At 68.0% G+C, this 42,482-nt stretch carries 35 protein-coding genes and 2 pseudogenes; 19 read left to right on the forward strand and 18 right to left on the reverse strand.

Going from position 1 to position 42,482, the window contains the following annotated elements:
* Window positions 1–408, reverse strand: a pseudogene (locus KHO22_RS30620) (muconate cycloisomerase); the annotation flags it as partial.
* A gap of 109 nt (window positions 409–517) precedes the next feature.
* On the opposite strand from KHO22_RS30620, the gene KHO22_RS30625 reads away from it, so the two are divergent.
* Entirely contained in the window at window positions 518–1,399 is an 882-nt protein-coding gene (locus KHO22_RS30625; RefSeq protein WP_211950941.1) for a LysR family transcriptional regulator, read from the forward strand.
* Between the two features lie 39 nt (window positions 1,400–1,438).
* Here the strand turns inward: KHO22_RS30625 and leuA are convergent, their stop codons facing one another.
* The 10 genes from leuA to KHO22_RS30675 form a co-directional block, all read right to left on the reverse strand.
* The gene (gene leuA, locus KHO22_RS30630) at window positions 1,439–3,106 is read right to left on the reverse strand and encodes a 2-isopropylmalate synthase (RefSeq protein WP_211950972.1); all 1,668 of its coding nucleotides are present in this window, start codon (window positions 3,104–3,106) and stop codon (window positions 1,439–1,441) included.
* Window positions 3,107–3,463: 357 nt separating this feature from the next.
* Window positions 3,464–3,922: a GNAT family N-acetyltransferase gene (locus tag KHO22_RS30635; protein WP_211950942.1), complete on the reverse strand. Its 459-nt coding sequence runs from the start codon at window positions 3,920–3,922 to the stop codon at window positions 3,464–3,466.
* Window positions 3,923–3,987: 65 nt separating this feature from the next.
* Complete coding sequence (locus KHO22_RS30640) at window positions 3,988–5,094, reverse strand: CapA family protein (protein WP_211950943.1); 1,107 nt, start codon at window positions 5,092–5,094, stop codon at window positions 3,988–3,990.
* 147 nt (window positions 5,095–5,241) lie between these two features.
* Window positions 5,242–6,126: a class A beta-lactamase gene (gene bla, locus KHO22_RS30645; RefSeq protein ID WP_211950944.1), complete on the reverse strand. Its 885-nt coding sequence runs from the start codon at window positions 6,124–6,126 to the stop codon at window positions 5,242–5,244.
* Between the two features lie 31 nt (window positions 6,127–6,157).
* Window positions 6,158–6,583, reverse strand: a complete 426-nt coding sequence (locus KHO22_RS30650) for a Na+/H+ antiporter subunit G (RefSeq protein ID WP_211950945.1) — start codon at window positions 6,581–6,583, stop codon at window positions 6,158–6,160.
* Window positions 6,584–6,585: 2 nt separating this feature from the next.
* The gene (locus tag KHO22_RS30655; protein ID WP_211950946.1) at window positions 6,586–6,858 is read right to left on the reverse strand and encodes a K+/H+ antiporter subunit F; all 273 of its coding nucleotides are present in this window, start codon (window positions 6,856–6,858) and stop codon (window positions 6,586–6,588) included.
* The gene (locus KHO22_RS30660; RefSeq protein WP_211950947.1) at window positions 6,843–7,346 is read right to left on the reverse strand and encodes a Na+/H+ antiporter subunit E; all 504 of its coding nucleotides are present in this window, start codon (window positions 7,344–7,346) and stop codon (window positions 6,843–6,845) included. The genes KHO22_RS30655 and KHO22_RS30660 overlap by 16 nt, the downstream gene beginning before the upstream one ends.
* A gap of 4 nt (window positions 7,347–7,350) precedes the next feature.
* Window positions 7,351–8,895: a monovalent cation/H+ antiporter subunit D gene (locus KHO22_RS30665; protein WP_211950948.1), complete on the reverse strand. Its 1,545-nt coding sequence runs from the start codon at window positions 8,893–8,895 to the stop codon at window positions 7,351–7,353.
* Window positions 8,892–9,287 (reverse strand): Na+/H+ antiporter subunit C, encoded by a 396-nt coding sequence (locus tag KHO22_RS30670; protein WP_211950949.1) that lies wholly within the window; start codon window positions 9,285–9,287, stop codon window positions 8,892–8,894. The genes KHO22_RS30665 and KHO22_RS30670 overlap by 4 nt, the downstream gene beginning before the upstream one ends.
* Window positions 9,287–12,106, reverse strand: a complete 2,820-nt coding sequence (locus KHO22_RS30675) for a monovalent cation/H+ antiporter subunit A (protein WP_211950950.1) — start codon at window positions 12,104–12,106, stop codon at window positions 9,287–9,289. The genes KHO22_RS30670 and KHO22_RS30675 overlap by 1 nt, the downstream gene beginning before the upstream one ends.
* Before the next feature lie 319 nt (window positions 12,107–12,425).
* Here KHO22_RS30675 and KHO22_RS30680 point away from each other — a divergent pair, with 319 nt between their 5' ends.
* The 3 genes from KHO22_RS30680 (at window position 12,426) to KHO22_RS30690 (ending at window position 16,706) form a co-directional block, all read left to right on the forward strand.
* Window positions 12,426–13,997 carry an EAL domain-containing protein gene (locus KHO22_RS30680; protein ID WP_211950951.1) on the forward strand — a complete coding sequence of 524 codons (1,572 nt, stop codon included), beginning with the start codon at window positions 12,426–12,428 and terminating at the stop codon, window positions 13,995–13,997.
* A gap of 220 nt (window positions 13,998–14,217) precedes the next feature.
* Entirely contained in the window at window positions 14,218–15,645 is a 1,428-nt protein-coding gene (locus KHO22_RS30685; RefSeq protein WP_211950952.1) for an amidase, read from the forward strand.
* A 113-nt stretch (window positions 15,646–15,758) separates the two neighbouring features.
* A complete protein-coding gene (locus KHO22_RS30690; RefSeq protein WP_230427096.1) occupies window positions 15,759–16,706 on the forward strand; it encodes a Bug family tripartite tricarboxylate transporter substrate binding protein in 948 nt (315 codons plus the stop codon).
* Between the two features lie 71 nt (window positions 16,707–16,777).
* On the opposite strand, the gene KHO22_RS30695 is transcribed toward KHO22_RS30690, so the two are convergent.
* Together KHO22_RS30695 and KHO22_RS30700 are read right to left on the reverse strand one after the other, a co-directional pair.
* A complete protein-coding gene (locus tag KHO22_RS30695) occupies window positions 16,778–17,722 on the reverse strand; it encodes a Bug family tripartite tricarboxylate transporter substrate binding protein (RefSeq protein WP_211950973.1) in 945 nt (314 codons plus the stop codon).
* 86 nt (window positions 17,723–17,808) lie between these two features.
* On the reverse strand, window positions 17,809–19,029 hold the full coding sequence (locus KHO22_RS30700) for a CaiB/BaiF CoA transferase family protein (RefSeq protein WP_211950954.1): 1,221 nt from the start codon (window positions 19,027–19,029) through the stop codon (window positions 17,809–17,811).
* A gap of 236 nt (window positions 19,030–19,265) precedes the next feature.
* Here KHO22_RS30700 and KHO22_RS30705 point away from each other — a divergent pair, with 236 nt between their 5' ends.
* Together KHO22_RS30705 and KHO22_RS30710 are read left to right on the forward strand one after the other, a co-directional pair.
* Window positions 19,266–20,237, forward strand: coding sequence for a Bug family tripartite tricarboxylate transporter substrate binding protein (locus KHO22_RS30705; RefSeq protein WP_211950974.1), 972 nt, complete (start codon window positions 19,266–19,268; stop codon window positions 20,235–20,237).
* Between the two features lie 50 nt (window positions 20,238–20,287).
* Window positions 20,288–21,085 (forward strand): crotonase/enoyl-CoA hydratase family protein, encoded by a 798-nt coding sequence (locus KHO22_RS30710; protein WP_211950955.1) that lies wholly within the window; start codon window positions 20,288–20,290, stop codon window positions 21,083–21,085.
* An 833-nt stretch (window positions 21,086–21,918) separates the two neighbouring features.
* Here KHO22_RS30710 and KHO22_RS30715 read toward each other — a convergent pair.
* Window positions 21,919–22,743, reverse strand: coding sequence for an IclR family transcriptional regulator (locus KHO22_RS30715; RefSeq protein WP_230427097.1), 825 nt, complete (start codon window positions 22,741–22,743; stop codon window positions 21,919–21,921).
* A gap of 239 nt (window positions 22,744–22,982) precedes the next feature.
* Here KHO22_RS30715 and KHO22_RS30720 point away from each other — a divergent pair, with 239 nt between their 5' ends.
* The 6 genes from KHO22_RS30720 to KHO22_RS30745 all read left to right on the forward strand — a co-directional run bounded on the left by KHO22_RS30720 (window position 22,983) and on the right by KHO22_RS30745 (window position 29,946).
* Window positions 22,983–24,161 (forward strand): thiolase family protein, encoded by a 1,179-nt coding sequence (locus KHO22_RS30720; protein WP_211950956.1) that lies wholly within the window; start codon window positions 22,983–22,985, stop codon window positions 24,159–24,161.
* A 92-nt stretch (window positions 24,162–24,253) separates the two neighbouring features.
* The gene (locus KHO22_RS30725) at window positions 24,254–25,021 is read left to right on the forward strand and encodes an SDR family NAD(P)-dependent oxidoreductase (protein WP_211950957.1); all 768 of its coding nucleotides are present in this window, start codon (window positions 24,254–24,256) and stop codon (window positions 25,019–25,021) included.
* A 56-nt stretch (window positions 25,022–25,077) separates the two neighbouring features.
* The gene (locus KHO22_RS30730; protein ID WP_211950958.1) at window positions 25,078–25,842 is read left to right on the forward strand and encodes a crotonase/enoyl-CoA hydratase family protein; all 765 of its coding nucleotides are present in this window, start codon (window positions 25,078–25,080) and stop codon (window positions 25,840–25,842) included.
* A gap of 157 nt (window positions 25,843–25,999) precedes the next feature.
* The gene (locus tag KHO22_RS30735) at window positions 26,000–27,001 is read left to right on the forward strand and encodes a Bug family tripartite tricarboxylate transporter substrate binding protein (RefSeq protein WP_211950959.1); all 1,002 of its coding nucleotides are present in this window, start codon (window positions 26,000–26,002) and stop codon (window positions 26,999–27,001) included.
* Between the two features lie 277 nt (window positions 27,002–27,278).
* A complete protein-coding gene (locus KHO22_RS30740) occupies window positions 27,279–28,448 on the forward strand; it encodes an MFS transporter (RefSeq protein ID WP_211950960.1) in 1,170 nt (389 codons plus the stop codon).
* 43 nt (window positions 28,449–28,491) lie between these two features.
* Window positions 28,492–29,946 carry a PQQ-dependent sugar dehydrogenase gene (locus tag KHO22_RS30745; protein WP_211950961.1) on the forward strand — a complete coding sequence of 485 codons (1,455 nt, stop codon included), beginning with the start codon at window positions 28,492–28,494 and terminating at the stop codon, window positions 29,944–29,946.
* A gap of 18 nt (window positions 29,947–29,964) precedes the next feature.
* On the opposite strand, the gene KHO22_RS30750 is transcribed toward KHO22_RS30745, so the two are convergent.
* Window positions 29,965–31,146 carry a BamA/TamA family outer membrane protein gene (locus KHO22_RS30750; RefSeq protein ID WP_211950962.1) on the reverse strand — a complete coding sequence of 394 codons (1,182 nt, stop codon included), beginning with the start codon at window positions 31,144–31,146 and terminating at the stop codon, window positions 29,965–29,967.
* A gap of 231 nt (window positions 31,147–31,377) precedes the next feature.
* Between KHO22_RS30750 and purT the strand changes: the two genes are divergently transcribed.
* On the forward strand, window positions 31,378–32,583 hold the full coding sequence (purT, locus tag KHO22_RS30755) for a formate-dependent phosphoribosylglycinamide formyltransferase (RefSeq protein ID WP_211950963.1): 1,206 nt from the start codon (window positions 31,378–31,380) through the stop codon (window positions 32,581–32,583).
* 3 nt (window positions 32,584–32,586) lie between these two features.
* Here the strand turns inward: purT and KHO22_RS30760 are convergent, their stop codons facing one another.
* A complete protein-coding gene (locus KHO22_RS30760; protein ID WP_211950964.1) occupies window positions 32,587–33,900 on the reverse strand; it encodes a mechanosensitive ion channel family protein in 1,314 nt (437 codons plus the stop codon).
* Between the two features lie 133 nt (window positions 33,901–34,033).
* Window positions 34,034–35,287, reverse strand: coding sequence for a cyclic di-GMP phosphodiesterase (locus KHO22_RS30765; protein WP_211950965.1), 1,254 nt, complete (start codon window positions 35,285–35,287; stop codon window positions 34,034–34,036).
* Window positions 35,288–35,508: 221 nt separating this feature from the next.
* Between KHO22_RS30765 and KHO22_RS30770 the strand changes: the two genes are divergently transcribed.
* The 4 genes from KHO22_RS30770 to KHO22_RS30785 all read left to right on the forward strand — a co-directional run bounded on the left by KHO22_RS30770 (window position 35,509) and on the right by KHO22_RS30785 (window position 39,086).
* Entirely contained in the window at window positions 35,509–35,802 is a 294-nt protein-coding gene (locus KHO22_RS30770; RefSeq protein WP_211950966.1) for a putative quinol monooxygenase, read from the forward strand.
* A 136-nt stretch (window positions 35,803–35,938) separates the two neighbouring features.
* Complete coding sequence (locus tag KHO22_RS30775) at window positions 35,939–36,943, forward strand: cysteine synthase A (RefSeq protein WP_211950967.1); 1,005 nt, start codon at window positions 35,939–35,941, stop codon at window positions 36,941–36,943.
* 98 nt (window positions 36,944–37,041) lie between these two features.
* Window positions 37,042–38,484, forward strand: a complete 1,443-nt coding sequence (gene pdxR / locus KHO22_RS30780; protein ID WP_211950968.1) for a MocR-like pyridoxine biosynthesis transcription factor PdxR — start codon at window positions 37,042–37,044, stop codon at window positions 38,482–38,484.
* 164 nt (window positions 38,485–38,648) lie between these two features.
* A complete protein-coding gene (locus KHO22_RS30785) occupies window positions 38,649–39,086 on the forward strand; it encodes a carboxymuconolactone decarboxylase family protein (RefSeq protein ID WP_211950969.1) in 438 nt (145 codons plus the stop codon).
* A gap of 41 nt (window positions 39,087–39,127) precedes the next feature.
* On the opposite strand, the gene prpR is transcribed toward KHO22_RS30785, so the two are convergent.
* Window positions 39,128–41,146 carry a propionate catabolism operon regulatory protein PrpR gene (gene prpR, locus KHO22_RS30790; protein ID WP_211950970.1) on the reverse strand — a complete coding sequence of 673 codons (2,019 nt, stop codon included), beginning with the start codon at window positions 41,144–41,146 and terminating at the stop codon, window positions 39,128–39,130.
* Window positions 41,147–41,401: 255 nt separating this feature from the next.
* Here prpR and prpB point away from each other — a divergent pair, with 255 nt between their 5' ends.
* Both prpB and KHO22_RS30800 read left to right on the forward strand, forming a co-directional pair.
* Complete coding sequence (prpB, locus tag KHO22_RS30795) at window positions 41,402–42,310, forward strand: methylisocitrate lyase (protein WP_211950971.1); 909 nt, start codon at window positions 41,402–41,404, stop codon at window positions 42,308–42,310.
* A 34-nt stretch (window positions 42,311–42,344) separates the two neighbouring features.
* Window positions 42,345–42,482 (forward strand): annotated as a pseudogene (locus KHO22_RS30800) (2-methylcitrate synthase); the annotation flags it as partial.

Genomic DNA, 42,482 nt, shown 5'->3' on the forward strand with positions numbered 1-42,482 from the left:
CGGCAGCGTGGTGCGCACCGCGCCACCGAGCAGCGTGGCGAGCGGCACGCCCAGGCGCTTGCCCTGCGCGTCGAGCAGCGCGGTTTCCAGCGCCGACTTGGCGAAGCGGTTGCCGCGCGCGACCTTGTTCAGGCGCGCCATCGCGGCGTGGACGTTGGTGGCATCCTCACCGGCCAGCGCGGGCGCCAGGTAGGTGTCGATGGTCAGCTTGATGCCTTCGGGGCTCTCGTCGCCATACGACAGGCCGCCGATGGTGGTGGCCTCGCCGATGCCCTCGATGCCGTCGCTGCAGCGCAGCCGCACGATCACCAGCGTCTGCTGCTGCATGGTGGCCATGGCCAGTTGGTGGGCCCGGATGGTGGGCAGGTCGACCAGGATGGCTTCGACCGAGGTAATCGTGGCTGTCATACCTATATACCTATGAACTGCTGGGGAGAATCGTCGATGAAGTATGAAGCTTGACGCCGGCTCCGTCCAAGACCGAAGATGTCTCAATCAATACCCTACAGGTATGCCAATGGAACTACGACACCTGCGCTACTTCCAGGTTGTGGCCCAGGAACTCAACGTCACGCGCGCCGCCGAGCGCCTGCATATGGCGCAGCCGCCGCTTTCGCGCCAGATCCGGCAGCTTGAGGACGAGGTCGGCGTGGCGCTGTTCGACCGCGTGGGACGCGGGCTGCGCCTGACCGAAGCGGGCCGCTTCCTGCTGGAACAGACCACGCAAATGACCCAGCGGCTGGAAGAAACCATCGAGAGCACGCGCCGCATCGGGCGGCAGGACAAGCGCTGGTTCGGCATCGGCTTCGTGCCATCGGTCCTGTATGGGGTGCTGCCGGAGCTGATCCGCGAACTGCGCGGAGCAGAGCAGCAGGTGGAAGTCGGGCTGGCCGAGATGATCACCGTCGAGCAGGTGGAGGCATTGAAGTCCGGCCGCATCGACCTGGGCTTTGGCCGCATCGCCATCAACGACCCGGCGATCCGCCAGGAGGTGGTGATGGCCGAGCCGCTGGTGGCGGCGGTGCCAGCCAGCGAGCCGGCGCCGGCCCAGGCCACGCTGACCCCGCAGGGACTGGCCACGCGCCCGTTCATCCTCTACCCGGCGCGGCCGCGGCCGAGCTATGCCGACCACCTGCTGTCGCTGTTCCGCGCGCAGGGGCTGCAGTTGCGCGTGGCGCAGGAAGCCAACGAACTGCAGACCGCGCTGGGGCTGGTGGCCGCCGGTGTCGGCATTACGCTGGTGCCGGCATCGATCCAGCGCCTGCATCGCGACGATGTCCGCTATTGCCCGATCGATGCGCCGGGGTTCGTGTCCCCGGTCATCATGAGCTATCGCGTTGGCGACAGCTCGCCGTTCCTGGCCCAGGCGGTAGCCTGGGTCATGCGGCAAGGGCAATAGAGACCCGCGCGCGCCGCGGCACCAGCGCCGGACAACGCCTCAGCCCTGCGCGCGGCGCTGCCGCACCAGCCGGTTGGCCACGCTGATCACGGCCTGCACCGAAGCCTCGACGATGTTGTGGCTCATGCCGACGCCAAAGCCGGCACCGGGCACGCCTTCCAGCGCGGCCTCGACGATGGCCATGGCCTGCGCGTCGGCGCCGGCGCCGGTGGCGCGCTCTTCGTAGGCATCGATGCGCATGCGCAGATCCAGCGCATGCACCGCGGCCGCGATCGGGCCATTGCCCTTGCCGTGCAGCGTCTTGCGCACGCCGTCGACCGTCACGTCCAGCGCAATGCCCTCGCCGCTCTCGTCGAGCCTGTAGGCGTGATAGACGATGCCGGGGGCCGATGCGTCGGACGACAGGTAGGTCTGCCGGAACAGCCGCCAGAGTTCGGCGCCACTGATCTCGGTCTCGCTCGCATCGGTGGCCCGCTGCACCACGGCGCTGAACTCCACCTGCATGCGGCGCGGCATGACCACGCCGTGCTCGCGTTCCAGCATGAAGGCAATGCCGCCCTTGCCTGACTGGCTGTTGACGCGGATCACGCTGTCATAGGTGCGGCCAAGGTCGGCCGGATCGATCGGCAGGTAAGGCACTTCCCACACGCCGTCCGGGTCCTGTGCGGCAAAGCCCTTCTTGATGGCGTCCTGGTGCGAACCCGAGAACGCTGTAAAGACCAGGTCGCCGGCATACGGATGACGCGGATGCACGGGGATCGACGTGCATTCCTCGGCAATGCGCGCCACGGCGTTGATATCCGAGAAATCGAGCCCCGGATGCACGCCCTGCGTGTACAGGTTCAGGGCGAGCGTGACGATGTCCACGTTGCCGCAGCGCTCGCCGTTGCCGAACAGGCAGCCTTCCACGCGGTCGGCGCCCGCCATCATCGCGAACTCGGCCGCGGCGACGCCGGTGCCGCGGTCGTTATGCGGGTGCACCGACAGCACGATATGCTCGCGCGGCACCAGCCGGCGGTGCATCCACTCGATCTGGTCGGCGAAGACATTGGCCGTGGCATTCTCGACGGTGGTCGGCAGGTTGATGATCACGCGCCGGTCGGCGCTGGTGCCCCATGCCTCGATGGCGGTGTGGCAGGCCTCCAGCGAGACTTCGAGTTCGGCCGCGCTGAAGGTCTCGGGCGAATACTGCAGCGTCCACCGGGTCTCGGGATGCTGGTCGGTGAGCTGCTTCAGGTAGCCGATGTGATGGCGCACGAGTCCCATCACTTCCGGCACGCTCATATCGAATACGATGCGGCGCCAGGCCGGGGCGATGGCGTTGTACACGTGGACGATCGCCTTCGGCGCGCCCTTGAGCGCCTCCACGGTGCGTTCGATCAGCTCCTCGCGCGACTGGGTGATGACCATGATGGTCACGTCGTCGGGGATCAGGTCTTCGTCGATCAGCCGGCGGATAAAGTCGAAATCGGTCTGCGACGCGGACGGGAAGCCGACTTCGATTTCCTTGAAACCGATGCGCACGAGTTCCTGGAACAGGCGCATCTTGCGCTCGCCGTTCATCGGCTCGAACAGCGCCTGGTTGCCGTCGCGCAGATCGGTCGAAAGCCACACGGGCGCGGAGGTAATCGTGCGGTTCGGCCAGGTGCGGTCGGTGAGGCCGACCGGCGGGAACGGTTGGTACTTGGCGGAGGGCTGGGCAATCATCATGGTCCACGAATCCGGGTGCCGGACGGTCCGCTGCGGGACGTGCCGGGGTCAATCAGGCAAAAGACGATATGACTTCCCCTGCAGCCCTTCGCTTGGCGAAGGCTGGTTCGTGGGCCGGGATCAGGGGGAAATCAGGTGGCGCGCAGCGAATCGGTCGATTCAGGCGCCAGAGGACTCAAGCAAGCGGACCCCGGCCGAGCACTAGGGCTAGGCGGCGCAGGGATAGGGAGGTGAGGCGCTTGCGAGACATGCAACGGATTCTAGCAGAGGCTTTGCGAAAACGTGAACGAAAAAACCGGCGCGCCACGTTTTGCCTGCGCGGGGCAGTCGCCGGCCGAATGGTGGTCCCGATCGTCACCCGACGATCGGCCTGGCCATCTCCGTCGTCGCGCTCCAGCCCATGCGCGCATACAGCGGCTGCCCCATTTCGGTGGCATGAAGGACGGCGTACGCGATCCCGCGGCGAGCGAACTCCGCCTCCGCCCGCGCCATCAGCGCCTGCCCGAGGCCACGCTGCCGGTGAGCGGGCTCGACATAGAGATTGAGGATGTAGCCGCGCTTGTCCTGCAGCGGATGCGCGGGATGCGGCGGCCACTCGATGACCATGAGCCCGATGCCGGCAAGCGGCGCGCCGCCCTCCTCCATGATCCAGCCGAAGTAGCTGCCGTCCGCCAGCCTTGGGCGCAGCCAGTCGCGGAACGGTCCGTGCATCGCCCCAAGGGTCGACGCGTCGCGGCCCGCTTCGCGGAACATCGCCGCGCGATGGCGACACACCAGTTCCAGATCATCGATGCACAGCGGCCGGCATTCCATGGCGCAAGGGACTCCCGAGGTGGACTTGGACAATGCCAGAGGGTAGCGCAAACCTGCATCCGACCTCAATCTGCCCAGACCCGCAGTTCGTGCACGTCGGAACGCGCCGCATGGGTGCCGAACGCCCGGCCTTCCCGGCTCAGCACTTCCTGCAGCCAGTCCAGGTCCGCTGGCGGCGCGTAGCCCAGCCGGAAGCGCTTCCGCATCAGCGGCACCAGCCTCAGCTCGGCGGCGCCGCCCGCGGAATCCAGCGCGACGAACACCATCAGCGCGAGATCGGGGCGATAGGCTTCGTAGCCGCCGATCCCCTCGTAGTCGTTGATGAAGTCACCGCAGCCATAGAGGATCGGCCTGCCCGCATGCAGTTCGACGGCAATCGGGTGGTGCGACGAATGGCCGTGCACGACATCCACGCCGGCCTGGTCGATCAGCGCCCGCGCGAACCGGCGCCGCTCGGGCTCCACCTCGTACCCCCAGTTCGGCCCCCAGTGGATCGACACCACGACCACGTCACCACCACGGCGTTGCGCGCCGATCCGGTCGCGCAGGCGCCCGAGGCTCGCGGCGGAGCAATCGTGCAGCAGGGCGACACCCGGGCGGCGGCTGGTGGCTTCCCAGCTGGACGGCGTCCCTGCACTGGCCATCGCGAACGCGAACACCAGCACACGGCTGCCGTCTGGACCGGCGAGCGCGGCAGGCAGTGCCGCCTCTTGCTCGTTGCGCCCCGCGCCGGCCACGGCGATCCCCGCCGCCTGCAGCGTTGCCACGGTTTCCTCCAGGCCCGCGCGCCCCCAGTCCAGCACATGGTTGTTGGCCAGCGCCGCGCAATCCACGCCGGCGGCGCCAAGACAGGTGACGTTCGCCGGATGCATCCGGTAGTGGATCCCCTTGCCGGGCCAGGCGTCGTCACAGGTGGTAATAGCGGTTTCCAGGTTGACAATGCGCACGTCCGGGTGACGGCGCTCCAGCTCGGACAGTGCGTCTCCCCAGATATAGACCGGCGATACCGGCCGCGCGATCGCGCCGTTCCTGCGCTCGGCAAGCTCGACGTACTCGACGGCGGAATGGACCACCGATTCGTGCAGCCGTGGATTGCCCGGTGTCGGCAGGATCTGGTCGATGCCGCGTCCGGTCATCACGTCGCCGCACAGGAACAAACGGATTGCACGCATCTGTCACTCCCTGCGCGAAACTCTGGCCCCGGCCGCCAGGCGACAGTTCACGGGGAGGAAGCATCTTTGCGCTCACTCGCCCGTCGGCGCGACCAGTTGCCTGTCTGCATGGTAACGCCGCCAGCCGAGCGTCTTCCAGCTTCGATGTCAGCCCAGCCCCGAAAGCGCGATGCGCGCCGCGCTGGCGATCGTCTCGTTGCTCCACTTCGCGTCCGGCGCGGCTTGCGTGAAGTAGATCGCGATGACGATGGGTGCACCGGCCGGCGGCCACAGCACGGCGATATCGTTGGTGGTGCCATAGTCGCCGCTGCCGGTCTTGTCGCCGATCTGCCAGCCCGCGGGCATTGCCGCCTGGATCCGCGCGGCGCCGGTCGTGTTGCCGCGCAGCCAGTCCTGAAGCTGGCGGCGCTGTGCGGCGGGCAAGGCGTTGTCCAGTGCCAGCGCCTGCAGGCTGGCTGCCATGTCCGCCGGCGTCGAGGTATCGCGCGGATCGCCCGGAATGGCGGTGTTCAGTTCGGTTTCCCAGCGGTCGAGCCGGAAAGACTGGTTGCCGATGGAACGGGCGAACGCCGTGACGCCCGCCGGCCCGCCGATGCGTCGCATCAGCAGGTTCGCCGCGCCGTTGTCGCTGTACTGGATCGCAGCGGCGCACAGTTGCCCCACCGTCATGCCCTGCGCGACATGCTTCTCCGTGATCGGGGAATAGGCTACGAGATCCTGGCGTGTATAGCGGACCTGCTGTTCGAGCAGGCCTGGCATGGCGGCGCTGCGCTGCAGGATGGCGCCGGCCAGGATCGCCTTGAACGTGCTGCACACGGGGAACCGCTCCCCGGCTCGGTGCCGTACCTCGCGCCCGTTGCCGGTGTGGCGCGCGAGCACGCCAAGGCGGCCTCCGGCGCGGCGTTCCAGCGCGGCCAGCTCCGCGCCCGCGTCAGGCATGGGAGCGCGCGACGCAGGGCCGGCGCAAGCGGAAGCAAACGGAGCCGCCGCAGCGGCCAGGAGCAAGGTACGACGGGATTTCGATGGAACCATGAACCGCAACAGTGGAAGTCAGCCGGCCATTCTAACCGCCCGCCTGCTCCGTGGTTTCCGCGCCGTCGGCCGGCGTGTCCGGTTCGGACGGCTCCCGTCCCATGGCGGCCCATGGTCCTCCACGCGTGCGCGGATCGGCCGGAAGCTGCCGCTGGATGGCAGCCTTGGCCAGCATGTGCGCGCTGATCGGCGCCGTCAGGAACAGGAACGCCGTCACCAGCAGTTCATGCAGGCTGGTGCCATCCCCCTGGCAGCTGAAGTACACCACCGAGGCAACCACCACGCCGCCCACGCCCAGCGTGGTCGACTTGGTGGGCCCGTGCAATCGCATGAAGACGTCGGGCAGCCGGAACAGGCCGATGGCGCCGACCAGCGTGAACAGACTGCCCACCAGCAGCAGCGCGCAGACCGCGAGTTCGGCGAAGGTGCCCAGCGAAGCATCGAGGTTCGGATGCATGGCTAGTACTCGATGATGTCGCCGCGCTGCAGGTACTTGGTCAGCGCGACCGTGCCGACGAAGCCCGTCACCGCGATCAGCAGCGCCGCCTCGAAGAACATGGCCGAGCGCAGGCCGATGCCGAGCACGACGATCACCGCGATGGCGTTGACGTTGAGCGTGTCCAGCGCCACGATGCGGTCCACCAGCGCGGGCCCGCGCACCAGGCGCACGAATGTCAGCAGGGATGCGAGGCCCAGGATCGCCAGGCAAACCGGTATCACGATGGCAAGCACAGGAAGATCTCCTTCAGCGGCGTTGCATAGCGGGACTTGATGCGCGCCACCAGCGCGGCTTCATCGTCCAGGTCCAGCACGTGCACCAGCAGGCTGCGGCGGTCGTCGCTGAGTTCCGCGCACAGCGTGCCCGGGCTCAGCGAGACGATGCTGATCAGCGCGGTGGTGGCGAGTTCGTGTTCGGCATCGAGCGGCACCACGATGAAAGCCGGCCGCAGCCGCGCGGTGCGCCCGAGCACCAGCACGGCGACCTCGACATTGGCCACCACGATGTCGACCAGCACGTGGAAGGCCAGCCGCAGCATCAGCCCCGGCCGCGACAGCCGGAACGGGCCCAGCACCAGCCACAGGTCGGCCAGGCGCCCCAGCGCCCAGCCCAGCAACGCACCCAGCAGCCAGTGCGCGGGCGCCAGGCTGTTGGACAGCAGCAGCCACGTGAGCAGCAGGATCAGGCTCAGCCACGGATGCGGGAACTGGCGTGCGAGCATGGCCTTACCTCTGCGTCTGTAGCGGCACGCCGGCCGGCAGCACGGCACGAATGTAGGCCGTGCGGTCCTGCAACTGTGCCGCGGCCTGGGAGACATAGGCACTGACCGGCGCCGCGAATGCCGTCAGCATGACGTTGCAGGCCAGCAGGAACGCGCTGCAGGCGAGCTTGCGCCCCTCCGGCCGCGACCGTACGCGTGGTGGCACCGGCGTATTCCCCTCCTGCGCCACCTTCGCGCCGTCATGCGGCAGGCGCCACAGCAGGCGTGTTCCCGTGCGCGAGGCCGCCACCAGCAACACCAGTCCGGACACCAGGATGGCAGGCCAGTAGACGATGGCGCTGTCGGGCGGCACGGCGCGCAGGATCATGACTTTGCCGATGAATCCCGACAGCGGCGGCAGGCCCACCGCGACGACCGTCCCGGTCAGGTAGAGCAAGCCGGCGAGCCGAGTCCCGGTCCCGGCCACGACCGGGCCCTGCCCGTCCGCGGCGGGCTCCAGCGCATCCGCCAGCAGGAACAGCGCGGCCGTGCACAGCGTCGTGCTCAGCAGGTAGTACAAGGCGGCGGCCCAGGCGGCCGCGGTCTGCATGCCGACGGCAATGCCAAGCAGCCCTACCGATGCCAGCACCAGGTAGCTGGTCAGCGACCGCAGGCTGGTGGCGGCCAGTGCGCCCACGGCACCCGCGGCCAGCGTTGCCAGCGCCAGCACCGGCAGCCACGCCTGCATGAATGTCACGAGCAGCCCTTGCGCGGCGCCGAACACCAGCGCGTCGCAGCGCAGCATGGCGTACAGGCCGACCTTGGTCATGATGGCGAACAGCGCGGCAACCGGACCGGCGGTGCCCGCATAGGCGCGGGGCAGCCAGAAGTACAGCGGAAAGATCGCGGCCTTCAGCCCGAACACCAGCATCAGCATGACGCCCGCCGCCGCGGCCAGGGGCACGTCGGCATCGGGCAGGCCTTGCAGGCGAAGGCCCATGTGCGCGAGATTGAGCGTGCCCGTGAGCCCATAGAGCATGCCGATGGCCACCAGGAAGAACGACGAGGCCACGAGGTTGAGCAACACATAGTGCAGTCCCGCGCCGATCCGCTCGCGTCCCGCGCCGTGGATCAGCAGCGCATACGACGCGATCAGCAGGATCTCGAAGAACACGAAGAGGTTGAACAGGTCGCCGGCCAGGAAGGCGCCGTTCAGGCCCATGAGCTGGAACTGGAACAGGGCATGGAAGTGGCGCCCCGCGCGCGCCAGCTCCGGGCCCGCGGCCGCCAGTGCAGCAGGCGCAAGCAGCGCGGTCAGTGCGAGCATCAGTGCGCCAAGGCGATCGAGCTGCAGCACGATGCCGAACGGCGCCTGCCAGCTGCCGAGCTGGTAGACGTCGATGCCGCCGCCGGCCGCGCGCCCGACCAGCAGCGCCGCGGCCGGCACCAGCAGCAGCGTGGCGGTCATGCACACCACGCGTTGCGCGCGCAGCCGGTGCATCGGCATGGCGGTCAGGAGTCCACCGGCGAACATCGGCAGCAGGATGGGGAGTAGCAGCACGTGATTCACGGGCGGGGCTCCGTGGCCTGCGCGCAGTCTGCATCGTCGCCGCCGGCCTGGCTCGCGGCATCGACATGGTCGCTGCCGGTGAGGCCGAGCGAGCGCAGCGACAGCACCACCGCAAATGCCGTCATGCCGAACGCGATGACGATGGCGGTCAGCACCAGCGCCTGCGGCAGTGGATCGGCGTATTGCGCGCCATAGTGCGCGCCATAGTGCGCGCCATCGGCAATGACCGGAGGCCTGCCCACCGCGAGCCGGCCCATGCCCAGCAGGAACAGGCTGATCGCATACGACAGCAGTGTCAGCCCGAGCACGACGGTAAAGGTGCGGGCCCTCAGCAGCAGGTAGATGCCGCATGCGGCGAGCACGCCGATGGCGCCTGCATAGAGCGCGGCCATCACGTGCCCTCCTTGCCGCGCCGTGGCCGGCCGAACGCCGCCGGCGTGTTGCGCACGCCCAGGTGCGAGACGATCAGCAAGGTGGTGCCGGTCACCGTGGCATAGACGCCAAGGTCGAAGACCATGGCGGACGCGAGTTCGATTTCGCCGAGCCCGGGCACGTGGAAGTGGCCGAAGGCCGTGGTCAGGAACGGAAAGCCGAACGCGAGACTGCCGAGCCCGGTCAGCCCGGCGACCAGGATGCCGGCACCGGCCAGCGCGCGATAGTCCGGCGCGATGCGCGCCTCGGTCCAGCGCACGCCGCTGGCCACGTACTGGAGCAGCAGCGCCACCGAGGTGATCAGCGCGGCAATGAAGCCGCCGCCCGGCAGGTTGTGCCCGCGCAGCAGCAGGAACACGGCTACCAGCAGCGTCAGCGGCAGCATCAGCCGCGCGAGCATGGCCAGCAGCAGCGGATGCCGCTGCGCGGCCCAGGGCTTGCCGTCCGGACCCGCATCGGGCACGGGCAGGCGCATGCCACGCAGCAGCGCCTGCACGGCCAGCCCGGCAACCAGCAGCACGCAGACCTCGCCCAGGGTGTCGAAGCCACGAAAATCCACCAGCAGCACGTTGACCACGTTGTGGCCGCCGCCACCGGGCACCGCGTTGTCCACGTAGAACCCGGACACCGGGTCAAAGCTTCGCGTCATCACCGCGTAGGCGCACGCGGCCAGCATGCCGCCGCCGCCGAGTGCCAGCACGAGGTCGCGCAGCTGCCGCACGCTCGCGGGCGGCGTGACCGGTTCGGGCGGCAGGTAGAACAGCGCGAGCACCAGCAGCAGCACCGTGACCACCTCGACCGAGATCTGCGTGAGCGCCAGGTCGGGCGCGGAAAAGCGCGTGAAGATCAGCGCCACCAGCAAGCCGCACGTGCTCAGGAACACCAGCGCCATCACGCGCTGCCGCCGCGCGGCAACCACGGCCACCGCGCACAGCGCGAGCAAGGCCAGGCAGGCCGCGCCCATCGGATCGACCGCGCCATCCGGAGCGGTACCGACCAGCGCATCCAGGTCCGCCAGGAATGCCGCGGGCACCGCCAGCAGTGCCGCCAGCATCCAGGCCATGTAGCGTTGCAGCGAACGGTTCTCCATGCGCCGCGTCAGCGTGCGGGCCAGGCGCTCCAGCATGGCGATGGCGGCTTCGAACGAACGGCGCGCGCTGAGCGGCTCGATCACATGCTGCCAGCGCCGCAGCGCATCGCGGCGCAGGAAGAACAGCGCCGCCCCGCCCGCCATGGAGACCAGGCTCATGACCAGCGGCAGGTTGAAGCCGTGCCACAGGTGCAGGCTGTAGTCGGGCAGCGGTGCGCGCAGCGTGGCCAGCGCAGTGGCCGCGAGCAGGTTGCCCACCGTATAGGCCGGCGCGAGGCCCACCACCAGGCAGATCACGACCAGCAACTCCACCGGCAGCTTCATGAAACGTGGCGGTTCATGCGGCGGATAGTTCGGCACGTCGGGCGTGTCGCCGCCAAAGAACACGCCGTAGCTGAAGCGCAGCGAATACGCCATGGTCATGGCGCCGGCCACGGTCGCGGCCGCGGGGATCACCCAGTTGAAATCGCCGAGCAGGCCCTGCGCCAGGGTTTCGCCGAAGAACATCTCCTTGCTCAGGAAGCCGTTGAACAACGGCACGCCCGCCATCGACAGCGACGCCACGCCGGCCAGTGCCGCCGTATGCGGCATGTAGCGCGCCAGGCCGCGCAGGCGGTCCAGGTCGCGCGTGCCGGTTTCGTGGTCGATGATGCCGGCGGCCATGAACAGCGACGCCTTGAACACGGCGTGGTTGATGATGTGGAACAGCGCGGCCACGGTGCTCAGCTGCGTGTCGAGCCCGAACAGCAGCGTGATCAGCCCGAGGTGGCTGATGGTCGAATAGGCCAGCAGTCCCTTGAGGTCGCGTTGCAGCAGCGCCAGCGCCGCGCCCATGATCAGCGTGACCAGGCCCGTCATGCTGACCAGGTAGAACCACGCATTGGTGCCATCGAGCACCGGATACAGCCGCGCCAGCAGGAACACCCCCGCCTTGACCATGGTGGCCGAGTGCAGGTAGGCCGATACCGGCGTGGGCGCGGCCATGGCATGCGGCAGCCAGAAGCTGAACGGAAACTGCGCGGACTTGGTGAACACGGCCAGCAGCACCAGCACCAGCATCGGCAGGTACAGCGGATGGTGCTGCACGCTGCCCGCCTGGGCCAGCACGTCCGACAGTTCCAGGCTGCCGCAGATGCGCCCGAGCAGCAGCACGCCGGCGAGCAGCGCCAGCCCGCCACCGCCGGTGACGGTGAGCGCCATGCGCGCGCCCTGGCGCGCGTCCTCGCGCCAGGACCAGAAGCCGATCAGCAGGAACGACAAGATGCTGGTCAGTTCCCAGCAGATCACCAGCAGCAGCAGGTTGCCGGCCAGCACCACGCCGAGCATGGCGGCCATGAACATCAGCAGCAGGCAGAAGAAGCGCACCGCGGAGGCGTTGCGCGGCAGGTAGTAGCGCGCGTACAGGACCACGAGCAGGCCCACGCCGATGACCAGCAGCGAGAACAGGAAGGACAGCCCGTCGAGCCGCAGGCTGAGGTTCAGGCCGAGCTCGGGCAACCAGTTCACGCGCCAGGCCAGCGCATGCCCCGGCTGGTCGAACACGGCCTCGCGGGCGCGCAGCAGCAATGCCAGCGCCGCCAGCGGAAAGCCGATCGTGACCGGCGCCACCAGCCGGACGGCATGCTTGCCGGCCAGCCATGTCAGCACGGCGGCAACCAGCGGCAGCGCGATCAGCAGGACCATCACCATCGGCATCCTCCGTCAGTTCGCGGCCTGGCGGGCGCGGGCACCGCCGCGGTCATGGCGAGGACTCCGGCATCGGCTTCACCGGTCAACCCGAACGGGTCACGGAACGAGTCGACAGCGACCGGCCCGGCCACCCCGGCGTGAGCGATACTGCCCTCTGGATCACTGAATTGTGCCCGCCTGGCGCGCCGAACGGCCCATCTCCGCACGGCACACGAAAAAATTCACTACCGCGCAGAAGATTCTGAATACGCAAGGCCTGCAACGCGGGCAAGGGACCGTAGTAATCTTGCGCAACCATAATCGGTGTTCTGGTACGCGGATGAATCGTCCCTTGTTCCTGCTGATGGCAGTGGTGCTGGCAATCGTCGCGGCGCTGGTGCCGGTCGTGGTCAGCGTGCGCTTTGCCGAACAGGAAGCCAACCGGCGCGAACAGGAGCACCTCATGGCCTTTACCCGGGGAGCTGTGCAGCGCATCGAGCGCGTCATGGCCGACGCCACGCAGGCGATCCAGGAGATGGAGGCACAGACCGATCCCCCGTGCTCCCCTGGCAACCTGCTCACCCTGCGGCGCATTGTCTTCACCTACCGGTCTGTGCAGGATGCCGGCCGGCGCGTCGGCAATACGCGCCTGTGTTCCGCGCTGCTTGGCGATGCCTATGGCCGCGGCCTGACCCTGACGCCCCCGGACTGGCGAGGCCAGGATGGGCTGGAATACTGGTTCGCCGCACGCAACCCGTTCGGCGTGCCCCGGCCCGAGATACTGATCGCACGCAACGGCCACTACGTTTCACTGGATCCGAAGTCGCTGGTGGATGTGGTCGACCTGGAGCAGCGCGACCTGGCGGCCGTGAGCCTTGGCACCCACCGGGTGGTGGCCACCACGCCAGGGGCCGACCCCTTGCAGATGGAGCGCCGGTACGCCGACCCGACGGCGGGTGACGGCAGCCACTACTATGCGGTGGCCCGCGCCACCAACCTGCCCTTCGCGGTGGTGTCCCGGGCCCCGCAGGGCCGGCTGCTGTCCAACTGGCCCCTGCTGGTGGGCTTGTGCATCCTGACCGGGCTCGCCGTCGGCACCGCGGCCGGCGTGCTGATCCTGCGCCTGGTGTCGCGGCGCTTCTCGATGGAATGGGCGCTGCGCGCGGCTGTCAGGCGCCGCGAGATCAGCGTGCAGTACCAGCCGATCATCGCGCTGGCCGATCGCCGCTGTACCGGTGCGGAGGCCTTGCTGCGCTGGCAGCACAACGGCAAGATGGTGTCTCCGGAACTGCTGCTTTCCATTGCCAGGCAGGCAGGGCTGATGGCACAGATCACCGACCAGGTGCTGGACCGCGTCCTGGACGAGCTGGGCGACTGGCTGCGCAGCCATCCCGATTTCTATGTCTCCGTGAACGTCGAGGCGCAGGACCTGAAGACGCAGCGCTTCCTGGACGTGCTGGCGGCGCGCCTGGCGGGCACCGGCATCGGTGCCCGCCAGATCCGCATCGAGATCACCGAGCATGCCTTCCTCGAGGCAGAATCCGCCTGCGGCATCATTCAGGCATTCCGCGACGCGGGCCACCCGGTCTATATCGACGATTTCGGCACGGGCTACTCGAGCCTGTCCTACCTGCAGAACTTCAAGGTCGACGCGCTCAAGATCGACAAGTCGTTCACCGACACGATCGGCCGGGACGCGGCTTCGAGCACGGTGGCGCCGCACATCATCCGCATGGCGCACGAACTGGGCTTCGAGGTCGTTGCCGAAGGCGTCGAGCATGAAGAACAGGCCCGCTACCTGAGGGAGCGCGGCGCGCAGTATGCGCAGGGCTGGCTGTATTCGCGCGCGTTGCCTGGTGACGCACTCGTGCGCTTTGTGCAGGAGGGGCAGCCCGTCACGCAAGCGGCCTGAACGCCCCGGGCGCGAGCCAAAACGGGCCGTGCGCGGCGCGCGTCCTGTGTCCCGTCGCCGGGACATTGGGGACCGCGACGCCGGTCCTCTGAAATCGGCGCCGGGCGGCCGGCGGCGGCCCGGCTGGCCGGCTCCTGTGTATGCTTGAGGTCTGGCGGGCCGGCGCGGCATCTCCGCGCCGGCCCGCCTGTCATTCGAGGATCAGAGGAGACACATCACGATGAGCGACGCGCTTTGCTTTCTGTCCGCCGTCGAACTGCAGGGCCGCATCCGGCGCAAGGAGGTATCGCCGGTGGAAGTGGTCCGGGCCGTGCTGGAACGCGCCGGGCGCCTGCAGCCCGAGCTGAACTGCCTGATCACCGTGTGCGCCGACGAGGCGCTGGCGGCGGCCCGCGCCGCCGAGCAGGCGGTGATGGCCGGCCAGCCGCTGGGGCCGCTGCACGGCATTCCCTTCACCGTCAAGGACATCGTCAATACGCGCGGCGTGCGCACCACCTTCGGCGCCGTGCCCATGCGCGACAACGTGCCGGCCGAGGATGCGGTGGCCGTCGGCCGCCTGCGTGACCAGGGCGCCATCCTGATCGGCAAGACCACCTCGCCCGAGTTCGGCTCCAAGTGCCTGACCGATTCCCCCCTGTTCGGGCGCACCCGCAATGCATGGAGCGCGGAACGGACCAGCGGCGGCTCCAGCGGAGGCGCCGCGGTGACCGTGGCCGCCGGCATCGCCCCGCTTGCGGTGGCGACCGACGGCGGCGGTTCCACGCGCATTCCTGCGGCCTGCAATGGCGTGGTCGGCATCAAGCAGAGCCAGGGCGTGATCCCGCACAGCCAGGCGCAGGACCTGTTCGGCAACCAGACCTATGTCACCCCGACCACGCGCACCGTCGCCGACACGGGCCTGATGATGCAGGCCATGGCCGGCGAGCACCCGTGCGATCCGTGGTCGATCGGCATCCCCACGCCGGACTATGCCGACGCCGCGCAGCCGCGCGGCGACCTGCGCGGCCGGCGCGTCCTGTATTGCCTGGCGCCGCCGGGGCGGCCGGTTTGCGCCGATGTGGCCAGCGCGTTCGAGGCGAGCCTGCGCAAGCTGGCAGAGCTTGGCGCGGAGCTGGAACCCTTTTCGGGCGAAGGCTTCGACGTGGAGCCGATCTGGCGCGCGATCAACCACACGGTCTGGCGCACGCGCTTCGTCGATATCGTCGCCAGGCATGGCAGCGACCTCAGCCCTACCTTTGTCCGGCAGGTCGAATCGGCCGCGCACTTCAGCGGCGTGGAATACCAGCAGGCCATGTTCGAGCGCTCCAGGCTGTTCCAGCGCGTGCAGGCGCTGCTGCAGCGCGGCGACCTGCTCGCCATGCCGACGCTGACGCGCACCGCGCTGCCGATCGGGCAGGACCTGTTCGGCACCATCGACATCGACGGCCAGGCGTACGAGAACGTCCGCGCCCACTGGTTTCCGTGGACCATGCCCTTCAACATGACGGGCCACCCCGCCATCAGCCTGCCCTGCGGCTTTGGCCAGGACGGACTGCCGATCGGCTTCCAGCTCGTGGGCCGGTTCCGCGGCGATGCCGAACTGCTGCGCGTGGCGGCGCTGTTCGAAGCCGCGCACGGCCTCACCGGCCAATGGCCGGCGCTGCCATGACTGTCCGCCGGGCCGCCGTGTCCCCTGCTCCCAACTCTTCGCAAGCCTGCCTGACTGCCATGACCCAAGCCTCACGCCGCAAATTTTCGCTGTCCCTTCTGGCAATGTCCGCCATGGCCATCGCCACGGCGGTTCCCGCCGGTTCCGCACTCGCCGCGGACAACGCGGAGCCCATGCATATCATCGTCGGCTACGCGCCGGGCGGCGCTGCCGACAGCCTGGCGCGCCTCTATGCCGAGCAGCTGCGCCAGGACGGCCACGGCACGGTGATCGTGGAAAACCGCCCCGGCGCCTCGGCGCGGCTTGCGCTGGACTACGTCAAGCGCTCCAGGCCCGATGGCAAGACCGTGTTCATCGGCCCGTCGCCGCTCTTCACCATTTTCCCGCTGACCTACAAGAAGCTGTCGTATGACGCGGACAAGGACCTGGTCCCGGCCGCCGTGCTGACCGACGTGCCGACCGTGGTCGCCGCCGGCGTGCAGCAGCCCTACAAGAACATGAAGGAATACATGGACTGGGCGCGCCGCAATCCGGACAAGGCCAGCCTTGGCCTGGCCACGATCGGCAGCGCGGGCCATCTCGGTACGGTGGCGCTGGGCAAGTCCGCCGGCGTTGCCATCACGCCCGCCGCGTATCGCGGCGCATCGCCGATGCTGGTCGACGTGATCAGCGGCAATGTGTCGATCGGCTGGGACGCGGTGGCCAGCATGATGCCGCTGTACAAGGGCGGCAAGCTGCAGTTCCTCGGCGTGAGCGGCACGCGCCGCGCCAAGGCGCTGCCAGAGGTTCCGACCATGAAGGAACAGGGCTTCAGCCAGTATGACTACGCCACCAGCTGGTACGGCGTGTTCGTGCCCGCCGGCACGCAGCCCGATGTACTGGCCAGGGTCGAGAAGATGTTCCTGGCCGCCTCGGCGAACCCGTCCACTGCAGCCAAGCTCGAAGCACTGGGCCTTGAGGTGGTGGCCAGGCCCGGACAGGAAGCGCGGCACCGCATCCAGGTGGAGCGCGCCGCGTGGCGGCCGATCGTGGAGGCGACCGGCTTCGTTGCCGAAGACTGAGCGCGCACGCAACAGCTGCGAAGCCCTCGGGTTGCTCTCCTCTTCCGCAAGCGGGAGAGGGAGCACCGTGCCTAGTCCGCCTTCACCCCCAGCGTCTTCGCCAGCGGAATCCACCGCGCACGCTCGTCACGCACGAACTGCCCGAAGGCTTCCGCCGACCCCGGCATCGGTTGCGCGCCGATCGCATGCAGCTTGTCCTGCAGGTCCGCCTGCTTGAGCGCATCGTTGATGGCGCGGTTCAGCCCGGCAATGGCCGCATCGGGCGTGCGCGCCGGCGCCACGACGCCGAACCATGCGCTGGCCTCCAGGCCCGGATAGCCCAGTTCCTGCATGGTGGGCACATCGGGCAGCAGCGGAAAGCGGCTGCGGTCCAGGATCGCCAGTGCATGCAGCTTGCCGCTCTTCGCCTGCTGCATCGACGAAGGCAAGGCGTCGAACATCAGGTCGATGTTCTTGCCCAGCAGGCTGATGATGGCCGGCGCGCTGCCCGCGAACGGCACGTGCGTGACCTTGAAGCCAAGCTGCGAAGCCGCGTATTCGCCGGCCAGGTGCGTGATATTGCCGCTGCTGGCCGAGCCCATGGTGAGCTTGCCGGGCGATTGCCTGCCCAGCGCCACCAGGTCCTTCACAGACTTCACCTGCAGATCCTGCCGCGTGACCAGCAGCAGCGGCGACTTGCCCATGCCCGCCACCGGCCTGAAGTCCTTGACCGGGTCGTACGGCAGCGTGGTGTACAGCGCGCTGTTGATGACCAGCGGCGCATTGGAGCCCACCAGGAAGGTCTTGCCGTCGGGCTCGGCCCGCGCCACGGTCTCGGCGGCGATAATGCCGCCCGCCCCGCCCTTGTTGTCGACCACAATGGGGGTGCCCAGGGTGACGCTTGCCTGCTGCGCCACCAGCCGCGTGATCTGGTCCGCCGCGCCGCCGGGCGGATAAGGCACGACGAAGCGGATCGGCTGCGCGCGCGATTGCGCGCCTGCGGGCATGGCGATGACGCCAAGAACGGCGGCCGCCATCACGGCCGCCACGCGCAACGGGAATCTTGTCTTCACTGCTGTCTCCTCCTGGTTGGTATCTGTTTGCAGCGGTCCATCGAAGGGTCTTACAACACGCCCTCCTTGCGCAGCGTGGCGATGCGCGCAGCGTCGTAGCCCATTTCACCGAGCACCGCGTCGGTATGTTCGCCGAGCGTCGGCGCGGAGTGCTGGTAGCTGATGGGCGTATCCGACAGCCGGATCGGATTGGCCAGCCCGGGCGCGTTCACGCCGGCACTGTGCGGCAGCGACAGCTGCATCTCGCGATGGCGCACCTGCGGGTCTTCGAACACCTGCTGCATGTTGTAGATCGGGCCGCACGGCACATTGGCCGCTTCGAGCACTTCGACCCATTCGGTCATGGTGCGCGCGAGCATGGCCTCGGCCACCTGCGGGATCAGCACCTCGCGGTTGCGGTTGCGGTTCCCGGCCGTGGCAAAGCGCTCGTCCGCGGCAAGATCGGGCCGCCCGATCACCTTGCACAGCGCGCGGTACTGGCCGTCATTGCCGACCGCCACGATGACATCGCCTTCCTTGCAGCGGAACACCTGGTACGGGACCATGTTCGAATGCGCATTGCCCATGCGCTGCGGGACCTTGCCCGACAGGAAGTAGTTGATGGCCTGGTACGAGTTGATGGTCACCACGCAGTCCAGCAGCGCCATGTCGATGTACTGGCCCACGCCGCTGACATGGCGGTGCTCCAGCGCGGCCAGGATGGCCGTGGTCGCGTACATGCCGGTCAGCAGGTCGGTGATGGCGATGCCTGACTTGACCGGACCGCCCCCGGGCTCGCCATCGGGCATGCCGGTGATGCTCATCAGGCCGCCCATGCCCTGGAACACGAAGTCATAGCCCGGCAGCGCCGCATACGGCCCGCTCTGGCCGAAGCCCGTGATCGAGCAGTACACCAGCCGCGGATTGATGGCGCGCAGGTCCTCGTAGCCCAGCCCGTAGCGCGCCAGCGTGCCGACCTTGTAGTTCTCCACCACCACGTCGGCCTCGCGCGCCAGGTCGCGGATGATGGCCTGGCCCGCGGGTGTGGCGATATCCACGGTCACCGAGCGCTTGCCGCGGTTCGCGCTGAGGAAGTAGGACGAATCGCGCGTCTCCTCTCCCTGCGCGTCACGCAGGAACGGCGGGCCCCAGGCGCGCGTGTCGTCGCCCGCGCCGGGGCGTTCGATCTTGATCACGTCCGCGCCCATGTCGGCAAGGTTCTGCGTGGCCCAGGGGCCGGCCAGCACGCGCGTGAGGTCCAGCACCCTGATGTGTCCGAGGGCTTTCTTCATGTGTCTCCTTGCTGTTCCGGGTCTGTGCTGCCCGCGGCCTGTCCAGGCGGACAACCGGAGCTCAGCTTAGGAGTGCGCGGGGATCGATGTCCAATATTCATTTGTTCGGCATCGATATCTCGCGGATATCACTTGCCAACAAATGAATATTGGACGAAGCCATGCCACTCCCCTTAGCCTTGGCGGCACAGACGCATCGACAGTGCGCATGGACACGAGGAGACAATATGCAGTCAATGAACAGGCGCAGGCTCGCCATCGCGGGCGTTTCGATCCTTGCCACACTGGCGCTTTGCGCGGCGCCGGCGCGCGCGGAGTATCCGGAGAAACCGATCAGGCTGGTCGTGTCGTTCCCGCCGGGCAGCGGCACCGACACCAATGCCCGCTACGTGGCGCGCAAGCTCGAGGAAAAGCTCGGCAAGCCGGTGGTGGTCGAGAACCGCCCCGGCGGCAACAGCTTCATTGCCGCACAGGCGGTGGTCAGCGCCGAGCCCGATGGCTATACGCTGCTGCTGGCCAGCAACTCGCCCGTCGCCACCAACGTGGCCATGTTCCGCAAGCTGCCCTACGACCCGGTGCACGACCTCGCGCCCATTGCGCGGCTTGGCGTGGGCGCCATGGCGCTGGTGGTGCCCGCCTCATCGTCCTATCGCGATGTGGCCGGGCTGGTCGATGCCGCGCGCCGCAATCCCGGCAAGCTCAACTACGGCGGCGGCAGCGCGTCCTACCAGATCGCCACCGAACTGTTCCTGACGCGCGCGGGCGTCAAGGCCAACCATGTGCCGTACAAGGGCGCGGCGCCGGCGCTGACCGACGTGGCCGCCGGCCAGATCGACTTCGCCTTTGCCGACTACGGCGCCACCCTGCCGCTGCTGCAGGCCGGCAAGCTGCGCATCCTCGCCGTCACGGGCGACAAGCGGCTGGCCAGCCGCCCCGATACGCCGACGCTGCAGGAAAGCGGCTTTCCCGGCTACTTCATGGTGAACTGGACCGCCGCGTTCGCGCCGGCCCGCACGCCCAGGCCGGTGCTGCATAAACTGGAGCAGGCCATCGTCGAGATCTACAGCACGCGCGAATCCGCGGAATTCCTCGCGCGCACCAACTGGGATGTCTTTGTCTCCGGCGCGGACGAACTGCGCCGCTTCCAGCTTGCGGATATCCGCCGCTGGTCGGACGCGGCCGAACAGGCCGGCATCCCGAAGCAATAACCTGCTCAATTAACCAGCTTTCAGAGATTCAGAAACGGAGAGACCACACCATGGCTGACTTCCTTCGCTACGAGCAGCAGGGCCACATCGTGACCCTGACCATGAACGAACCCGAACGCCGCAACCCGCTCACCGGCAACACCGCCGTCGACGAATTCCTGGCGGCCATCGACCGCATCCACGGCGACCGCAGCGTGCGCGCGGTCATCATCACCGGCGCGGGCACCGCGTTCTCGTCGGGCGGCAATATCCACGACATGGAACGCCAGGCTTCCGGCCAGGTCAGCGGCATGGAGATCCGCCAGGACTACCGCTGCGGCATCCAGCGCCTGCCGCTGGCGCTGTTCAACCTGGAGGTGCCGGTGATCGCCGCGGTCAACGGCGCGGCCATGGGTGCCGGGCTGGACCTGACCTGCATGTGCGACATCCGCATTGCCTCCGAGCGCGCGCAGTTCGCGGAATCGTTCGTGCGGCTGGGCATCATCCCCGGCGATGGCGGCGCATGGCTGCTGCCGCGCGTGATCGGGCTGTCGCGTGCCGCCGAGATGATCTTCACGGGCGAGCCCATCAGTGCCCAGCAGGCGCTGGAGTGGAACCTGGTGTCGCGCGTGGTGCCGGCCGAGGAACTGCTGCCCGCGGCGAACGCGCTGGCCGAGCGCATTGCCGTCAATCCGCCCCATGCCGTGCGGCTGGCCAAGCGCCTCATGCGCGAGGGCATGCACACGCGGCTGGATACGCTGCTGGAACTGTCGGCCGGCTTCCAGGCGCTGTCGCATCAGACCGCCGATCACCGCGAAGCGGTGCAGGCGTTCCTCGAGAAGCGCAAGCCGGTGTTCTCGGGCAACTGAGGGCGGTGGGCTGGTGGGCTCCTGAGGTCATCTTTGGTTATTCGCCGGACTCGGGGGATGGGCGCGGTTGAGGTTGTCGCTCTCGGCAAGCTCTGCTGTTTCGCCGGCGTAGCCTGCAGGGTTTTGATTGGTTTGTCGTTCTTGACAGACGCCGCCGTTTCGCCGGCGTAGCCGGCGAGTTACTTCTTGTCCAAGCGACAAGAAGTAACCAAGAAACGCGTCGCCTGAGCGGCTGGCTATCAACGAGGCGCTCCTTGTGTTCGAAGGGCGTTGGTCTCGCGAGGCTTGGCTATCGTTCCAGCCCGCTACGCATAGTGATTCAGAACCAGTGCCTGCGATAACCTGCTTTTGAACGATCCCCATGTAGGGCTCGGGTACAGCGTTCCAACAACGCCAGTGGTGGGACGCCTACGGCTGCGCTGCGCGCGCGTCCTAGTCGGGATGCGCGAGGCATCAATGTTGGTGGCGCCGGTACTTCCCTTTCCCTCTTGTTCTTCCCCCGAGCCGCGCGCAGCGCAGCCGTAGGCGTCCCACCAATGGCGCACTTAGCAGGGGCCACCACGTAATCCGGGTTCGCTCATCTGACGTCTCTATCCTGATCATCTACGCGGCAGGCAGTCTGGCTATGCCCTGTACCGTCTTCACCCCATCGGGCCGTTCATCGACCACGAAGACGCGTTTTTGCCTCCTTTTGCCGCTCGGGCAAAAGGAGGTCGCCGGCTACGCCGGCGAAACGGCAGCGCATGTCAAGCACGACAAACCAATCGAAACCCTACCGGCTACGCCGGTGAAACAGCCACGCCTGCCAAGGGCGCAATCGGCAACAAGCTGCGCTACCCCGCCGCCCCGAGCGCTCCCTCCACGTTGCGCACGAGACTCACCAGCCGCGGCCCGACGTCTTCGAGCAACTGCTTGCTCTGCTGGCTGAACACGGGCACCGATGCCGCGAACAGCCACGACTCGCCATCGCGGCGCGCGCGCATCGGCACGGCGATCGCCTCGATTTCGCGATGCAGGTCGCGGTGGCCGCGGCAGAAGCCGTGCTCGTCCAGGTCGTGCACGGCTTCGGCCAGCCGTCCCTGCAGCCAGGTCTCGCGCTGCGGATCGGTGACGCGCAGGTGCTCCAGGTAGGCGTTGCGCTCCGCCTCGCTCATCATCGACAGGTAGGCACGCCCGGACGCCGTGCGCGACATCGACACGCGCGTGCCGACCTCCGGACGGTAAACGTGGCTGCGGGCGCCCTGTGCAATCTCGACATAGGTCAGCGTGTGCCCGTAGCCGGCCATGAGCTCCACCTGCCCTTCGATGTGGTCCGCCAGCTCCTGCATGAGCGGGCGCGCGAGCTGCCGCACCGTCATGCGCGCCAGCGCCGGCGCGGCCAGGTTCACCAGCCCGACGCCGGGCACGTAGCGCGACAGGCGCTCCGAATAGTGCAGCAGGCCCAGCTCGCACAAGGTGTCGAGCAGGCGGAACAGGGTCGGCTTGGCCAGGCCAGTGCGCTCCATCAGCTCGCGGCTGCTGAGCTCCTGCACGGTCGGCGAGAAGCAGTTGAGGATGGAAATGCCGCGCGCCAGCGCGCTGACCAGGCGGGCTTCGCCTTCGGCGTCACCACCGCCGGACGGCGGTGCGGTCATCGATGCATGTGAATCATTAGCCATATAAACGTCGGAACCTTGGATTTTTCGATACCAGCGTCTCGAAACCCGGATGGTGCCCTTCGTCTTTTCCGAAGTCAAATCCTGATTCTTGAGTTTACGCGGCAGATTTCCGACGCGAGAATCCCAAATCATCGTATCCGACGATCACTTTCCGGCACCGAAGTCTCAATATCCGGTTCGTCGCAAGTGCTCGTCGCTCGTCACTCGCCATCCGCCGTTGCTTTCCAGGAGACAACCCCATGCAACAAGCCGTCATCGTTGACGCCATCCGCAGCCCGATGGGCCGCTCCAAGCAGGGTTCGGCTTTCACCGAACTGCACGCCACCGAACTGCTGGCCCAGGTGCTCAAGGGCCTGGTGGAGCGCAACAGGCTGGACCCGGGCCTGGTGGACGACGTCATCACGGGCTGCGTCACGCAGGCCGGCGAGCAATCCGCCGGCCCGGGCCGCGTGGCCTGGCTGGCGGCGGGCTTCCCCGACCACGTACCGGCCACCACCATCGACCGCAAGTGCGGCTCCAGCCAGCAGGCCGTGCACTTTGCCGCGCAGGGCATCATGGCCGGCGCCTATGACATCGTGATCGCGTGCGGCATCGAGTCGATGAGCCGCGTGCCGATGGGTTCGGCGCGTATCGGCCAGAACCCCTATGGCCCGTCGATGGAAGCGCGCTATGCGCCGGGCCTGGTGTCGCAGGGCGTCGCCGCCGAACTGGTGGCCGCAAAGTACGAACTGTCGCGCCAACAGATGGACGGCTACTCGGCCCGCTCGCACGAGCTGGCCGCCGCCGCGCGCGAAGCCGGCGCGTTCCGCCGCGAGATCCTGCCGATCGTGACGCCCAACGGCGTGATCGAGCACGACGAAACCATCCGCCCCGGCACCTCGGTGGAGAAGCTCGGCACGCTGCAGGCCTCGTTCCGCAATGACGAACTGAGCGCGCGGTTCCCGCAGATCGGCTGGAACGTGACCGCTGGCAATGCCTCGCAGATCAGCGACGGCGCCTCGGCCATGCTGCTGATGAGCGAAGCGGCGGCACAGCGCCTGGGGCTGAAGCCGCGCGCGCGCTTCGTGGCCTTCGACGTGTGCGGCGACGATCCGGTGATGATGCTGACCGCGCCGATCCCGGCCAGCCAGCGCGCCATCAGGAAGAGCGGCCTGAAGCTGGACCAGATCGACCACTACGAGATCAACGAGGCGTTCGCCTGCGTGCCGCTGGCCTGGCAGAAGGCGCTCGGCGCCGACGCCGCGCGCCTGAACCCGCGTGGCGGCGCGATTGCGCTGGGCCACCCGCTCGGTGCGTCGGGCGTGCGCCTGATGACCACCATGCTGCATGCGCTGGAAGACAGCGGCGGCCGCTACGGCCTGCAGTCGATGTGCGAGGCCGGCGGCATGGCCAACGCCACCATCATCGAGCGACTGTAAGGCCTTTGCATGGGCCGGGCTTCGTCCCGGTTCGTGCTGTATTTCCCGAAGCCCAATTCCTGAATATTCCTGAACAGAACCGGAGACTCAAGATGAAACTGACCGCAGATATGTCCGCCGTGGTGACCGGCGGCGCGTCCGGCCTGGGCCTGGCCACCGCACGCCGCCTGATCGAGCGTGGCGTGAGCGTGGTGATCGCCGACCTGTCCGAAGAACGCGGCCATGCCGCCGTGGACGAACTGGGCCCCAAGGCCTGCTTCGTCAAGGCCGATGTCTGCGACACCGAGCAGATGAACGCCGTCTACGACGCCGCCGAGGCACTCGCCCCGCTGCGCGCGCTGGTGCACTGCGCCGGCCTGGGCGGCCCGGTGCGCGTGGTCGAGAAGGACGGCTCGCCCGGTTCGCTGGAAAAGTACGAATCGATCGTGCGCATCAACCTGATCGGCACGTTCAATGCGTTGCGCCTCGCTGCCGCGCGCATGGCGAAGAACGACATGGTGGACGGCGAGCGCGGCGCCTGCGTGCTGACCGCCTCGGTGGCCGCCTACGAAGGCCAGATCGGCCAGATCCCGTATTCGTCGGCCAAGGCCGGCATCGTCGGCATGACGCTGGTGGCCGCGCGCGACCTGGCGCAACGCGCCATCCGCGTCTGCACGATCGCGCCGGGCCTGTTCGACACGCCGCTGCTGGCCAAGCTGCCGGAAAACGTGCGCGCTTCGCTGGGGGCCATGGTGCCGCACCCCGCGCGCCTGGGCGCACCGGACGAGTACGCCTCGACCGCCCTGCATATCCTCGAGAACATCATGCTCAACGGCGAAACCATCCGCCTGGATGGTGCCATCCGCATGGCCCCGCGCTGAGCCGCCGGCATCGCCTCGACCGATCTCAAGGAACCAGGACCAACACAAGGACAAGCATGAGCGAAACGCTGCAACTCGAAACACGCGGCAACATCCTGCTGATCACACTGAACCGACCCGAGGCGCGCAATGCCATGGACTTCGAGACCGCGACGGCAATGGCCGCCGCGCTCGACCAGTTCGAGTCGCGCGACGACCTGAGCGTGGCGATCCTGACCGGCGCGGGCGGCACCTTCTGCTCCGGCATGGACCTGAAGGGCTTCCTGGCCGGCAAGCGCCCGAGCCTGCCGGGGCGCGGCTTCGGCGGCCTGACCGAGGCGCCGCCGCGCAAGGTGCTGATCGCCGCCGTGGAAGGCTACGCACTGGCCGGCGGCTTTGAAATGGCGCTGGCCTGCGACCTGATCGTGGCGTCCAAGGCTGCCAAATTCGGCCTGCCCGAAGTCAAGCGCGGCCTGGTGGCCGGCGCCGGCGGCCTGATGCGCCTGCCGCGCCGGATGCCCTACCACGTCGCCATGGAGTACGCGCTGACCGGCAATATGCTCGGCGCCGAGCAGGCGCATGCCTACGGCCTGGTCAACCGCCTGACCGAGCCGGGCCAGGCGCTCGAAGCCGCGCTGGCGCTGGCCGCGGAAGTCGGCGCCAACGGGCCGATGGCCGTGGCGGTCAGCAAGCAGATCGTCAGCGAATCCACCGACTGGCCGGCGGCGGAGATGTTCGAGCGCCAGCGCCCGATCGTCGCCCCGGTGTTCTCCTCGGCCGACGCGCGCGAAGGCGCGGCCGCGTTCGCCGAAAAGCGCAAACCGGTGTGGACCGGCAAGTAAGTGGCAAGTACGTGGCAAGTACGTGGCAAGTGAGCGGCAAGCAAGCGGCATGAAGCGGTAACCGTTGCCCGTGCGGCCGGCCTTTGCGCCGGCCGCTTTGCCATCCACGCCTTGCAGCACCCGCAGCACAACAGACCAAACCATGGAGGAGACACCCATGACCACCCGGCTGCCACAATCGCTGTTCAGGAACTCCGCCGCGCTGATGCTTCCGGGCATCCTGGGCGCGGCCGCCCTGCCTAACGTCGCGCAGGCCGCGCCCGCGTGGCCCGAAAAGCCCATCACCATCATCGTGCCCGGTGCGCCCGGAGGCACCACCGATATCCCCACGCGCCTCGTCGCGCAGAAGCTCTCGGCCCTGCTCGGCCAGCCCGTCGTGGTGGACAACCGCCCCGGCAGCGGCGGCATCATCGGCACGCAGACGTTCATGCGCGCGCCGGCCGACGGCTACACGCTGCTGGTCGGCAATACCGGCTCCCACGCCATCAACTACAGCGCCTACAGGCTGCTCACCTACAAGCCGCAGGATTTCATGCCACTCACGGACATGATCTCCTTCCCGAACGTGCTGGTCGTCAACGCACAGTCGCCGTACAAGACCGTGGGCGACCTGGTCGCGCAGTTGAAGAAGTCGCCGGGGAAATACTCGTACAGCTCGGCGGGCATCGGGCAGACCACGCATCTGACGTCGGAACTGTTCCGGCTGCGTACCGGCACCGAAGTCATCCATGTGCCATACAAGGGCTCCACACCGGCCACCACCTCGCTGCTGGCGGGTGAAACCACATTCATGTTCGACAACCTGACGCAGGCATTGCCGCATATCCGCGCAGGCAAGCTGCGCGCGCTGGCCGTGACCAGCGCGGAGCGCCTGCCCGGCCTGCCCGATGTGCCTACCATGGAGCAGGCGGGCATCAGGGACTTCGTGGTGATGGGCTGGCTTGGCGTATTCGCACCGGCGAAGACACCGCCCGCGGTCGTTGCCACGCTGCAGGATGCGCTGGTCAAGGCCATGCGGGATCCCGAGACCGTGGCCAGGTTCCGCGAGATGGGCGGCATTGCCGGTGGCGAGCCACAGCCGAAATTCGCCGCGCTCGTCAACAGCGAAGTCAAACGCTGGGGCGAGACCATCAAGGCGTCGAAAGTCAGCCTCGATTGAGGCGTGTTTGAGACGCATGCGGGCGGAGCCTGCGCGGGCCTGGCCGATAGCCGCACAGGACATTGGCCCCGCGCCGCCGGGCGGGTGCCAGGCACATTGACACCCGTCCGGCCAGCCCCTACGCTGGCTTCACCTGATGAATTCAGCGCCTGCTTAATCTTCATGCGGAGCGGCGCGACACCATCGGGACAACAATAACGACCCGAGACATCCCTCCGTGCCATCCCGCTTCGACGCGCTCCGCCCGGCGCTCCCCATCCTCCTGGGCGCCTCCGTTATGTTGAGCCTGGCCATGGGCCTGCGCCAGAGCCTGGGCATCTTCATGCCGCCCCTGACGAAGGACATCGGCATTTCGGTGTCCGACTTCACCGTGGCCATTGCCGTGCAGAACCTGGCCTGGGGCCTGCTGCAGCCGCTCGCGGGCGCGTGGGCCACGCGCGTCGGGTTCCGGCCGCTGATGATGAGCGGCTCGCTGCTCTACGTGATCGGACTGGTCCTGCTCTGCACCTCGCACGGCCTGGTCGGCGTGACGCTGGGCGCCGGCGTGGCCATCGGCGCGTCGATGGCCTGCACGGGCAGCGCGATCTCCATGGCGGTGGCGGCGCGGCCGGTGCCGGCGGCCATGCGCAGCACGGTGCTGGGGCTGGTGTCGGGCGCCGGCTCGCTGGGTGCGCTGATCGCCGCGCCGATCGGCCAGGTGGTCGCGCAGTCCTTCGGCTGGCGCACCGGCGTGGCGGCGTTCGTGATCCTGGCATTGGTGATGCTGCCCGCGGCCTGGTTCGCCGGCCGGGTGGACCGCCTGCCTATCGCCACGCCGCAAGGCGCGGACCAGGACAATGCACGCCAGGCGCTTGGCACGGCGTTGCGCCACGTACCGTTCCTGGTCATGGCCATGGCCTATTTCGTGTGCGGCATGCAGCTGGTATTCCTGACCACGCACCTGCCCTCCTACCTCGATATCTGCGGCATGGACCCGATGCTCAGCGCGAAGGCGCTCGGCGTCATCGGCGGCTTCAACGTACTGGGCAGCATCTTCTTCGGATGGGCTGGCGGGCGCGTCAACAAGCTCTTGCTGCTGGGCTGCATCTACACCATCCGCTCGCTGGCGCTGACCTGGTATTTTTCGTCGGCACCCACGCCCGCGAGCACGCTGGTATTCGCGGCCGTGATGGGTTTCCTGTGGCTTGGCGTGGCGCCGCTGGTGGCAGGCTGGATCGGCGAGACCTTCGGCCTGCGCTGGCAGGCCATGCTCGGCGGCATGGCCTTCTTCAGCCACCAGATCGGCAGCTTTGTCGGCGCGTTCGGCGGTGGCCTGGTGTATGACGCGCTGGGGTCGTACACGCTGGCCTGGCAGGTCGGCGTGGGGCTTGGCCTGACTGCCGGTCTGGCGCAGATTGCCTTTGCCGTAGCGACGCAGCGCCGCCCACCGGCGCTGGCCACGACCTAGTGTCCTGAACTAGTCTTCGTTGGAAGGCCCAACGGAGACATCCATGCCACGTGCACGAGCCGGCATCCGCCGCGCGGCCCTGCTGCTGCTCGCCTTCATCCTGGCGGCCTGTGGCGGCAGCTCGCAGGTGTCCATCACGATCGGCACGCCAGCTGCCTCCGCACTGGCCGTGGTCATCACCGGGCTGCCGTCGGGCACCAGCGGCGATGTGACCGTGAACGGGCCAGCCGGCTTTCGCCAGCGCCTGGGCAGCAGCGCCACGCTGTCTGGCCTGGCGGCCGGCGTCTACACCGTGGTGGCGGCAAGCGTGCTGTCCGGCTCGGCCGCGTTCTTTCCCCAGCCTGTCACGCAGCAGGTGACCGTGGGCAATGGCACGGCAAGCGCCACCGTGACATACGGGACGTCGCAGCCCTTCGCGCTGGCGCTGCAGGAAGTTGCTGGCGGCCTCGCGGCGCCGGTCTTCCTGACGTCACCCGCCAATGACGCGCGGCTGTTTATCGTCGAGCGCGCGGGGCGCATCCGTGTGATGCAGGGCGGCACGCTGCTGGCCACGCCGTTCCTCGATATCGCATCGCTGACGACCACGGACGGCGAGCGCGGCCTGCTGTCGATGGCATTCGATCCCGCGTACGCGGCAAACGGGCGCTTCTACGTCTACTACACCGACACCGCCGGCAATATCACGATCGCGCGCTACCAGGTCTCCGCGTCGAACCCCAATGTCGCCAACACGGCGGCCACCATCCTGCTCACCATCCCGCACCCGAACTTCAGCAACCACAACGGCGGGCTGGCAGCCTTCGGGCCCGACGGCATGCTCTACCTGGGCACGGGCGATGGTGGCGGCGGTGGTGACCCGTCGGGGAATGCGCAGAACCTCGATTCGCTGCTGGGCAAACTGCTGCGCATCGACGTTACCAGCGGCCAGCCCTACGCGATCCCTCCCGGCAACCCGTTCGCGGGCCAGCCCGGGCGCCGCGGCGAAATCTGGGCAAGCGGCCTGCGCAACCCCTGGCGCTTTGCGTTCGACAGCACGGACGGCACGCTCTACATTGCCGACGTGGGTCAGGACCAGCGCGAGGAAATCGACGTGGCCCCGTCTGCCACGGGCGGCTTGAACTATGGCTGGAACCGGACCGAAGGTTCGGCATGCTTCGGGGCGCCGACCTGCAGCATGCAGGGCATTACCCAGCCGCAACTCGATTACGGCCACGATGCGAACGGCGGCTGCGCGGTAGTCGGCGGCTATGTCTACCGCGGCGCCGCCATGCCGCCCTTGCGCGGCCGCTATCTGTATTCGGACCTGTGCAGTGGCTGGCTGCGCAGCTTCGATTTTCGCGAAGCAGCGGCAGAGCAGATCGACTGGGGCATCGCCGTCCCGGGCAGCGTGCTGTCGTTTGGCGCGGACGCGCAGGGCGAGATCTACGTGCTGGCCGACCCGCTTACCTCGTCCGGCAGCGGCAAGGTGTATCGCATCGTCCAACGCAACGCGCCGTAAATCCTGCTCCGCGGCTACTCAGTGCCACGCGCTGCCGAGCTGGATATAGAACGCGTTCTGCCCCTGGCTGTGGGCTACGTCGATGCCCATGGACACGCCGAGCTTGCGCGCGATCATGTAGCGAAAGCCGGCCCCCACGCTGTAGACCTTGGTGGCATCGGAGAAATCATGCCAGCGGCCGTAGGCCTTGCCGGTCCCGGTGAAGCCCAGCAGCGCCCAGCGTGGCGTGACGTCCCAGCGCAACTCCATTTCCGCCATGACGGCGTTGCGGTCCTGGTAGCGGCCCTTCTGCACGCCACGCAGGTCCACGTAGGGCTGCGCGTAGAACGGCACGTCGCCGGTGGAAAAGCGCGTGTCGGCGCGCAGCCCGAGGATCAGCGTGCGCGCCAGCGGCAGCCAGGTATAGCCGCGCGCGTTATACATGTCGAAGGTCTGCGTGCTGCCCAGGCCGGGGCGCGCGAACTGCACCTCCAGTTCGGCATAGCTGCCCTTGTTCGGATAGAAGATGTTGTCGCGCGAATCGTAGTCGACGACGATCCCGCCCTTGCCGATGCGCTGGTCCTTGTCGATGCTGCCGAGCTCGTCGGCATTGCCGAACTTGAAACGCGTCGACGCATCGAACAGCATGTAACGCGGGCCCACGTACCAGCGCGAATCGCCAATGCGCGCCAGGAACTGCTGGATCAGGAACGTGCCCTGCAGTTCGTAGGCGCGCGGCTGGTTCAGCAAGCCAAAGTAATCGAGCTGGGCGTCGACCTTGGCAATGGCGCCGAGATACCGGTACCGGTCGCCGTCCCAGGTGTGGAAATGGACCAGGCCCGCGGCCCAGGTGCCGTTATCCGTATAGGCGCCGCCGATGGCGGTGATATTCGGCGGTGACGGTCCGTTGCCGGATGCCTTGGCATGGGCCTCGGCCACGGACTCGGAAAAGAACACCAAGCCGAGCCCGATGCCGTAACCCACTGCAGGTTCGGTGATGATGGTCGGCACGGGCAGCGCGCCCTTGTGGTTGAGCAGGAAGTCGCTCGCATCCAGCATGCCGTCTTCGGGATCAAGGAACGACAGGCTGCGCGACGGCTTCGCTTGCGCCGGGGTGGCGGGCGCGGCCTCCTGCGCCTGCGCCGCGCCCCATGTCGACAGGCCCAGCGCCGCCAGCCACGCAGCCAGCATGTTCCGGGCGGATCTTGGCGCAGTGGTCATGCTCGTCTTTTCCCGTACCCGGCTGTCTGCCGAAGCTAATGACCGAATGTATCGCGGCAAGCCGGCTCGGGGCGGCATGCCGTCATGAAACTTTTCGAGCGGCGAATTCAATGGCATGCCCCGCGCAGACGTTGCGGCGTGCGCCCGCCCGCGACAGGGCCGGACCGTGAAGGCCGGCGCCGGCCTGCACTACAATGCGGGCTTTCCCAGCTTCGCGAGCCACGACGCCCCATGACCACCATCGGAACCCCCCTCTCCCCTTCGGCCACCAAGGTCATGCTGCTCGGCTCCGGCGAGCTCGGCAAGGAAGTGCTGATTGCGCTGCAGCGGCTCGGGGTCGAAACCATTGCCGTGGACCGCTACGAGAACGCCCCCGGCCAGCAGGTTGCCCATCACGCGCGCACCATCGCGATGAGCGATCCGGAACAGCTCAAGGCGCTGATCGAAGCGGAAAGGCCGCAGCTCGTGGTGCCCGAGATCGAGGCCATCGCCACGCCGATGCTCGAGTCGCTCGAAGCCGCCGGCGTGGTGCGCGTGATTCCCACCGCACGGGCCGCGCGCCTCACCATGGACCGCGAAGGCATCCGCCGCCTCGCCGCCGAAACGCTGAGCCTGGCGACCAGCCCGTACAAGTTCTGCGATTCGCTCGAAGAACTGCAGGCCGCGATCGATGGCGGCATCGGCTACCCGTGCGTGGTCAAGCCGGTCATGAGCAGCTCGGGCAAGGGCCAGAGCAAGATCGACGGACCGGAAGGCGTCACGGCCGCGTGGGACTACGCGATGGCCGGCGGCCGCGTGAGCCACGGCCGCGTGATCGTGGAAGGCTTCATCGACTTCGACTACGAGATCACGCTGCTGACGGTGCGCGCGCTTGGCGCCGACGGCCAGGTCGAGACGCACTTCTGCGCCCCGATCGGCCACGTCCAGGTCAGCGGCGATTACGTCGAAAGCTGGCAGCCGCACCCGATGCACCCGGCGGCACTGGAAAAGGCCGAGCACATTGCGCGCGCGGTCACCTCGGACCTCGGCGGCCAGGGCCTGTTCGGCGTGGAACTGTTCGTCAAGGGCGAACAGGTCTGGTTCAGCGAAGTCAGCCCGCGCCCGCACGACACCGGCATGGTCACCATGGCCACGCAATGGCAGAACGAGTTCGAACTGCACGCGCGCGCCATCCTGGGCCTGCCGGTCAGCACGGCGCTGAAGAGCCCCGGCGCCAGCGCCGTCATCTACGGCGGCGTGGAGGCACGGGGCGTGGTGTTCGACGGGGTGGACGAGGCGCTGCGCGTGCCGCAGACCGAGGTGCGCCTGTTCGGCAAGCCGGAAAGCTTCGCCACGCGCCGCATGGGCGTGGCGCTGGCCTATGCCGACGATGTCGACACGGCACGCGCGCGCGCCAAGGAAGCCGCCGGGCGCGTCAAGCCGCGCGTGGCAGGCTGACGGCTACCGCATCGGCGATGCCTTCTTCTCGGGCATCGTCGCTTGCGCCGCCGCGACCTGCGCCGCGGCCAGCACGGGGTTGATGCGTGCCCCGGTCAGGTCCGCGCCCGACGGCGCCTGGTACAGGCGCAGGCTCAACTCGGGCAGGATCGCCAGCAAGTGATCGAACAGATCGCCCTGGATGCGTTCGTAGTCCATCCACGCGGTCAGCCGCGTGAAGCAGTAGACCTCGACCGGGATGCCGTGCGAATCGGGCTCCATCATGCGCACGTTGAGCAGCAGGTCCTGGTGGATTTCCGGGTGCGCCTTCAGGTAGGCAATGCCATAGGCGCGGAAGGTGCCGATATTGGTCAGGCGGCGGCGGTTGACGGCGTCGCTGCCGGCCTCGACCAGCAGCCGGTTGGCCTCGTCGACCTCGGCCTGCTTCTGCTCCAGATAGTCATGCAGCAGGCGGAAACGCATCAGCGCATGGACTTCATCGTCGCTCAGGAACCGCACGCTGCCGGCGTCCAGGCGCAGGGTGCGCTTGATGCGGCGCGCACCCGATTCGAACATCTGGCGATAGTTGCGGTAGCTTTCCGAAAACAGCTTGTAGGTCGGCACCGTGGTCACGGTGTTGTCCCAGTTCTGCACCTTCACCGTATGCAGGGCGATGTCCTTGACGTAGCCGTCGGCATTGCATTGCGGCATCTCGATCCAGTCGCCGATGCGCAGCATGTCGTTCGAGGTCAGCTGCGTGCTGGCCACCAGTGACAGCAGCGTGTCCTTGAACACCAGCAGCAGCACCGCCGACAGCGCACCCAGGCCCGACAGCATCCACAGCGGCGAGCGGTCGATCAGGATCGACAGCACCAGCACGCCGCACACCAGCCACAGGCCCAGGCGACCCACCTGTACATAGCCCTTGATCGAACGCGTCTGCGCGCGCGTGCTGCCGGCGTAGACGTCCTGCCAGGCGCCCAGCGCGCCGACCATCATCATGAAGAGGCAGATCCAGGTGCCGGCGTGCGTGATCCGCTCGACGGCCAGCGCGTAGCGGCCGATATTCGGCACCTCCCCGGCGCCCACGGTGATCACAGCGAACCACACGGCATAGCCGAAGCGCCGGTACAGCCGGTGACGCATGAGCGCCTTGCTCCAGTTGCCGTTGCCTGAGATCACCAGCAGCCGGTGCGCGATGCGCGAGACCACCTTGGCCACCAGCCACTGGGCCACCGTGGCGACCAGTATGAGGATCGCCATGTAGACGAGGTTCTGCGCCCACGGACGGGTGGGCATGTAGTGCTGGATCAGGTCCGGCAGGGCGTCTAGGTCCATGAAGGCGGGAAAAGGCGGGTCACTCAGCCGCACAGTGTACAAAAATGCGGCGGGCCCGCCCTCGCCCGTCACGACGGCAGCAGTTTCAGCCCCCCATGCCGACGAAAATTAGCGCGATCAGCGCGAGCCGGGGCTAGCCCGCAGGCATCGCCGCGGCTGTTGCCTGCGCCGCGCCAGGCCGCCCCTGCCCGGCGTAGATAGCCAGCAACTGTTCGTCGGTGTAGCCCCAGTCGGCCGGGTCTTCAAAGGCCACCACGGTGTCGTCGCTGTGGCGCAGGTCGATGACCTGCGGCGTCAGCGCGCGCGAATCGGGCACCGAGTAGAACGCCATCACGCGCGGGCGCAGCGGCTCGGCCTCATGCTGGGCGCAGACCACCGCCAGCCGGTTCGAGCGCAGCCGCAGCACCGTGCCGAGCGGGTAGATGCCCACCGTGCGCGTAAAGGCCTTGAACACGCGGCGGTCGAACAGCGTGTCGACGCGCACCGCCATGTATTCCATGGCGCGCGCCGGCGACCATTCCTGGTGGCCCGGGCGGCTGGAAGTCAGGGAATCGTAGGTATCGCAGATGGCCGCGATCTTGGCGTGGACGCTCAGTTCGCGCCCCATCAGTCCGAACGGATAGCCGCGGCCGTCCACGCGCTCATGGTGGTGCACGCAGACGTCCAGCACGACGTTGGCGTTCACGCGCGCTTCATTCAGGATGCGGTAGCCCGTCGACGGATGGCGGCGAATCTCCTCGTCCTCGCCGGGCTTGCGGGAAGCGGGCTTGTGCAGCACGGCCTCGGGCAGCGTCAGCTTGCCGATGTCGTGCACCAGCCCGGCCAGGCCCAGATCGCGCACCTCCTCGGGCGGCAGTTCCATCGTGCGGCCGACCGCGACCATCAGCGCGCACATGGCGAACGCGTGCATGTAGCTGTAGTCGTCGCGCGCCTTGAGCCGCGCCAGCGCGATCAGCGCCTGCGAATGCCGCGACAGCGACTGCGACGCCGAGTCCACCAGCAGCAGCGCGCCGTCGACCTCCAGCGCGCGTCCCATGCGCACATCGGTGAACATGGAGCCGATCACCGACTTGCCCGACTGGAGCAGTTCGCGGGCGTGGCCGAACTCGGCTTCCAGGCTGACGGCGGCGACCGGGGCAGTGGCAGGGGCAGGTTCGGGCTCCGGCGTCTCCCAGGGGCTCAGCGCCGCCGGCGGCGTTGGCGCGTTGCGGCCCCTGAGAATGTCGATCCAGACCTCCTGCACCCCCGAAGACCGGATCTGGCTGACCTGATCTTCGCTGGTCACCAGGAATTTCGATCGCGAGAATGCGCGCGCATGCCAGGGTCCGCCCAGCCTGGCAACGAACATGCCGACCTGCAGTTGCTCCGCCTTGATTCGTCTCAACATGCATTGCCCCGTTTGAAAAGGTGCCTCGTTCCCGGCCCCTATCGGCATCCGCGGCCAATACTTTAGGAAAATGTGCATCTGGAACCGAGCCGGCCGCCGCTGTCAAGCCGCCGGAAAATGCCCAGACGGGCTCCTCGGGCATTCCGGCCTCACCGCCTGGCGCGGCTACAATGGCCCGCCAAACGCTTACCTGACGCCCGCAGACGCTCGCCGGTCATCCCATGTCCAGAACGTACACGCTAGTCGGCATTGCCCGCGCCAAGACCAATCGCCGCGAAGCTCTGGTGACCCAGCTCGATTCGCTGCGCACGCGCGGACTGACGGAGCCAGGCTGCCTGAACTACCACGTCGGGCAGGACGCCGAAGATGCTGAAGTCTTCGTGGTCTACATGGTCTGGGACTCCAGGGGCGCCCTGGAATCCCACCTGAACCGTGAATATATGCGTGACTTCCACGCCACACGACAGGAGCTTGTCGAAGGCGACTTCCGCTTCCGCTGGCTGAATGCCGCTTAAGGGCGCCGCTTAAGGGCACTCAAGGGCGCCACCTGAGGGCCCGACGCCCTCGCGCCACCAGTCTTGTCAATCTCCGCTGCCCGGTCTATCACTCTGGATGACGCCCCATGCCTTGCGGGGCGCGCAGGAGCGCTCCATGGACGTGAGGGATGGTTTTGTCGGCACGGTCGGACACACGCCGCTGATCCGGCTCGGCGGGCTGAGCGCCGAGACCGGCTGCGACATCTATGGCAAGGCTGAATTCCTGAATCCCGGCGGCTCGGTCAAGGACCGCGCCGCGCTTTACATCATCCGCGACGCCGAACGCCGCGGCACGCTCAGGCCGGGCGGCACGGTCGTCGAGGGCACCGCGGGCAATACCGGCATCGGCCTGGCGCACATCTGCGCGGCGCGCGGCTACCGGTGCATCGTGGTCATCCCCGATACCCAGTCCCCCGAAAAGATGGAGCGCCTGCGCATGCTCGGCGCCGAGGTGCGCGCCGTCCCGGCGAAGCCGTACGCCGACCCGGACAACTACCAGAAGATTGCCGGCCGGCTGGCGGAGCAGACCGAAAACGCCATCTGGGCCAACCAGTTCGACAACGTGGCCAATCGCCAGGCGCACTACGAGACCACCGGCCCGGAAATCTGGCATGACACCGCCGGACGCATCGACGCCTTCGTCTGCGCCACCGGTACCGGCGGCTCGCTGGCAGGGATCTCGCGCTGCCTGAAGGAACACACGCCGCATGTGCGCATCGTGCTCGCCGATCCCTGCGGCAGCAGCCTGTACAACTTCGTCAAGCACCGCGAACTGAAGTCCGAGGGCAGCTCGATCACCGAGGGCATCGGCTCCAGCCGCGTCACCGCGAACCTGCAGGACACCGCGATCGACGACGCCGTGCGGGTCGAGGACCAGGCCTGCGTCGACATGGTCTATCGCCTGCTGCGCGAGGAAGGGCTGTTCCTGGGCGGCTCCACGGGCATCAATGTCGCGGCCGCCGTCGCGCTGGCGCGCGAGATGGGTCCGGGGCACACCATCGTCACCCTGCTCTGCGACCGCGGCGATCTTTACTTCGGGCGGCTCTTCAATCAGGATTGGCTGGCCGGAAAGGGCCTGGTGCCCGCGCCATTCACGCGCACGGCACCGCGCGCGGGCTAGCGCGGCGCGCGGCGGTCCGCTCGGGCGCGGCCACGCTGGCCAGCCCTCTCGATACCCCCTGCCGATCCCCTCCACCAACCACCCGCAAGCCAGACCAGATGGATGTCCACCTCACGATCCACGGCCGCCAGGGCCTGGCCGGCCAGATCTATCGCCAGCTTCGCGCCGGCGTAATGGACGGCCGGCTCGCGCCGGGCCAGCGGCTGCCTTCGACGCGGGAACTGGCGCTGCAGCTCGGCGTCTCGCGCAAGACCACGCTCGACGTGTTCGAACGGCTGATCGCCGAAGGCTACCTGCGCTCGCGCGCGGGCGATGGCACCTTCGTGGCCGACGCCATGACACGGCTGGCGCCGCCGCCGCCCATGCCGGCCACCTCGCCGGCGGCGGGATCGATCTGGGCCCGGCTGGAAGACGCGCTGCCGATGACGCCAGCGGACACGCCGCCAGCCTATGACTTCGTCGGCGGCGTCACCGACAAAAGCCTGTTTCCGTTCGACCAGTGGCGCCGCTGCGTCAGCCACGCGCTGCGCGTGCAGGCGCGTGGACGCGGCACCTACCGCGACCCGGCCGGTGAACAGGAACTGCGCCAGGCCGTGGCGAGCTACCTGGCCTTCAGCCGCGCCGTGGTCAGTCACTGGCACGAGGTGGTCATCACGCAGGGCGCGCAGCAGGCGCTGGACTTGCTGACCAAGGTCTCGGTCCGTCCCGGCGAGGTGGTCGCCATGGAAGATCCCGGCTATCCGCCCGCGCGCATCATCTTCGCCGCGCTCGGAGCGCAGGTGGTGCCGGTGCCCGTGGACGAGGAAGGGCTGGTTGTCGACGCGCTGCCGGCCAACGCCCGGATGGTCTACGTCACGCCGTCCCACCAGTTTCCGCTGGGCATGCCCATGAGCCTGGAGCGTCGGCTGGCCCTGCTGGAATGGGCGCAGCGCCACGGCGCGCTGGTGGTGGAAGACGACTACGACGGCGAGTTCCGCTTTGAAGGCCGCCCCATGGAATCGCTCAAGAGCCTGGACACGGCCGGCGTGGTGGCCTACGTGGGAACCTTCTCCAAGACCATCTTCCCGGAGCTGCGCGTGGGCTATGTGATTCCGCCCGCCCCGCTCGGCTCCGCGCTGCGCCGGGCCAAGCAGGTAGGCGACTGGCACAGCTGCACCATGACACAGGCCGCGCTGGCCAAGTTCATGCTCGACGGCTATTTCGCCAAGCACCTGCGGCGCATGCACAAGGAGTACGCCGCGCGCCGCGCCGCGCTGCTGGAACACCTGCGCGGCGACCTGGCACCGTGGCTCACGCCGCTGCCGTGCGCGGTAGGCATCCACCTGGTGGCGGCCATCCGGGCGCCTCAGGACGAAAGCGACATGATCCGGCGGGCGGCGGCAGAATCGGTCGGGCTATACGGCATGGCCGGCATGTTCGTCAGCCAGGCTCCGCGGCCTGGCCTGCTGTTCGGCTACGGAGGCATCGGCGTCACTGCGATCCATGCCGGGCTTGCGCGCCTGGCCAGCGCCCTCGCCGGCCGACGCCAGGACGCCGCCTGAGCGTTGCAAGCCGGGCTGGAAGCCGGGTTGGAAGCCCTTTTTCCACTGGTTACCTAAAATTCGTCAGAATCGGCCATTTTGGATAGCCACTCCGCGTCCTACTCTTGTTCCTGTCACGGCGCCCGCTGGCGCCGCGCAACCCACACACCGAACCGGAGCAAGCGATGCAACAACGTCTGGATTTCTACAAGGCCAGCCCGGCCGCCATCAAGGCCGTCATGGGACTTGAAGAGCAGATCGGCAAGAGCGGGCTGGAAAAGCCGCTGGTCGAACTGGTGCGCCTGCGTGCGTCGCAGATCAACGGCTGCGCCTACTGCATCGACCTGCACACGCGCGACGCGCGCAAGGGCGGCGAGGACGACCGCCGGCTGGCCACGCTGTCGGTATGGCGTGAAACGCCGTTCTTCACGGATCGCGAGCGGGCCGCGCTGGCGTGGACCGAGGCTGTGACACTGGTGTCGCAAGACCACGTGCCGGACGCGGCGTGGGAAGCCGTGCGCCCGCATTTCGACGAGGCGGAGCTGGTCAACCTCACGCTGCTGATCAACGCCATCAACACGTGGAACCGGTTCGCGATCGCGTTCCGCAAGACGCCCGCCTGAGGCAGGCGGCAGGCGCCCTCAGTCGGCCCTCAGTCCGCCATTCACTCCGCCTTGAGCCGCCGCCACAGCGTGGTCGGGCTGATCCCGAGGATGTGGCACGCCGCGTTGCGATCCCCGCCGCATTCGGCCAGCACCCGGCGAATATGCTCGGTTTCGCTCGCCTGCGCGACACCCGCCAGCGAACGGCCGACGCGGCGCGGCCGGCCACCGCGCGCGGACTCCTGCGCCGGGATGTCGGCCACGATCCGCGTCTCCGGCGTCCCCGGCATCCCCGGCATCCCCGGCACCTGGCCGGCATCATCGCCGAACAATTCCGGCACCGCGCCATGCAGTTCGCGCTGCAGTTCGGCGGGCTCCAGCGGACGGCCCGCCACGAGCACGGCAATGCGCTCGGTCACGTTTTCCAGTTCGCGGATATTGCCCGGCCAGTGGTAGCCGGCGAGGCGCACGCGGGCCGCTTCCGGCAGGCCGTCCCGGTGCTCCAGCCCCAACCGTTCGAGCGCGCGCCGGTAGAGCAGGTCAGCCAGTTCCGGCAGGTCCTCGGCACGCTCGCGCAGCGGCGGCACCTCGATGCGCAGGATGTTCAGGCGGTAGTAAAGGTCCTGGCGAAAACTGCCTTCGCGCACGCGCTGCGCGAGATCGCGGTGCGTGGCTGCGATCACGCGCACATTGACCGGCACGGCCTCCAGCCCGCCGATCGGCAGCACCTGTTTTTCCTGCAGCACGCGCAGCAGCCGCGTCTGCAGCGCGGGCGGCATGTCGCCGACCTCATCCAGGAACAGCGTACCGTTGTGGGCCGACTCGAACAGGCCCGCTTTCCCGCCGCGTCGCGCGCCGGTGAAAGCCCCTTCCTCGTAGCCGAACAGTTCGCTTTCCAGCAGGGTCTCGGGGAACGCCGCGCAGTTGACGGCCACGAACGGAAAGGCGCGGCGCGGGCTGGCGTCGTGCATGCCCTGTGCCAGCACTTCCTTGCCGGTGCCGCTCTCCCCGCCGATCAGCACGGTCGAATCGACCGCCGCATAACGCCGCGCCAGATCGCGCAGGTGCGCCATGGCGGCCGAGGTGCCGGCCAGGTCTTCCAGGCTGTAGCGCACGCCCGGCAGCCGCGTGCGGCTGCGCGAGCGCAGGTTGCGGTCCACGCGCTGGATGGCGGTGGCGTCCTGCAGGGTCAGCAGCGCACCCGTGGTGCCGGACTCATTGACCAGCGGGATGCGGTTGACCACGACCATGCGGTCGCCCACTTTCTGGATCGCTTCGAGTTCCTTCGTGCCGCTCTGAATCACGTCGTCCAGCGACAGGCCCGGCGACAGCGCCTGCAGCTTGCGCCCGACCGCATTCGCGGCCGGCGTGCCGAGGAAACGCTCCATCGCCGGGTTGAATGACTGGATGCGCCCTTCGCCGTCGACCGCGGCCACGCCCTCGTTGAGGTGCGCAAGGATGTTGTTGACGTAGTCGCGCCGCCCGGACTCGATGCGCCGCAGGCGCGCCGCCTCGATCGCATCCTCGAGCGCCATGCGCACGGAATTGCCCGAGTACAGGAATACGCCGATCAGGCCGAGCCGGTCCGCCAGGTCCGTCACCAGGCCGGGCCCGACCACCACTTTCACGCCCTCCTGCTTGAGCGTCTGGACACGCGCGGTGGCGTCGTCCTCGGTCAGGTAGGTGTAGGCGGGGATCGACAGCGAAAACGCGCGCGTGAATTCGTCCACCTCCGCATACGTGGAAGCGTGCGTCACGAGCGCCACATGGGGCGAAATGCGCCGCGCGGTCGACAATGCGCTCATCACGTCGAAGCCGGTCACCTTGACCAGCACGACCGGAAGATCCACGTGCTGGCGCAGGTAGGCACCATTGGAGCCGCCCGACACCACGACGTCGAGCTTGCCTTCGCGCGCCTCGCGCCGGATGGCATCGGCCGCGGAGTCGTAGGCACGGCCGACGATGCGGAACTCCGCAAGGTGGGAATAGGCGGGAATCAGTTCCGCGAAGGCGCGCTGCAGACGGCTGATGCCGAGTGCCCAGATGCGCGGCAGGCCGGGAGGAGAGACTGGGGGTGGCATGGTGCTTCAGGCGTAGAGTGCTGCTATTGTGCCCGCGGCCGATATGAATTTCAATCATGAAATTCGAATTCCACCCATGCAATGCAATAGCGCGATGAAATGACTTCCGACGCGTTCCATGGCCCACCGGCGGCGTTGCAATCATCCGTAAAATCAATGGGTTAGACACATCCGCAGGTCTCGCCGGGGTGGCTGGCATACCCCTTGCAGTATTGGGCCCGTTCCTTCATTGCCTGAAAACGAGACACCACTACCATGACCTATTCCGCATCCGACCTGGCCCGTTCGGCCGGCGCCCGCTTCCGCCAGGCCCTGGCCGAAGAGCATCCGCTGCAGGTGGTGGGCACCATCAATGCCAACCACGCCCTGCTGGCCAAGCGCGCCGGCTACCGCGCCATCTACCTGTCGGGCGGCGGCGTGGCCGCGGGCTCGCTGGGCCTGCCCGACCTGGGCATCTCGGGCCTGGAAGACGTGCTGATCGACGTGCGCCGCATCAGCGACGTATGCGATGTGCCGCTGCTGGTCGATGTCGACACCGGCTTCGGCTCGTCGGCCTTCAACGTGGCCCGCACCACCCGCTCGCTGATCAAGGCCGGCGCCGGCGCCATGCACATCGAAGACCAGGTTGGCGCCAAGCGCTGCGGCCATCGTCCGAACAAGGAAATCGTCACGCAGACCGAGATGGTGGACCGCATCAAGGCCGCCGTGGATGCCCGTACCGACGAGAACTTCGTGATCATGGCGCGTACCGACGCGCTGGCCGTGGAAGGCCTGGAAAGCGCCATCGAGCGCGCCGTGGCGTGCGTCGAGGCAGGCGCCGACGCAATCTTCCCGGAAGCCATGACCGATCTGGCCATGTACCGCAAGTTCGTTGACGCGGTGAAGGTGCCGGTGCTGGCCAACATCACCGAATTTGGCGCCACGCCGCTGTTCACCACCGACGAACTGGCCGGCTCCGGCGTATCGATGGTGCTGTACCCGCTGTCGGCCTTCCGCGCGATGAACAAGGCCGCCGAGAACGTCTACAACGCCATCCGCCGCGACGGCACCCAGAAGAACGTGGTCGAGACCATGCAGACTCGCGCCGAACTCTACGAGAGCATCGGCTACCACGCCTACGAACAGAAACTCGACGCCCTGTTTGCCCAGGGCAAGGCCAAGTAAGGCCAGCCGAACCGCACCTCACAAGGAGACCCTGATGTCCGAAGCACAACCGATCGCCACCCCGAAGCCCAAGAAGTCCGTTGCCCTGTCGGGCGTGACCGCCGGTAACACCGCACTGTGCACGGTCGGCCGCACCGGCAATGACCTGCACTACCGCGGCTATGACATCCTG

It is taken from the genome of Cupriavidus yeoncheonensis (genome assembly GCF_905397275.1).
Taxonomy (GTDB): Bacteria; Pseudomonadota; Gammaproteobacteria; order Burkholderiales; family Burkholderiaceae; genus Cupriavidus; species Cupriavidus yeoncheonensis.

Coding starts and splice junctions, on each gene's coding strand:
- KHO22_RS30670 (WP_211950949.1), bottom strand. CDS start 9,287: ATGGCCGCGCTCTATGCAGGCGCCATCGGCGTGCTCGCCGCATGCGGC.
- KHO22_RS30625 (WP_211950941.1), top strand. CDS start 518: ATGGAACTACGACACCTGCGCTACTTCCAGGTTGTGGCCCAGGAACTC.
- KHO22_RS30680 (WP_211950951.1), top strand. CDS start 12,426: ATGAATCGTCCCTTGTTCCTGCTGATGGCAGTGGTGCTGGCAATCGTC.
- KHO22_RS30675 (WP_211950950.1), bottom strand. CDS start 12,106: ATGGTGATGGTCCTGCTGATCGCGCTGCCGCTGGTTGCCGCCGTGCTG.
- KHO22_RS30695 (WP_211950973.1), bottom strand. CDS start 17,722: ATGGCGGCCGCCGTTCTTGGCGTCATCGCCATGCCCGCAGGCGCGCAA.
- KHO22_RS30720 (WP_211950956.1), top strand. CDS start 22,983: ATGCAACAAGCCGTCATCGTTGACGCCATCCGCAGCCCGATGGGCCGC.
- KHO22_RS30740 (WP_211950960.1), top strand. CDS start 27,279: ATGTTGAGCCTGGCCATGGGCCTGCGCCAGAGCCTGGGCATCTTCATG.
- KHO22_RS30650 (WP_211950945.1), bottom strand. CDS start 6,583: ATGCATCCGAACCTCGATGCTTCGCTGGGCACCTTCGCCGAACTCGCG.
- KHO22_RS30690 (WP_230427096.1), top strand. CDS start 15,759: ATGGCCATCGCCACGGCGGTTCCCGCCGGTTCCGCACTCGCCGCGGAC.
- KHO22_RS30685 (WP_211950952.1), top strand. CDS start 14,218: ATGAGCGACGCGCTTTGCTTTCTGTCCGCCGTCGAACTGCAGGGCCGC.
- KHO22_RS30660 (WP_211950947.1), bottom strand. CDS start 7,346: ATGCTCGCACGCCAGTTCCCGCATCCGTGGCTGAGCCTGATCCTGCTG.
- KHO22_RS30635 (WP_211950942.1), bottom strand. CDS start 3,922: ATGGAATGCCGGCCGCTGTGCATCGATGATCTGGAACTGGTGTGTCGC.
- KHO22_RS30710 (WP_211950955.1), top strand. CDS start 20,288: ATGGCTGACTTCCTTCGCTACGAGCAGCAGGGCCACATCGTGACCCTG.
- KHO22_RS30770 (WP_211950966.1), top strand. CDS start 35,509: ATGTCCAGAACGTACACGCTAGTCGGCATTGCCCGCGCCAAGACCAAT.
- KHO22_RS30760 (WP_211950964.1), bottom strand. CDS start 33,900: ATGGACCTAGACGCCCTGCCGGACCTGATCCAGCACTACATGCCCACC.
- purT (WP_211950963.1), top strand. CDS start 31,378: ATGACCACCATCGGAACCCCCCTCTCCCCTTCGGCCACCAAGGTCATG.
- bla (WP_211950944.1), bottom strand. CDS start 6,126: ATGGTTCCATCGAAATCCCGTCGTACCTTGCTCCTGGCCGCTGCGGCG.
- leuA (WP_211950972.1), bottom strand. CDS start 3,106: ATGATTGCCCAGCCCTCCGCCAAGTACCAACCGTTCCCGCCGGTCGGC.
- prpR (WP_211950970.1), bottom strand. CDS start 41,146: ATGCCACCCCCAGTCTCTCCTCCCGGCCTGCCGCGCATCTGGGCACTC.
- pdxR (WP_211950968.1), top strand. CDS start 37,042: ATGGATGTCCACCTCACGATCCACGGCCGCCAGGGCCTGGCCGGCCAG.
- KHO22_RS30730 (WP_211950958.1), top strand. CDS start 25,078: ATGAGCGAAACGCTGCAACTCGAAACACGCGGCAACATCCTGCTGATC.
- KHO22_RS30750 (WP_211950962.1), bottom strand. CDS start 31,146: ATGACCACTGCGCCAAGATCCGCCCGGAACATGCTGGCTGCGTGGCTG.
- prpB (WP_211950971.1), top strand. CDS start 41,402: ATGACCTATTCCGCATCCGACCTGGCCCGTTCGGCCGGCGCCCGCTTC.
- KHO22_RS30725 (WP_211950957.1), top strand. CDS start 24,254: ATGAAACTGACCGCAGATATGTCCGCCGTGGTGACCGGCGGCGCGTCC.
- KHO22_RS30765 (WP_211950965.1), bottom strand. CDS start 35,287: ATGTTGAGACGAATCAAGGCGGAGCAACTGCAGGTCGGCATGTTCGTT.
- KHO22_RS30745 (WP_211950961.1), top strand. CDS start 28,492: ATGCCACGTGCACGAGCCGGCATCCGCCGCGCGGCCCTGCTGCTGCTC.
- KHO22_RS30700 (WP_211950954.1), bottom strand. CDS start 19,029: ATGAAGAAAGCCCTCGGACACATCAGGGTGCTGGACCTCACGCGCGTG.
- KHO22_RS30715 (WP_230427097.1), bottom strand. CDS start 22,743: ATGGCTAATGATTCACATGCATCGATGACCGCACCGCCGTCCGGCGGT.
- KHO22_RS30640 (WP_211950943.1), bottom strand. CDS start 5,094: ATGCGTGCAATCCGTTTGTTCCTGTGCGGCGACGTGATGACCGGACGC.
- KHO22_RS30705 (WP_211950974.1), top strand. CDS start 19,266: ATGAACAGGCGCAGGCTCGCCATCGCGGGCGTTTCGATCCTTGCCACA.
- KHO22_RS30785 (WP_211950969.1), top strand. CDS start 38,649: ATGCAACAACGTCTGGATTTCTACAAGGCCAGCCCGGCCGCCATCAAG.
- KHO22_RS30775 (WP_211950967.1), top strand. CDS start 35,939: ATGGACGTGAGGGATGGTTTTGTCGGCACGGTCGGACACACGCCGCTG.
- KHO22_RS30735 (WP_211950959.1), top strand. CDS start 26,000: ATGACCACCCGGCTGCCACAATCGCTGTTCAGGAACTCCGCCGCGCTG.